At 42.0% G+C, this 57,671-nt stretch carries 44 protein-coding genes (1 of these 44 only partly in view); 24 read left to right on the forward strand and 20 right to left on the reverse strand.

Features of this window, described 5'->3' with window-relative positions; all coding sequences use genetic code 11:
* Nucleotides 1-130 precede the first annotated feature (130 nt).
* On the reverse strand, nucleotides 131-883 hold the full coding sequence (locus tag DC094_RS16705; protein ID WP_116688263.1) for a DUF4852 domain-containing protein: 753 nt from the start codon (nucleotides 881-883) through the stop codon (nucleotides 131-133).
* A 410-nt stretch (nucleotides 884-1,293) separates the two neighbouring features.
* On the opposite strand from DC094_RS16705, the gene DC094_RS16710 reads away from it, so the two are divergent.
* Together DC094_RS16710 and DC094_RS16715 are read left to right on the forward strand one after the other, a co-directional pair.
* Complete coding sequence (locus tag DC094_RS16710; RefSeq protein WP_133245589.1) at nucleotides 1,294-1,608, forward strand: hypothetical protein; 315 nt, start codon at nucleotides 1,294-1,296, stop codon at nucleotides 1,606-1,608.
* A 205-nt stretch (nucleotides 1,609-1,813) separates the two neighbouring features.
* The gene (locus DC094_RS16715) at nucleotides 1,814-2,977 is read left to right on the forward strand and encodes a lipase family protein (RefSeq protein ID WP_116688265.1); all 1,164 of its coding nucleotides are present in this window, start codon (nucleotides 1,814-1,816) and stop codon (nucleotides 2,975-2,977) included.
* Between the two features lie 103 nt (nucleotides 2,978-3,080).
* Here the strand turns inward: DC094_RS16715 and DC094_RS16720 are convergent, their stop codons facing one another.
* Entirely contained in the window at nucleotides 3,081-3,842 is a 762-nt protein-coding gene (locus DC094_RS16720) for an SDR family oxidoreductase (RefSeq protein ID WP_116688266.1), read from the reverse strand.
* Between the two features lie 277 nt (nucleotides 3,843-4,119).
* On the opposite strand from DC094_RS16720, the gene DC094_RS16725 reads away from it, so the two are divergent.
* Nucleotides 4,120-6,756 carry a hypothetical protein gene (locus DC094_RS16725; protein WP_116688267.1) on the forward strand — a complete coding sequence of 879 codons (2,637 nt, stop codon included), beginning with the start codon at nucleotides 4,120-4,122 and terminating at the stop codon, nucleotides 6,754-6,756.
* A 111-nt stretch (nucleotides 6,757-6,867) separates the two neighbouring features.
* Here DC094_RS16725 and DC094_RS16730 read toward each other — a convergent pair whose 3' ends face one another.
* Nucleotides 6,868-8,805, reverse strand: a complete 1,938-nt coding sequence (locus tag DC094_RS16730) for a S8/S53 family peptidase (protein ID WP_133245590.1) — start codon at nucleotides 8,803-8,805, stop codon at nucleotides 6,868-6,870.
* 643 nt (nucleotides 8,806-9,448) lie between these two features.
* On the opposite strand from DC094_RS16730, the gene DC094_RS16735 reads away from it, so the two are divergent.
* On the forward strand, nucleotides 9,449-10,966 hold the full coding sequence (locus DC094_RS16735) for a fumarate hydratase (protein ID WP_116688269.1): 1,518 nt from the start codon (nucleotides 9,449-9,451) through the stop codon (nucleotides 10,964-10,966).
* A gap of 54 nt (nucleotides 10,967-11,020) precedes the next feature.
* Here DC094_RS16735 and DC094_RS16740 read toward each other — a convergent pair whose 3' ends face one another.
* The 4 genes from DC094_RS16740 to serB all read right to left on the reverse strand — a co-directional run bounded on the left by DC094_RS16740 (nucleotide 11,021) and on the right by serB (nucleotide 14,456).
* A complete protein-coding gene (locus tag DC094_RS16740) occupies nucleotides 11,021-11,746 on the reverse strand; it encodes a hypothetical protein (RefSeq protein ID WP_116688270.1) in 726 nt (241 codons plus the stop codon).
* A gap of 173 nt (nucleotides 11,747-11,919) precedes the next feature.
* Complete coding sequence (locus DC094_RS16745; protein ID WP_116688271.1) at nucleotides 11,920-12,243, reverse strand: hypothetical protein; 324 nt, start codon at nucleotides 12,241-12,243, stop codon at nucleotides 11,920-11,922.
* A gap of 144 nt (nucleotides 12,244-12,387) precedes the next feature.
* Nucleotides 12,388-13,113, reverse strand: coding sequence for a hypothetical protein (locus DC094_RS16750; RefSeq protein WP_116688272.1), 726 nt, complete (start codon nucleotides 13,111-13,113; stop codon nucleotides 12,388-12,390).
* Nucleotides 13,114-13,232: 119 nt separating this feature from the next.
* On the reverse strand, nucleotides 13,233-14,456 hold the full coding sequence (gene serB, locus DC094_RS16755; protein WP_116688273.1) for a phosphoserine phosphatase SerB: 1,224 nt from the start codon (nucleotides 14,454-14,456) through the stop codon (nucleotides 13,233-13,235).
* 315 nt (nucleotides 14,457-14,771) lie between these two features.
* Between serB and hrpB the strand changes: the two genes are divergently transcribed.
* The 3 genes from hrpB to DC094_RS16770 all read left to right on the forward strand — a co-directional run bounded on the left by hrpB (nucleotide 14,772) and on the right by DC094_RS16770 (nucleotide 20,065).
* Entirely contained in the window at nucleotides 14,772-17,363 is a 2,592-nt protein-coding gene (hrpB, locus tag DC094_RS16760) for an ATP-dependent helicase HrpB (protein WP_133245591.1), read from the forward strand.
* A 20-nt stretch (nucleotides 17,364-17,383) separates the two neighbouring features.
* Nucleotides 17,384-18,073 carry an HNH endonuclease gene (locus DC094_RS16765; RefSeq protein ID WP_133245592.1) on the forward strand — a complete coding sequence of 230 codons (690 nt, stop codon included), beginning with the start codon at nucleotides 17,384-17,386 and terminating at the stop codon, nucleotides 18,071-18,073.
* Between the two features lie 609 nt (nucleotides 18,074-18,682).
* Complete coding sequence (locus DC094_RS16770) at nucleotides 18,683-20,065, forward strand: alkaline phosphatase D family protein (protein WP_116688276.1); 1,383 nt, start codon at nucleotides 18,683-18,685, stop codon at nucleotides 20,063-20,065.
* Nucleotides 20,066-20,185: 120 nt separating this feature from the next.
* Here the strand turns inward: DC094_RS16770 and DC094_RS16775 are convergent, their stop codons facing one another.
* A complete protein-coding gene (locus DC094_RS16775) occupies nucleotides 20,186-20,863 on the reverse strand; it encodes a glutathione S-transferase (RefSeq protein ID WP_116688277.1) in 678 nt (225 codons plus the stop codon).
* 470 nt (nucleotides 20,864-21,333) lie between these two features.
* Here DC094_RS16775 and DC094_RS16780 point away from each other — a divergent pair, with 470 nt between their 5' ends.
* The gene (locus DC094_RS16780) at nucleotides 21,334-22,212 is read left to right on the forward strand and encodes a DMT family transporter (RefSeq protein WP_206605687.1); all 879 of its coding nucleotides are present in this window, start codon (nucleotides 21,334-21,336) and stop codon (nucleotides 22,210-22,212) included.
* Nucleotides 22,213-22,234: 22 nt separating this feature from the next.
* Here the strand turns inward: DC094_RS16780 and DC094_RS16785 are convergent, their stop codons facing one another.
* Nucleotides 22,235-22,564 carry a hypothetical protein gene (locus DC094_RS16785; RefSeq protein ID WP_116688279.1) on the reverse strand — a complete coding sequence of 110 codons (330 nt, stop codon included), beginning with the start codon at nucleotides 22,562-22,564 and terminating at the stop codon, nucleotides 22,235-22,237.
* Between the two features lie 328 nt (nucleotides 22,565-22,892).
* Between DC094_RS16785 and clpB the strand changes: the two genes are divergently transcribed.
* Both clpB and DC094_RS16795 read left to right on the forward strand, forming a co-directional pair.
* On the forward strand, nucleotides 22,893-25,463 hold the full coding sequence (gene clpB, locus DC094_RS16790; RefSeq protein WP_116688280.1) for an ATP-dependent chaperone ClpB: 2,571 nt from the start codon (nucleotides 22,893-22,895) through the stop codon (nucleotides 25,461-25,463).
* Nucleotides 25,464-25,892: 429 nt separating this feature from the next.
* Nucleotides 25,893-26,435, forward strand: a complete 543-nt coding sequence (locus DC094_RS16795) for a hypothetical protein (RefSeq protein ID WP_133245593.1) — start codon at nucleotides 25,893-25,895, stop codon at nucleotides 26,433-26,435.
* A gap of 257 nt (nucleotides 26,436-26,692) precedes the next feature.
* On the opposite strand, the gene DC094_RS16800 is transcribed toward DC094_RS16795, so the two are convergent.
* Nucleotides 26,693-27,610, reverse strand: coding sequence for a DMT family transporter (locus DC094_RS16800; protein WP_133245594.1), 918 nt, complete (start codon nucleotides 27,608-27,610; stop codon nucleotides 26,693-26,695).
* A 600-nt stretch (nucleotides 27,611-28,210) separates the two neighbouring features.
* Between DC094_RS16800 and DC094_RS16805 the strand changes: the two genes are divergently transcribed.
* The 6 genes from DC094_RS16805 (at nucleotide 28,211) to DC094_RS16830 (ending at nucleotide 37,873) form a co-directional block, all read left to right on the forward strand.
* Nucleotides 28,211-30,790, forward strand: a complete 2,580-nt coding sequence (locus DC094_RS16805; protein WP_158527366.1) for a M9 family metallopeptidase — start codon at nucleotides 28,211-28,213, stop codon at nucleotides 30,788-30,790.
* Between the two features lie 429 nt (nucleotides 30,791-31,219).
* A complete protein-coding gene (locus DC094_RS16810; RefSeq protein ID WP_116688284.1) occupies nucleotides 31,220-32,182 on the forward strand; it encodes a hypothetical protein in 963 nt (320 codons plus the stop codon).
* Between the two features lie 227 nt (nucleotides 32,183-32,409).
* Entirely contained in the window at nucleotides 32,410-33,195 is a 786-nt protein-coding gene (locus DC094_RS16815) for a hypothetical protein (RefSeq protein ID WP_116688285.1), read from the forward strand.
* A gap of 324 nt (nucleotides 33,196-33,519) precedes the next feature.
* Nucleotides 33,520-34,440, forward strand: a complete 921-nt coding sequence (locus DC094_RS16820) for an alpha/beta hydrolase family protein (RefSeq protein ID WP_116688286.1) — start codon at nucleotides 33,520-33,522, stop codon at nucleotides 34,438-34,440.
* A gap of 42 nt (nucleotides 34,441-34,482) precedes the next feature.
* A complete protein-coding gene (locus DC094_RS16825; protein WP_116688287.1) occupies nucleotides 34,483-35,457 on the forward strand; it encodes an LpxL/LpxP family acyltransferase in 975 nt (324 codons plus the stop codon).
* Nucleotides 35,458-35,623: 166 nt separating this feature from the next.
* On the forward strand, nucleotides 35,624-37,873 hold the full coding sequence (locus tag DC094_RS16830; RefSeq protein WP_116688288.1) for a hypothetical protein: 2,250 nt from the start codon (nucleotides 35,624-35,626) through the stop codon (nucleotides 37,871-37,873).
* A gap of 76 nt (nucleotides 37,874-37,949) precedes the next feature.
* On the opposite strand, the gene DC094_RS16835 is transcribed toward DC094_RS16830, so the two are convergent.
* Together DC094_RS16835 and DC094_RS21900 are read right to left on the reverse strand one after the other, a co-directional pair.
* The gene (locus DC094_RS16835; protein WP_116688289.1) at nucleotides 37,950-38,555 is read right to left on the reverse strand and encodes a LysE family translocator; all 606 of its coding nucleotides are present in this window, start codon (nucleotides 38,553-38,555) and stop codon (nucleotides 37,950-37,952) included.
* A gap of 93 nt (nucleotides 38,556-38,648) precedes the next feature.
* Nucleotides 38,649-39,080 carry a hypothetical protein gene (locus tag DC094_RS21900; protein WP_133245595.1) on the reverse strand — a complete coding sequence of 144 codons (432 nt, stop codon included), beginning with the start codon at nucleotides 39,078-39,080 and terminating at the stop codon, nucleotides 38,649-38,651.
* 223 nt (nucleotides 39,081-39,303) lie between these two features.
* Between DC094_RS21900 and tnpC the strand changes: the two genes are divergently transcribed.
* Nucleotides 39,304-40,746, forward strand: coding sequence for an IS66 family transposase (gene tnpC / locus DC094_RS16845; RefSeq protein WP_116685486.1), 1,443 nt, complete (start codon nucleotides 39,304-39,306; stop codon nucleotides 40,744-40,746).
* A gap of 12 nt (nucleotides 40,747-40,758) precedes the next feature.
* Here the strand turns inward: tnpC and DC094_RS16850 are convergent, their stop codons facing one another.
* Both DC094_RS16850 and DC094_RS16855 read right to left on the reverse strand, forming a co-directional pair.
* The gene (locus DC094_RS16850) at nucleotides 40,759-41,151 is read right to left on the reverse strand and encodes a hypothetical protein (RefSeq protein ID WP_116688291.1); all 393 of its coding nucleotides are present in this window, start codon (nucleotides 41,149-41,151) and stop codon (nucleotides 40,759-40,761) included.
* Between the two features lie 21 nt (nucleotides 41,152-41,172).
* Nucleotides 41,173-41,649 carry a CYTH domain-containing protein gene (locus tag DC094_RS16855; RefSeq protein WP_116688292.1) on the reverse strand — a complete coding sequence of 159 codons (477 nt, stop codon included), beginning with the start codon at nucleotides 41,647-41,649 and terminating at the stop codon, nucleotides 41,173-41,175.
* 177 nt (nucleotides 41,650-41,826) lie between these two features.
* On the opposite strand from DC094_RS16855, the gene trpS reads away from it, so the two are divergent.
* The 3 genes from trpS to DC094_RS16870 all read left to right on the forward strand — a co-directional run bounded on the left by trpS (nucleotide 41,827) and on the right by DC094_RS16870 (nucleotide 44,000).
* Nucleotides 41,827-42,846: a tryptophan--tRNA ligase gene (gene trpS, locus DC094_RS16860; protein ID WP_116688342.1), complete on the forward strand. Its 1,020-nt coding sequence runs from the start codon at nucleotides 41,827-41,829 to the stop codon at nucleotides 42,844-42,846.
* Between the two features lie 87 nt (nucleotides 42,847-42,933).
* Nucleotides 42,934-43,671 (forward strand): AzlC family ABC transporter permease, encoded by a 738-nt coding sequence (locus DC094_RS16865; protein WP_158527367.1) that lies wholly within the window; start codon nucleotides 42,934-42,936, stop codon nucleotides 43,669-43,671.
* Nucleotides 43,671-44,000, forward strand: a complete 330-nt coding sequence (locus DC094_RS16870; protein WP_116688294.1) for an AzlD domain-containing protein — start codon at nucleotides 43,671-43,673, stop codon at nucleotides 43,998-44,000. The genes DC094_RS16865 and DC094_RS16870 overlap by 1 nt, the downstream gene beginning before the upstream one ends.
* 64 nt (nucleotides 44,001-44,064) lie before the next feature.
* On the opposite strand, the gene DC094_RS22310 is transcribed toward DC094_RS16870, so the two are convergent.
* Nucleotides 44,065-44,826 (reverse strand): class I SAM-dependent methyltransferase, encoded by a 762-nt coding sequence (locus DC094_RS22310; protein WP_178030920.1) that lies wholly within the window; start codon nucleotides 44,824-44,826, stop codon nucleotides 44,065-44,067.
* 189 nt (nucleotides 44,827-45,015) lie between these two features.
* Nucleotides 45,016-45,663, reverse strand: coding sequence for a hypothetical protein (locus tag DC094_RS16885; protein ID WP_116688295.1), 648 nt, complete (start codon nucleotides 45,661-45,663; stop codon nucleotides 45,016-45,018).
* Between the two features lie 827 nt (nucleotides 45,664-46,490).
* On the opposite strand from DC094_RS16885, the gene DC094_RS16890 reads away from it, so the two are divergent.
* Nucleotides 46,491-46,871, forward strand: a complete 381-nt coding sequence (locus tag DC094_RS16890) for a class I SAM-dependent methyltransferase (RefSeq protein ID WP_158527368.1) — start codon at nucleotides 46,491-46,493, stop codon at nucleotides 46,869-46,871.
* A 50-nt stretch (nucleotides 46,872-46,921) separates the two neighbouring features.
* On the opposite strand, the gene DC094_RS16895 is transcribed toward DC094_RS16890, so the two are convergent.
* Nucleotides 46,922-48,010 (reverse strand): transposase, encoded by a 1,089-nt coding sequence (locus DC094_RS16895; protein ID WP_116688297.1) that lies wholly within the window; start codon nucleotides 48,008-48,010, stop codon nucleotides 46,922-46,924.
* 226 nt (nucleotides 48,011-48,236) lie between these two features.
* On the opposite strand from DC094_RS16895, the gene DC094_RS16900 reads away from it, so the two are divergent.
* Entirely contained in the window at nucleotides 48,237-48,449 is a 213-nt protein-coding gene (locus DC094_RS16900) for a hypothetical protein (RefSeq protein WP_178030922.1), read from the forward strand.
* A gap of 80 nt (nucleotides 48,450-48,529) precedes the next feature.
* On the opposite strand, the gene DC094_RS16905 is transcribed toward DC094_RS16900, so the two are convergent.
* The 3 genes from DC094_RS16905 to DC094_RS16915 form a co-directional block, all read right to left on the reverse strand.
* Nucleotides 48,530-49,054, reverse strand: a complete 525-nt coding sequence (locus tag DC094_RS16905) for a hypothetical protein (RefSeq protein WP_133245596.1) — start codon at nucleotides 49,052-49,054, stop codon at nucleotides 48,530-48,532.
* A 531-nt stretch (nucleotides 49,055-49,585) separates the two neighbouring features.
* Nucleotides 49,586-53,296, reverse strand: coding sequence for a methionine synthase (gene metH / locus DC094_RS16910; RefSeq protein WP_145959858.1), 3,711 nt, complete (start codon nucleotides 53,294-53,296; stop codon nucleotides 49,586-49,588).
* A 357-nt stretch (nucleotides 53,297-53,653) separates the two neighbouring features.
* The gene (locus DC094_RS16915) at nucleotides 53,654-55,003 is read right to left on the reverse strand and encodes a hypothetical protein (RefSeq protein WP_133245597.1); all 1,350 of its coding nucleotides are present in this window, start codon (nucleotides 55,001-55,003) and stop codon (nucleotides 53,654-53,656) included.
* Between the two features lie 425 nt (nucleotides 55,004-55,428).
* On the opposite strand from DC094_RS16915, the gene DC094_RS16920 reads away from it, so the two are divergent.
* Together DC094_RS16920 and DC094_RS16925 are read left to right on the forward strand one after the other, a co-directional pair.
* Nucleotides 55,429-55,728 carry a hypothetical protein gene (locus DC094_RS16920; RefSeq protein ID WP_116688301.1) on the forward strand — a complete coding sequence of 100 codons (300 nt, stop codon included), beginning with the start codon at nucleotides 55,429-55,431 and terminating at the stop codon, nucleotides 55,726-55,728.
* 199 nt (nucleotides 55,729-55,927) lie between these two features.
* On the forward strand, nucleotides 55,928-57,671 hold the 5' portion of the coding sequence (locus DC094_RS16925; RefSeq protein WP_116688302.1) for a sigma-54 interaction domain-containing protein. Its footprint extends 527 nt past the window's final position; only the first 1,744 of its 2,271 coding nucleotides appear in the window; its start codon is at nucleotides 55,928-55,930; the stop codon falls past the right edge of the window.

Here is a 57,671-nt window from a genome sequence, read left to right on the forward strand (position 1 = left end):
CTGGTGGGGCTTCACTGTTAAAAATCTTATCAAATATTAATTTAGCTAGGGTTACATAGCATAATGCCAATATTTTTTAGCTAACCGACGAACCTTTAAACTAGCATTTATTAATACTGAACCTCGTTTGTTAGATCTTCTTTACCAAAAAAGGCTGGTGTTTTTCTTTGTTAACACTGGTTACCGAACTAGGGCGAACATCGATAAACTGGATTTCACGCACTCGGGCTTTAAAGGTTCTTTCTGTAACCATTTCGGTAATCTCAATGATATAGCGCAGATATAATCCTTTGCTGCTATTTCTTCCATCGAGAAAACTCTCTGCAGTATCTGCATCCATTTTAAGATTGGGCAGCGCATCCTGATTTTCTACCAGCACTGTGATATGCCGTGGTAGCGTGGCTATATTGCTGCCGCCTTGAAGCTTGAATTTTTTTGCCAACCGAATCGGAAACTCTTGATTGGCAAAGTTATACTTGCCTATCTGTGATGAAACAGTTATTTGATAAGCCGTTTTCAGCTTGTGTTGGTTTAAGGCGGCCCCCAGATCACGAACCGATCTGTTTACTGCTTTTTGATAGGCAATTTCATTATTTTTAAGCGAGTGAGCTTTCAAACCGATTTGATGTTGCAGGTAATCAGCACCATAGGGTGCTAAGTCGCGTGGTTTCTTTCGTGCTAGCCCCTCCAACATCATTTCTTTCCAAGAAAGTAGCGGGTAATTATTAGCACCCGCAGTTGCATAATCCAGGGTTTCCTGTGTGATCGGATTATTCCAGCAAGAGATGCATTTTCCCTCTACATACATATGACTACCATTACTGGCGCAACCAAGTGATATCATCGAAACCAATAGTAATATAACGATCCTTGTTGCTCTCATCCTTTTCTCCTGATTATTGGCTCCATGCCATCAGTGTTATAGCCATCATCATTAGTGATATAAGTATATTTCAGTAAAATTTGTACATCAACTAGCAATATACGTCGTTGGCCTTGGTCTATTGCATGAGTAGCGCGGTAGCGGCTAACTGTAGTTAGTCTTTAATATTTCAGCACAATGTTTTCGATGTTAAGAATGTTATTGCTGTCGCAAGTCTTTCGGATATTCAAAAATCTGCCAGACAGCAGCGAATCAATTGCTATTATCAAGCAACATATTGCCAAAATAATTATATTTATGCCTTTCTCTGCGAAACATTAAAACCTAGCTATAGTCTCTGACAAGCTGCCTAACTTGAAACTTACAAGAATCTATCCCAATACATCTTCTAAACCATAAAAAAGAATAAAATGAATCAAAATACAAAAATAATCGCCGGTCTCTCATCTCTATTTTTTATGCTGCTGTGCGCCAGTTTTATGTTAGTTGTCGGCACGATTGCAGGTGATTTTCTTTATAGTGGAGTAAAGCGATGGCTTGCATCGGGAATATTGATGGTTATGTATAGTTTTGCGCAAGCTGCCTGGGGTGCAATTTGTGGCGGATTGTTCGGCTGGGCGCTGCTTTGTGATGAGAGAAAAAAACTGAAGCTATATCGCTGGAGCTGTAGCATTTTTGTGTTTAGCTGGCCAACGACTTATTTACTATTCATTGGCATGATGTAGCCTTGTCAAAGGATTGCTTTGCATGCAACCCGCTCCTTTAGCCGCAAGCTCAGTGTACTTTCCATGCATCCACTCAAAGCGAGATCATTCCTCAACAGAGGTCTTCTTCTGTAACAACTGTTGGTAAACTTGCCTAATCAGTGCATCGCACGCTCTGGCCAGGGAGTAATCTGGATTTATAGCCAAGCCATTGCGAGATTCAGCCATGCCAGACAGTAAATATTTCAACGAAGCCTCTTTATTAACGCCGCCATCGCAGCGTTCTGCCTATTCCGATCGTATGGCTTATGTCTGTGCCGAACTGGCACGATTGGCGTATTTCCCGTTTGAAGGCGGTGCAACTGCTGAGCGCTTACTCTCTCAGGTAGAAAAGGCATTAAAAGAAGTAAAGGTCGATACAAAAACCGCTAACGCAGTTAAACAGCGGGTAACGGCTCACCTGGCGCAAGATAAACTTGATGCCGCTTCTTCGTTGGCAGTTTTTAAAGAGACTCTGTTGCTAGGTGGTTTTGAGTTGATTGATACATTTGGTGCTGGTGACACTCAAGGATTTTTATGCCGACGAGATTCAACCATTGGAAAAGGCACTGCCTTTTTGGTGTACCGCGGTACTGAAAGCTTCAATGATGTAATTGATGATTTGAATGTGTTTTTAACCCGTGAGCCATTTAAGGGAACAGATGACGATGAAAGCCTGGTTCATAAAGGGTTTTATAAGCAGTTTTCTGATGTTAATGAATTGGTAAAAGGTTTACTGGAAAAAGTTGAAGACCATCAACTGATGATTACCGGACATTCATTGGGCGGAGCCTTGGCGGTTTTGGCAACCCGCTTTTATGCCAAGGATTCTAGCGGTGCCTGTTATACATATGGTGCACCTGCTGTGGGCAACCCGGCATTTCAATGGCCGATTAAAACACCGATATACCGCATTGTTAATGAAGTGGATCCGGTAGCTCGGGTCCCCAGCGCTTACACCGGTTTTATGGTGCAGTTTCTGGCGCATTGGCTGCATAAGTTTTTAGGCTTGTTTGGCGTAGAACGCTCAAAAGCTGCCGATCAGATTATTCATGATTTAAAGCTATATCGACAAAATGGCTATGAATCATACTTGCTACCTAAAAATGGTCAGATTATGTTGCGTGTGGGCGGCAGCCTTGATCTGATTGATCGCTTTAAGTTCTGGTTCAATAAATTTTCCAGCAAAGCTGGTTTGCGCAAGGTTGCCGATTATCACGGCATTGATCACTATGTTGAGCGATTAAAGCAGTGGGCGAAATCGAGAAATATTTCTGAGATCGCGAAACAACCAATAACAACGCCGGATTGGGTAGCCACTGAGAAAAAAGAAGCAGTTAAAGAAACATAAAAAATAGAAATAAAAAGGCCGGTGGTATTAACCACCGGCCTATCAATTTCAACAGTCAGATCTTGCGTATTTATTATTGTTATTGAGCTGAACGCTTTTCTTGCTACAACCTTAATGCGCCATCACATTCAATTACGCGGCCACTAAAATAATCATTTTCTAGAATAAATAATGCAGAGTGAGCAATCTCTTTTGGCTCGCCAAGGCGTTTTAGCGGGATGCTAGAAGTAAATTTATCTAGCGCTTCTTGCTTCATGCTAGCAACCATTTCCGTAGCGATAAAACCTGGTGCAATAGCGCCGGTACGAATGTTGAAACGTGCTAGCTCTTTAGCCCAACTAACTGCCATAGCAACTACGCCGGCTTTTGCTGCTGAATAATTGGTTTGCCCCATATTACCCGCACGAGAAATTGAACTGATATTAATAATAACGCCACCGGTTTTGTTATTAATCATCTGAACTGCCGCTTCGCGACCGCAGAGAAAAACACCGGTTAGGTTTACATCTGTCACGGCTTGCCACTGGTCAAGTGTCATCTTTTTCTGGACTTCACCGTCTTTAACTTTAACCAATAATGCATCTCGTAAGATACCCGCATTATTAATAAGACAATCTAATGAGCCCATGCTTTCGCTGATGGCTGCAAAGGTTTGTTCTACTTCAGATTCGTTAGCGACATTGCAAATAAAGCTGCTCGCTTGGCCGCCAGCTTCGATGCAAAGTTGAATAGTTTCGTTGAGTCGATCCTGATTCAAATCTATGAGTGCCAGCTTGGCGCCTTTTGCAGCAAATTCAACTGCCATTGCACGCCCTAGCCCTTGACCGCCACCTGTAATGGCTACTACCTTGCCGTTAGGATTCATAGCTGACCTCTTATTGTTGGTTTTGTTTTCTTATTGTGAATGGCAGTGTAGAACCAGATTTTGTGCAGTGCAACAAATTAATTGCTCTGTTATAGATGCTAAAAGATTACTGTCACGTTTTTTAGCTGACCAATAAGTCAGTGAAAAATAATTAAATGTTTACTTGCGTGATGTTGTGTCACGTTTTCTTTCTGGTGAATCTGTCGCTTTTATGACAGCATCAAAAAAGTTCTGATATTTCAATTATACCTTTCTAACAACGTGGCGCGGAGCAGTAATGAGCATCACATTAAGATCAGGTTTAAGCCTGGCTTCAATCGCAGTTTCCCTAATTTTGGCTGGTTGTGACAATGGTCCACAATCAACCACATCTCCTTCTCAACAGCCAGAAACTTTGGATAAAACGTCCAGTGTTTCGACTTTGCACAAGCGTGAAACCACTGCAGAAAACATACTGTCGCAGCCGTTAATTACCAATGGCAATCCATCGAAATCTCAAGTCGAATTCTTTACTTTAATTGAGACTGATGCTGGTGCTAAAGGCACGGGAATCACTGCTTACAACGAGCTAGCACTTGAAGGCGCTCTAGGTGACAACCGAGTTGCATCGACCGGTGATGCATTAATTCGTCGTAATGATTTGCGTAGTCCTATTTACGCTGAATCTGCTCAGCGAAATAGTGTGGCCTTTATGCTGCATATGTCGGATGTTCAAGTGGTCGATGAAGAATCTCCTGCTTTAACACCAACCAATGATTTTGGTTTAGATGGTGAAATTTTCCAGGGTTCTTATCGTCCGCATTCACCGTACTTACCGCATATGGCAAATGAGCTAGTCAAAGCTGCCAACCAGGTTGCTGCGAACACTCGAGATTTCGATATTGCAATTCACACCGGTGATGCAATTGAAAATGCTCAAGCCAATGAGCTAACAATGTTTTTGACATTGCTCAATGGAGGCAATGTTAACCCGGATAGTGATAGCAGTAATGGTGCTGTTGATGTTGATGCCAATTCGGCTAATGCTCCATTTCCTGCAGAAGGTTTTAGGCTGCAGCACAGTGGCGATATTCCTGCAGGCACATTACCGGCACCGTGGTTAAGTGTTATTGGTAATCACGATATTTTGCAGCAGGGTAACTTCCCTCTGGGGCTAGTGGCTTTCTTTAATAACGATGTTGTTTTCCAAAGCTTGCAGCCAAGCTTTGCATCGATTGGCATTACAATTCCACCGTTGCCAATGAGTTTAGTATCGGCAGGAACCATTGCTGTCGGAGGCACTCCGGTTGCTCAACAAATTCCATATCGAGCTGCCTTAACGTCGGCTGAAACTTATACAAATCCAGATGACTTGGATTTGGCTGGATTTCAAAGCTGGACCAAATTAATGACTAAATTTGGTACTTTTGTTGGGACGGCTGATGCTGCTGTTGAAGGAGAAAACACCTTTAATTTTGACTACGACATGCGTACCGAAGATTTAACCCGCTTACCCCTTAATAAACAGACGTTTGTTAAAGGTCACCGTGATGCAGGCATGTTAGTGGGCCAGGAATTGGGACTATCCGGTGATGCGCTTACTGCCTCGGCGGATCGTTTTGGTTTTAAAGCGAAAAACTTAGCTGAACAGCATGGTAATTACACTTACGACTTTGCCGATGGCAAAGCTCCGGTTCGTGTCATTGCATTAGATATGAGCAATGCTTACGGTGGTGACGAAGGTGTGCTGGCTCAAGCGCAGCAGCCTTTTGATGTTGCAGCCTTACAAACCTCGGATGCAGCAACCAGCGTTCAGCTTTCTACTGCAGAAAGCGGATTGCTGTTAAATGGAACAATCCCATTATTCGGTGTTGTTACCGCACAAGGCGCAGCAATTACTGAAAATATTGGTGATGCTGACTCTCGCGCATTTTTAACGCGTGAACTCGCCCGTGCAGAAGCTGATCGAAAGTTGGTTGTAGTCACCAGCCACCATGCAAGTGAGTCACTTCAGGTATTAAACCTGATGCGTGCTCGTTTAGAAGGTGTTTTGTGTGAACAACTAAGAACATCGATTGCAGGTGTAACAGCGGTTGCTGCTGAAGCGGTAGATTGTAGCCCAGCAAGTGGTGCAATTTATCAAACCGCATTAGGTAGTGTGTTAGATAAAAATGCTGCTAATGCAACTGCAAAAAACCTTTTCGCTAAGTTGGTAGGCGGTGCAATTAGCCAACCAATTACTCAGTTTGATCAGTTATCTCAACCAGTCATTTCGGGTGTTGCTGCAACGCCAGATGGAGCAAGATTAATTAGTACATTTAATTTGCTATTTAATTTGCGCCAAATTTTGCCAAATCCAATTAACCCAATGAATGGTGATACCTTCCGTAGAACATTGGCAGGTTACGATAATGTGGTTTTACATTTGGCAGGTCATTCACACAGAAATGAAATTTTGGCTATTTGTTCGAATGGTATTGCATCTCATGCAAATGGTGATGTTTCAGATCCGAAGTTGAACAATCTGAAATCACCAGGTAATAACAGTTGTGCTGATAACCAAAAGCAATTTGGCCAAGGTTATTATGAAATCCGCACCGCTGCGAATGCTGATTGGCCGTTGGAATGGCGTAATGTAGAGATGGTTGATAACAACAATGGAACCTTATCTATCTACACTCCAGTGTTCTCATTTAATGGCAACGCTAATAGCGAAAGCGAAGGTAGTGGTTTTACTACTTCAACTGATTTAGCCAACCTTGGGCGCAAATTAGCTATTTCTGACTTGTTTGCTCGTGGTCAGGTACGACAAGAAGAAGAGGGTGACCGCTTTACTGAGTTGTTGGTAAGCATCCCTGCTGATATAGATTCGGCCTTAGATACTGTCGCGGCACCTAGAATTGAAACTTTAGAAGTTCTGAGTGCTTCGAACTAACCGATTGTTTCAATGAAAAAAAACGCCCTCAGTTATGCTGTAGGGCGTTTTTTTTACTTATTGATTGCCTAAGAACTGGTCGGACAATAACGACGGAACCCTATCGATTTACTAAACTGGCTGTGACTTGGTAGATGGTAAAACTGCTCTCAATTTATGAAGGCGGTTTTTATTTGATATTAGTAAAGTCATTAATAAAAAAATAATTAATGAGGCTGGACTGACTGCACCAGAACCACCTTGAGAAACTGCCTGAAGAGTTAGGTTTGTAGGTAATGAACTGCATATGTCGCTGGTTTTACTGCTGCATGTTGCTATTAAGGCAAAATTGCTATCGATAGCATGAGTTGCTTTTACGTTATCATACCTAATTGAGCTTCCAATGGTTTCTATTACCCACCGTCCCATTTCAGGGTTATTAATTACTACATTTTCAATTGTATTAATTGTATCTTCAGTACCGCCCGCAGTAGAAACATCGCCATTAAGTAAACCTGAATTCCCCCAGTAAACAACATTAGAAGGACTTGTCACTTTTAATGAAATGTCATTAGCCCTAGACGTAGCACTTGTTTCTGCATCGTTAAAAGCCATAGTAACCAAGAGTTGATTGGTTGCTTCGCTAGCATCTACAGAAATGAATGTTCTCATTGTTTGTTGGTCAGTTAATCTTTGACGATCAAGAATAACAGGGAAGCGAAAGTTGTTGGCAATGGCCCGCTGGAGTAATTCATTTAATCGAGGTATTCCCCAGCCTTGATGATTACGATTAATTTGTGCCACAGGGTAGCGATAAGCACTATTGACTAATAAAGCGCGAGACATTTCTGGGCTAGGACGATGGGTGTAAATAGCCGCAGCGGCTTGATTTTCAGATAGCTGTGAAAGATCACCAAGTCTGCCCGGATCACCAGTGAAAAGCCCATCTGCAAACATTTCAATTACGCTACCTGCAAGGCCCATTAATTGGTGTGCCGCACCAGTAGAGCCATCTAGTCTTAGCAGGCGATTGCTATTAGCAGAACTAAGAGTGAGATAAAGAGTATGAGCTAGTACTAGATCTGGTTTTACTCTTCCTTCTGGTGAGGGGCCAAAAGAACCAAACCGATTTACAGGGAAGCAAATAGGCGGGGGAGGTGGAGCATCAGTCTCAGTCTCAGTCTCAGTCTCTGGTGGGATTGAAATGCAGTTTTCTGTAACAGAACAGCTATTGTCATCAGAATAATCCATCGTACCATTATGGCAAACAAGACCAGCGACTAGTGCATTTTTTATGCTAGCTTGGGGGTCTCTTTCAGAATTTATTTGCTTGAATGTATCGCCAGATTTATATATTTCAAGTAGATCTCTATCACTAGTTGCGTGTTGATAAAGAGTGACGGCATCACGGTCATTGGCTTGAAATGTAGTTAATGTTTCGCTGTAGAGTAATATTTTATTTTCTTTGTAAAAATCAACAAATTCGTCGATCAATAAGTGATCGAGCTCAGGATTACTTTGGTGTATGCCGTTGTCAGAGTAACCGATGGAAATGGCAGGCTCGGGTGGAGAAAATGATTCTGTGATTCCATCGCGAATTCTAAAATTTATTACTGAAGCGATATTTCTGCTTTGTATGTAAGCTCTTCCTTGTGGCAAAAAACCCTGCAAGCCATCAAGTAAATCGTTGCGAGCGAAAGTAATACCACAAGCTGCGGTCGCAGCGTTTAGCAAACCGGAGCTAATTATTTGAGTGTTTGGGTTATTAATAGGTTTGTATTGGAATCCATTATGAGCTGCGTTGAAAGATGTTCCGCATTGAGCCCTGACCCCAAAACCCAGATAAGGCCCAAGTGATGTCTGGCCACTTTCTCGGGGTATAGTTTGTTGTATATTTGTAATTCCATATAGTGATCTAATCAAACTGTTGGCAGTTACAGTTGAATCATACCAGCTGGGGAGCGTAGTTCTACCAAAAAAACTATCAAGTTGCTGTGGCGTTAGTGTGCTTGGATCTAATGCTTGTGACAATGAATTTTGAACAAAAAGAATGGATGAAAATGCAATCAAATACAGGGGTTTATTCATAATAATATCTTTTTAAATGGTGTGAGTGACAAGCTTTTCTGGTTTTTATTTTAGTAGGGTAATTAATTATTTGTTTTGTTAATTGGCGATAAATTGCAATGCTTTTTCTGGTTTTTTTTATCAGCTTGTTTAAGTTAAATTATCGTGAAATATTGTCAGCGTTTTTTTTGTTAAAAATTTCAAGGGATTGCTTTCTATTTTCTACTTTCTAATTAAGAAAGTGTTTGTCTTTTCTATCAGAGTTGGTTTTTGAAGTTTTTAAGGCAAGTTTGGTTGGATTAGGCTCACCCTATCTGTGTTTTTTAATAGACACTTTGAATTTTTAGTGGCTGCAATAAAAAATGATACTGTATTGTATTTGTTGCAGCATACTCAAAACAGATAGAAATTAAATCAGAGTAATCACCGCACTTTACTTTGAAAAGTGTCTATTGCTGAAAGCTAACAGATCTAAAATGTGACTTAACGCTAGCTGTAACTATCTATTGGTATTAGCATTGAGTTGTTTTGGAACTGCCTTGTGTTTGTACTTAACAACAGGGGCACTATAAGGCCGCCCAGCGGTCATATGATGCGCCAGCAAAGGCTGTAACACACCCTACTGTGGTAACTGGAGTAAGCCTAAATGACCATTATTCGCCAGGAAGATCTGATTGATAGCGTTGCAGACGCCTTGCAGTTTATCTCGTACTTCCATCCCAAAGATTTCATTGATGCGGTCTATCAGGCTTGGCAAAAGGAAGAGTCCCAAGCTGCTAAAGATGCCATGTCGCAGATTCTGATTAACTCGCGGATGTGTGCACAGGGGCGCCGTCCATTGTGTCAGGACACAGGCATTGTCACGGTATTCGTTAAAGTTGGTATGCAGATTCGTTGGGAAGGTGATATGACCCTCAACGATATGATCAATGAAGGGGTTCGCCGGGCTTATAAACATCCAGATAATGTACTGCGTTTCTCTATTCTGGAAGATCCAGCTGGCGCACGTAAAAATACCAAGGACAACACACCAGCCGTCATTCACACCGAAATGGTTGCTGGCGATAAGTTAGATATTCAGATTGCTGCCAAAGGTGGTGGTTCTGAAAACAAATCGAAAATGGCCATGCTTAACCCATCCGATTCGATTGTTGATTGGGTATTAAAAACTGTACCCACGATGGGCGCGGGTTGGTGTCCACCGGGCATGTTGGGTATAGGTATTGGCGGTACTGCAGAAAAAGCCGCAGTAATGGCTAAAGAATCCTTAATGGGTCATATCGATATTCAGGAATTAAAGGAGCGTGGGCCGCAAAACCGTGCCGAAGAGCTTCGTTTAGAGCTGTTTGAAAAGGTAAACCAACTGGGCATTGGTGCTCAAGGTCTCGGCGGTTTAACCACCGTGCTTGATGTGAAAATTATGGATTACCCAACCCATGCCGCTTCTTTACCTGTTTGCATGATTCCTAACTGTGCTGCTACTCGTCATGCGCATTTCACTCTGGATGGCTCAGGTCCTTCATTACAAAAGCAGCCTAATCTGGATGACTGGCCAGTAATTGAGCAAGAAGAAGGTGAAGGTGTACGCAGAGTTAACCTTGATCAAGTAACTCCAGAAGATGTTCAGGACTGGCAGCCAGGCGAGACCGTTTTATTATCCGGTAAAATGCTCACCGGCCGTGATGCGGCACATAAGCGTCTGGTCGACATGCTCAATAAAGGCGAAGAATTACCGGTCGATTTAAAAGGCCGCTTTATTTATTACGTGGGTCCGGTCGACCCGGTTCGTGATGAAGTTGTCGGCCCGGCAGGTCCAACTACATCCACTCGAATGGATAAGTTCACCGAACAAGTTCTGGATCAAACCGGTTTGCTTGGCATGATCGGTAAGGCTGAACGTGGCCCAATCGCAATTGAAGCTATTAAAAAGCACAAGGCGGTGTATTTAATGGCGGTGGGTGGTGCGGCTTACCTAGTATCCAAGGCGATTGTGGGTAGTAAAACCATGGCCTTCCCGGAGCTGGGTATGGAAGCGATTTATGAATTTGAAGTAAAGGACATGCCAGTAACCGTAGCGGTAGATTCCAAAGGTACTTCAGTGCACCAGACCGGCCCGGCAATCTGGAAAGAAAAGATTGCAGCTCAGGTGCTGGAAGTTAAGTAAATTATTTCTACCAGTAAAGAGCGCGGTATTTCATCGTGCTCTTTGTTTTTTTGATTAAATTAAATTTTCACCAGTCATCAAAGTTGGGTCTGGTTCATTGGAAAATTCTCCTGAATTGACACCAATTTTATTTGCTTCAACAAATCTATCAACTACATCAAATAAGGTTGTATAAATGGGTTTTGTTGAAGGTGACCAAATAACGATAGATATATCGAGGTGAACAATTATTAGCTTAAAGCTATTGATGTGTAGTGACTTTTTTGATCGGGTGATCCAGAACTCGCACTTCATAAGTTGATTTATTGATACAGGCATACTTCCAAACATTATTTTAGTTTGCCCTAAAGAATCTTGTACGCCTCTTAGAGTGAATGTAGATTCATTTTCTAAACGTTGGTTTTGCTCAAAAATTTGATCATCTGATACTCTTGCCATGCTTCTGTATTCAGTCATTAGCAGGTCAAAATATAGGAAGTATTGTTCAATAGTAAGGTTGTTGAAATTTTTTAAATTAGACCATTTAATTTCTTTTCCTGCATCCAATATATTTTTTAGTGAAGATGCCATCCCAAAGCATGTTTTGAAAGCAACTGCGTTATGCTTATCAATCTGAGCTCTTAATACGTTGTCATAAATCCTTGACCAACCAGCGCTTGTCATCCTGGGGTCTCGTTTTATCAACTGCAAATATGCGGTTTTCGCCATCGCTTTTACGGGATCTAACCCAGACTTATACTTAGTTTTGGGACGCACAGATATTTTTTTTTCGCTATCCATAGCTAGATTCTTTTATCTTAAATGCAACAAGTTTAGCTTAAATTCGATGCTGCAATTGAATAGCTTATCAAATCATGCTACATGCTTTGCATAACGAGCCAAAGACGGTTTTGGTTCTTGATTGGGTATAAGAAAATAATGCCAAGCATAAAATAAACTATGCCTAGCACAAGTTAGAGATTAGCTGCTTTGGCTGCTTTGGCTGCTTTGGCTGCTTTGGCTGCTTCAGAGCCAATTTGAGCTGAGTTCCATTGTAACGGCAGGTTCTTATTCATATCTCTTAGAAGTAAATACGCATTTTCAATCGGTTGAATCTGGATGTGAGGCTTATGTTTGTTTTCCATAAAAAAATCAATGTACTGCTCTGCATCTAATTGAACTGCCTCTGCGCCCTTTATTGTCCGCGACTGCTTTTTTTGCCATACCCACAGTTCTGCCATTGCTTCAGCTGAAGGTTTTAATATGTTCGTAGCCTGAATAATTTGTTGGCTATCCATTGCAAGCTCAGTGATTGCTGGTTTGCCAAGTGTAGGTGGGCTTTATGGTTTTGGTATGAATGAAAAAGTTATCTGATTTAGCTGGATGATTTTTATGTAGATCATTGTCTTTAAGTGTGAATCCAGTTTGTTGGTAAAGCTATTTCATACTGTGGTATGGATGCAGCCAGTTGCGTCAGTAACTTCAGGGATTAGTAATGAGACTGGTAGCGTTGCTAGTGAGGTGCCTGATGCTGCACTTGATGGACTGCTAATTTCAGTTGTTGAAGCAGGGACTGGAGATTTTTCTAGAAAAGATGAATTTTGCTGGAATGTTTCTATTATGTTGTTTTTAGCTAACCCTTTTTCACTATCCCAAATATAAGTAGCTAGCTGCTTATCAGGAATGCGCAGCATCACATGATTAACATGCTTGCTGACCCAAGTTCTAGTGATCCATAGTTCGGCTTTGCATATTTCGGATGATAGAATTTCAATGTCTCCTATGGTTAATAAATTTACGTCTCTGTTAGTAGCGCTCAGATTTAATTGTTTTTCCTGCTCTGCGAGTGAAGAAAGTATCAAAAGCTCCGTTCGTAATATATCAGTATCTACCTCAGAAATGATAGGCCAGCTAAGCTGAGGATTTGTGTCCATTTCAGCTATTATCGACGTACTATTAAATACAGAAGAACTGTAAGACAGTTTTATTTTATTTTTCCCCCAGACACTTCGGACATATTGTGCATAAGTGATGCCGCGGTTTTTTCCCTGCGCGGAAAGTTTTACTTTAGCCCATGCACCTTTTGAAACTGCTGAAATGGCATCTAAAGGTGTTCTGCTGGCAAACTCTTTTGGTTTTTTTTCAGCATATTTATTGGCCTTGAGCATTTTGAGCCTGTTTTATGGAATTTGAATACATATAAAATTCTATTCGTATTTTGATATTCTGCCACTCAATCTACTAAAATACGATGGTTAAACTTTTTGTTCTGTCTTGAAATAGGGTTCTACCCCAGTTCACCAGTATCACTATCGCGCAATCCCATTAAATAAAGAATTGCATCTAATCCGAGGTTGGAAATCGCATGGCTGGCGCTTTCACGCACTAGCGGTTTGGCGTGGAAGGCTATGCCCAAACCTGCCTTAGAAAGCATTGGCAGGTCATTGGCACCATCACCGACTGCAATGACTTGCTCAAGGGTGATGTTTTCTTTGCCAGCCAGCATTTCTAGTAATTCGGCTTTGCGGTTGCCATCAACCACAGTGCCTTGAACTTCACCTGTGACCTTGCCATCGATAATTTCCAGCTCATTAGCAAATACATAATCAACGCCAAGCTTGCGCTGTAAGTGCTGGCCGAAATAATTAAATCCGCCGGATAAAATAGCCGTTTTATAGCCAAGTTTATTTAGGGTTGATAACAGCTTTTCAGCGCCTTCAGTAATTGGTAATCGATCGGCCACTTTTTGTAGTACCGATTCATCTAAACCTTTTAGCAAAGACAATCTTTTGGCAAAGCTTTCAGTGAAATCCAGCTCGCCGCGCATTGCCGATTCAGTAATCGCTTTACATTGCTCACCAATACCGGCTTCTTCGGCTAATTCATCAATCACTTCAGTTTGAATTAAAGTGGAGTCCATATCAAAGCAAACTAGGCGACGGTGGCGACGGTAAATATTGTCATGCTGGAAGGCGATATCCATGCCGGTTTCGCCAGAAATTTCTAAAAACTGCTGCTGCATTAGCTGAACATCTTGCGGCAAACCGCGAACGTTAAGTTCGATTGAAACGGTTTGTTTAATCGGCTCTAGCCCAGCTTGGGTGAGTTGTGGTCGGCCAGAAAGGCGGCGAATATCATCAATATTCAAACCTTGCTCAGAAATGACCCGCGACACCCAAGCTAATTGCGCGGCATTAATTTCACGCCCGAGCAAGGTGATCACTTGGCGTTGTTGGCCTTTACCGGCAGCCCATTGCATGTAATCGGGTCGGCTGATTTGAGTAAATCGAATTTGCATGTTTAGCGAGTGCAGGTGATAGAGCAAATCCTTTTGTACTGGCTCTACAGGGTCAGGGATATGCACCATCACGCCAAAAGACAAGGTGTCGTGAATCACCGCCTGACCAATATCGAGTATTTCTACTTCCCAGTCGGCAAGAATATTCATCATTTGCGCGGTGAGTCCCGGCTTGTCGATGCCGGAAATGTTGACCAGAACTATTTCACTCATGGATGCTCGCTCGCTATCTACTTCTTGCTAATTGGTAAGACAATTTTCTGTGTGCAGCGAGTGTAACAAATCAACCGTTGCTGCGGGTAGTGACATATTCTAGTCGAGCATTTGTGGCAATCTCCGAAAGTTATAGCTCGCCGTAAGCTCCGTACAACCCCGGAAAAACAATAAAAGATATTGTTTTACCGCAGGTTGCATAGAATAGCCAGAGGTGTGAACTGTAACTTGACCATGGTGTAATTGATCCCAAAGGTTTATCTATCCAACAGCGGCCATGGCACAATTGGTGCTAACAATTTATTTGCTCTCCCAATGACTATGATCCAGCCAGAACAAATGCTTCCGATTGAACCGATACTTCCAGATATCTGCCAGCAATTATCCCAATACAACCAGCTGTTATTACAAGCACCGCCCGGTGCCGGTAAAACCACCCGGGTGCCTTTGGCGTTGCTGGAATCAATCGCCAGTAATCATTGGTTAGGTGATAAAAAAATCCTGTTGTTAGAGCCGCGTCGTTTAGCGGCATCTAATGCGGCTAAGCGGATGGCGCAAAGTCTTAAGCAATCGGTGGGAGAAACGATTGGCTTGAGTATGCGTTTTGAGCATCTGGTGTCTAAAAACACCCGAATTGAAGTAGTCACCGAAGCGATTTTAACCCGTCGGTTGCAAAATGATCCTGAACTTTCTGATATTGGCTTGGTGATTTTTGATGAAGTCCATGAGCGACATTTGCAGACAGACTTAGGCTTGGCATTAACGCTAGAATGCCAACAAGCGTTGCGAGAAGATCTGCGAATTATGCTGATGTCGGCAACATTGGATAATCGCGCTTTTAGCAGTGTAATGCCTCAGGCTCAGGTTGTAACCAGTCAAGGTAAAAGCTGGCCGGTAGATATTATTTATCCAACATTAAATCAGCGTGGGCAAGTGTTCTGGTTCGATCAGTTTGTAAATGCCATGAGATTAGCACTGACTGAAAACACAGCAGCCGATGGTGAAAAAGCCGGTGATGTTTTGGCTTTCTTACCCGGTAGTGGCGACATTAAACGTGCCGAAAGAATATTGGCCGAAGCTAGTTGGGCTGAAGGTTTAGCGGTTTTGCCATTATATGGCGATCTGGGTTGGAACGCACAACAACAAGTATTGCAGCCAGATCCGCAAGGTCGGCGTAAGCTGATTTTATCTACGCCGATTGCTGAATCCAGCTTAACTATCGATGGTGTTTCGATCGTTATTGATAGCGGTTTATGTCGTAGGCCGGTGTTTGACCCAGCCTCGGGTATGAGCAAACTAACCACCCAAACCATTGCTAAAGACAGTGCCGAGCAACGTACCGGTCGTGCCGGTCGACAAATGCCGGGTGTTTGTTATCGGATATACGGCGAGAGTCGTTTTTTAGCGATGGCCCAGGTGACCACGCCGGAAATTGAAGATGCAGATTTATCATCGCTAGTGCTAGAGCTCGCTTGTTGGGGCAGTACTGCCGAGCAAATCCAATGGCCCAGCCAACCGCCAGCTGCAGCTTTGCAGCAGGCATGTGATTTATTGCAGCAATTGCAGTTAATTAAAGTGAGTGCTGCACAGCAACAGCAAATAACTGTTTTAGGAAAAACCGCGGCAAAATTACCGGTTCACCCACGACTGGCAGCCATGCTGATTAATAGCAGTCGTCAATATAGAAATGTTGCAGCAGATCTAGCAGCTATTCTCGGCGAGCGAGATCCGTTATTTAGCAAAAGAAATGCTACCGGTAATTATGCCGGTTCTGGGCGAGATACTGACCTAGATAAGCGTTTAATCGCACTGCAACGGTTTCGCCAACAGCAGCCAACTGGTGCAGATAAAAATACCCTAAAAAGAATTGATCGCAGTGCTAAACAGATTTTAAAGCTGTTAAAGAATGTCGGTTACTCTAATGATCAATTAAATATTGCCGAGTTATTAGCCACCGCATGGCCAGACCGCGTGGCTAAATTACGTGCTAATTCGCACAACCGCTATCAGCTAGCCAATGGTCGAGGTGCAGAGCTGGAGCTTTCAGACTCCTTGTGCGATCAACCTTGGCTAGTGATCGCTGAAATGGATGCCGGTACTGCCAGGGCAGGCAAGCAAGATGGCAGGATTTATCGGGCTTTGGCGATTGGCCAAACCCAGCTTGAACAGTTGTTTGCTGATAAAATTGAAAGCTGTGACCAAGCGCAGTGGGATGAAACTGCCCAGCGAGCCGTCGGCCAAAAAGTACGTAAGTTAGGGGCGATTATTCTTCAGCATAAAAAATCGCGATTAACCGCCGAAGCTGCAGCCAACATTCAATTAGAGCAAATTCAAAAGAAAGGGCTTTCGGTATTACCGTGGGATAAACCATCGTTGCAGTTGGTGAATCGAGTGCAGCTATTAAATCGTTTTTCATTATTAGATGCCGATTTTTCACAGCAGGCATTATTAGCTTCAGCAGAAGACTGGTTGCTAAGTGGTTTGATGAATTGTACCGGTGCCAACGACTGGAAAAAAATAGATTTATACCAATCGTTATTATCGATTCTTTCGTGGCCAGAACAGCAATTGCTAGAGCAACAAGCGCCGCAAAAATTTGCGATTCCTTCTGGCCGTAATGCCAGCTTGGAATATCGGGATGACGGTGAAGTCTTACTCTCGGTAAAAATGCAGGAAATGTTTGGTGCAGCCACTGGCCCTGCCGTGGCACAGCGCCGCCAACCGGTGACGCTCTCGTTGTTATCACCCGCTGGCAGGCCACTACAAATGACCCGTGATTTAGCCGGTTTCTGGGCAGGTAGTTATGCCGAAGTGCGCAAGGAAATGCGTGGCCGTTATCCTAAACACCGCTGGCCGGAAGATCCGGCTAATGAAAAGGCGAGTGTGAGTTCGATAAAACGAAAGTGATTTTTTCAACTAGATAGGGATTGCAGTGTTTAATTATCAAAAATTTGAATATATTCTCTCGAGATGAGATAGAGAATATTTTTAGAGACAATGGTCTTGTTTATAAAAATCTTCCGCCAAATGATTATTGCTATAATTGGACTAATAATGATAAAGGTGTTGAGGGGATGACTAAACGTTTTTTAGAACGCATTCCTTGTAAAGTAGATGGGTATTGCTTTAAGTTCCTAGGGTTTGATTTTAAATATAATGGCTATGTTTTATGTAAACCTCAAAAATCGAATATTGAATATGCCGTAGGACAATGGATAGGTGGTATTTATCACCCTTTTCCTGAAATCTCTAATGATTCTGAAGAGTTTGAAGCTGATAATGACTTGGATGAGCAAAGTTTCCGCGAAGGAAAGGCGATTCAGAAACTAGTTAATGCATTCGAGAGAAACACCCAAGCACGAAAGGAGTGTTTGGAAAAAAAAGGCTGCAAATGTACAGCCTGTGGTTTTGATTTTGAAGCTGTTTATGGGAATCTGGGCAAAGGATTTATCCATGTTCATCATAAAGTTCCTTTGAAAGATGTAAGGCAGGAGCACTTCAACAACCCCGAAAAAGATCTGATTCCATTATGTCCCAATTGTCACGCAATGATACATAAAACTAGAACTGCAATGACAGTTGATGAATTGATTGACTTGATTAAAAGAAGCTCTTAATTATCGTGCAATCCTGCTATAGGTCGTGTGGCCAACCACAACAATAATCGATGTTGTGGTTGGCGCATTGATCGATAAAAAGATTAAGGGCTGTGGAAATAAATAATCCTTCTGTGCCTCTCGTAGGTCATCCCTGAGCCTTGGCGAAGCGTGACATTTCGTTGACAAGTCGCTATTCGCTTCGCTCATGACGACCTACATCAAGAGTGTTTCTTTCTACACGCTTAATTTCAGAAAAATACCGAGTCTATTCGAAACATATAATATTTTAAAACACCTGCGTTATCGGGTGATTGTCGGGTGCGCCGTAAGGCTTACCCGACCAACCTTTGGCTTGGTACTGAATGAAATATTAAAGATTTATCAATAAAAAAAACTCCACTCGGTTTTCGTAGCCTGGGTAAGCCTTACGGCGCACCCGGGTTTATATGCTCTATATCTGTGAAATAGAACAAGAACAAATACACCCATTAAAGCGATATGGTTTCACTGTACATTCATTTTCGTGACTAATAATTCTATTTTTATTATGCTGTCTTTGTTTTAGAAATACCACCAGCTGTCACCTATGTAGCTGGCTGCCTCAAAAAAACAAAAAAGAGCAGTAAAATGAATCAAGTAGTTTCAGTAAGTCTCAAATCCGCCGCTTCTTCTCTCCAATCTGCAATCGAATCGTCTTGGTCGCGTCGTGACTTTCTCAAAGCAACAGCCGCTGCTGCAGCGTTACTGTTGATTGGTTGCAAGGTTGATACCGACCAGAAGGTGAAAGAGTTTCCTTTAGGCGTCGCTGCGGCAGACCCTGAGGGCGATAACATTCAGCTGTGGACGCAATATATTGGCAAGAAAGATCTGAGGTTAATGTTGTGGCTAGAAGATGATGTTGATTTGCAAAACCCACTTTTGAATATCGAGGTTTCACCCAATAGCCATGGCTATGTTCAGTTGCAAATTAATGATTTGCAGCCGGGTGAGCGCTACATGTATAGCTTCGTTGAGTTTAAGGGCAGCAAGTCCACTCAGGTGTTTTATAACGGCCGTTTCCGTAGTAGCTTGCCGCAAGGTGCCATTGAACCGGTTCGTTTTGCTGCGGGTTCTTGTGCTTCAAATTACATGATTCCATTTACTTTGGAAAAGGCAGGTTTACGCCGTAATCTAGATGCGTTCATTTTTCTGGGTGATACCAGTTATAACGACAGCGCCTCAGACCCAGAGTCTTATCGTAAAATCTGGAGCAAGAATTTAAAAAAACGAGGTTTTCAGCGAGTACGTTCTGCCAATTGCCAGATTAGCACTTGGGATGACCATGAAATAGTGAATGATTGGGACCCGGAAACCATCGACCCAACTTTATTACGCCATGGATTAGATGCATATTTTGAACATATGCCGGTTAAACGTAATCCACAACGGCCGGATCAGATTTGGCGTAAGTTATCTTTCGGTGACACGGTTGATGTATTTGTACTGGATAGCCGCAGCGACCGCCGACCTTCAACGATGAATACGCCTGAAGCGCAATATTTGTCTGTTGAGCAATTGGCTTGGTTAAAGCGGGGGCTAAATGACAGTTCGGCCGTATTTAAGTTAATTGTTAACTCAGTGCCAATTTCACATTTCCCCGGGGTATTGTTCGATTCTGGAGAAGCTCAGCGCTGGTCTGGTTATGCTTCACAAAGAGCCGATATTTTAAATTACATTGAAGGCAATCAAATTCCGGGCGTGCTTTGGCTGGCTGGTGATGTGCATTTTGCAGCGATGGGCCGGGTAGACAAAACAGGCCCTGGAAGTCGTTCCACTGAAGTTACGGTGGGGCCGTTCTGCCAAGTCATAAATCCGCTGGGTGGTTTCTTGCCGAGGAGCCAGTTTGATTGGTGTGCTGCGGTATTTAATTATGTTGAATTGGCATTTGAGCCAGCAACAGGTGAAGTGGAAGTAATTTATCGGGGTGATTTCGATAATGAACTAGCGCGTAAGACTTATAAACTGGTGTAAAATAAGTTGATGTAAATAGTCTTGTAGGTTTGATGAGTTAAAACGAAATCAGGCATTTATTTGATAGAGCCTAATATCTGATTGCGCCTTTGGCTTATCAAACCTACTTTGAAAAATTTTTTATTCTGGAAAATAAACCGGTGTATCGCCTTCTTTCCACTGTGGATACTTTTGCATTACCGATAAAAATATCTCAGATGATTTAAAATGCTCAAGCCATTGTTGAAGCTTGGGATAAGGCGTTGCCTGAAACCACTCGAAATCGACATGAGCACACTGACGAATGAATGGGAAAATAGCGATGTCGGCGAAAGTGACTCGACCAGCGACCAGAAACTGATTTCTTAGCAAATGTTTTTCCAGCTTGCCAAGAAAAACCTCACACTGATCGCGGTAATATTCCACTGTGTGCTGCGGATGTTGTTCAGGGTATTTGTAGCGATCCAGTGAAAGCTTAAAAATAAAATCATTCTCTTGAAGCAAGCCTTGCATTTCCCACTGCCAGTTCATGACATCGTCACCAGAAAGCCACTGCTGTGGGTCTTGGTTAGATAATGCCCATCGCATAATGTCACGACTCTCATCAAGCAGCATTTCATCATGTTGTTCGCTGGCGGGAATAATAAGCACGGGCACCGTTGCTTTTGATGACTTGCCTATTAATTGCTGTGGTTTGTCTTTCAGAACTACTTCACGTAGAGCTACTTGGCTTTTTGAAGCTGCAATAGCCATTCTGGCCCTGATGGCGTAAGGGCAGCGCCGGAAAGAATAGAGTACAGGTTGTGATGCTACTGACATAAAAATCATCTGTTATGTACACATGCATACAATATACTGTGAGCGATTGCTAGATGCGAGCTGCCATTGTTAAAGTTGGTCTAAATTTTTTAGAAAAGGGCTTTTGCGAACTAGCTCACAAATAAAAAATAACCAATAGCTCATTATCAAGTTGGTTTGGAAACCGATCCGAAAGGGTCTCGATATGAGAAGGGGGAGGCTTGAGTCTTCCCTTTTTTATTGGGCGATAATAAGGAAATGTCATAGATCGGCTAAAGCAATCTATTGATGTTTGTTTATCTGATGTATTCTTATTTTTTTTAAGATAGTTATGGTTTTTAATCAAACAATGGTTTTTCTTGTTACTTATCAGTTTTTCTTCTGGAATGATCAAAATATTTCTTGCTAAGTAATTATTTAATAACGCAGCAAACAACTTGTCACTATGTCAGAATACGGCCTTTCTGTGAAAACTGTACCGAGTTGTTATTTTGGATCGTTCGATAGTTTATGGTTTGTCTGCGGTGGCTTGTTGGTCGACTGTAGCGACTGCTTTCAAGTTAGGATTGGGCTATATTGGCCCGTTTGAGCTGGTGTTTTGGTCGGTACTGTTTGCGACTTTAATGTTAGTTGCTGTTGTTTGGTGGCAAAAACGCTCACTGCTTGAAGCCTATAAAAAATCACCGAAGCGATATTGGTTGGCAGGAATGCTTAACCCGGGAATATATTACCCGCTACTGTTTTTGGCTTATCAGAAGCTTCCAGCTCAACAAGCGCAAAGTATTAATTACAGTTGGGCATTAATGTTGACACTAATGTCGGCTATTTTCCTCAAAGAAAAAATCACTAAAAAAGACTGGTTAGCGTGCTTGGTTGGCTATTTTGGCGTGGTGGTGATTGCGACTTCAGGTGATTTAACTTCTCTGAACTTTCAAAGTCCGCAAGGTGTCATTTTTGCCTTGGCGAGTACCGTTTTGTGGGCAGGTTATTGGATTGTTAGTAGAAAGAATAATGAACAGCCAGTGACTGCAATGGCACTGAATTTTATTTGTGGTTTGCCGATTGTGTTGATTGTAATGCTGATATCAAAAGCAATCAGTGGTGACATGAGCATGCCAGGTTGGCAAGGCTTGTTAGCGGCAGTCTATATTGGCTTAATGGAAATGGCATTAGCCTTTGTGCTTTGGCTAAAAGCTTTGCAGGCGACCGAGAATACTGCACGGGTGAGTAACCTAATTTATCTATCACCGTTGATTTCTTTGGTACTAATCAATCAAGTGTTGGGAGAAGCAATTCACTCAGCAACTTTGATCGGTTTGGCGATGATTTTATTGGCGGTCGCTTTTCAACAAAAGAGAAAAGCTGGATAAACCAGCTTTTCTGAAACTGCTTTTAGACGATGCCCATTCCCGACAATAGTAAAATGCCAACAATGCTCCAGGCATGTAATCGTGGGAACTGATACCAATAGAGCGCTGAAGCTGGGTGGCCTTTAGCCAGATGACGTCGGCTTTGAACTACAAATATCAAATAGCTGACCGGATAGAGAAATATGGCAAACACGGCAAACATTTGCGACGGGTTGCTAGCGAGCATTTCTGGTTTATAGCTTTGAATAATCGCATAAATAATAAATAGCCAAGGCAGAACTAGGCTGCCTAGTGTTAAGGTTTTACGCTTGACAAATTGACGTGCTTTCTCGGTATGCTTGCTGTACGGCATGGCTAACACTCAAATAAATCAGTTATTCCTCATCATAGATACTGGTTATCGCTAAACATTGACCCGGTTCAATAAAATATCTTATAGCAACGATTAAAAAATTGAGTTTGAATTGAATGTTTTTGTCATACCAATTCATTCGCTTTTTACTACCTTCCACCATTTTTTTTCTTTGGCGAGTTTTGATTGGCAAAAAATTGAGCCGACAATTAAAGCTTCATAGGTAATATGCTAATTAATAGAATCATCAACTTGCTGCCTGCAAAGGTTGAAAAGCTATCAGTAAAGCCCAATCTGACAAACACAGAGTTTTCCTAAGGGTATCGGAATGAGAATGGAAAAAATGACTAGCAAGCTGCAGCAAGCACTCGCTGATGCCCAGTCGCTGGCGGTTGGGCAAGATCATAGTCGGATTGAAGCCTTGCACTTGTTCAAAGCCTTGCTAGAGCAACAAGGCGGCTCACTGGTGCATTTGCTAAATGCTTGTGGTGTCAATAGTGCAACCTTGAGTGGCGAAGTTAATCAGTTATTTAATAATTTGCCGAAGTTGTCTTCTAATCAGGGAGATATTTCACTGGATGCTGAGTTAGGGCGGGTGCTGAACTTGGCTGATCGTGAAGCGCAGCAGCTAGGCGATCAATTTATATCAACCGAACTGGTGGCACTGGTTTGTTTGCAAGAACGCGGCACGTTAGGAAAATTATTAAAAAAACATGGGCTCAATGAACAGAAAATCCGTGGCGCCATAGATAAGGTTAGAGGCGGTGAGAAAGTGAACGATGCAAATGCAGAAGAACAACGCCAAGCATTGGACAAGTACACGATTGATTTAACGGCAAGAGCCGCGCAAGGCAAGCTTGATCCGGTGATAGGTCGTGATGATGAAATCCGCCGTACGATACAGGTATTGCAGCGCCGCACTAAAAATAATCCAGTATTAATTGGAGAGCCAGGCGTTGGTAAAACTGCAATTATTGAAGGTTTGGCACAGCGAATTATTAATGGTGAAGTGCCAGAAGGCTTAAAAAATAAAAGACTGCTCTCGCTTGACCTAGGCGCACTGATTGCAGGGGCTAAATTCCGTGGTGAATTTGAAGAAAGACTAAAAGCGGTGCTGAATGATCTAGGTAAGCAAGAAGGGCAGATCATCTTGTTCATCGATGAATTGCATACCATGGTGGGCGCAGGGAAAGCAGAAGGTTCTATGGATGCTGGCAATATGCTCAAGCCTGCGTTGGCGCGCGGTGAACTGCATTGTGTTGGCGCGACGACCTTAGATGAATACCGCGAGTATATGGAAAAGGATGCAGCGCTAGAGCGGCGTTTCCAAAAAGTATTAGTAGAAGAGCCGACTGTTGAAGATACCATTGCCATTTTGCGTGGTTTGAAAGAACGCTATGAATTGCACCATGGGGTAGAAATTACTGACCCGGCAATTGTTGCCGCTGCAACGCTTTCTCATCGTTATATTGCTGATCGCCAACTGCCAGATAAAGCGATAGACCTAGTTGATGAAGCCGGTAGCCGAATCCGAATGGAGATTGACTCTAAACCAGAAGAAATGGATAAGCTGGAGCGACGGTTAATTCAGTTTAAAATCGAGCGAGAAGCGCTAACGAGAGAATCAGATGACGCATCTAAAAAACGTCTGCAAGATTTAAAGCAACAGATTGGTGAATTGGAATCTCAATATTCTGATTTAGATGAAGTATGGAAAACCGAAAAAGCGGCATTGCAAGGCACTCAATCAATTAAAGAAAAGCTTGAACAGGTACGTTTTTCGTTAGAGCAGGCCCGTCGCGCCGGTGATCTGACCCAAATGTCAGAACTGCAATACGGTAAAATTCCAGAGCTAGAGCGCCAGTTAGATATGGCCTCTCAGGCAGAAATGATGGAAATGACCTTGTTGCGAAACAAGGTGACCGATGAAGAAATTGCCGATGTAGTCTCTAAATGGACCGGCATTCCAGTGAGCAAAATGCTGGAAGGTGAAAAAGATAAATTACTGAAAATGGAAGGTGCACTGCATAAACGGTTAATCGGTCAGCAAGAAGCGGTAAAAGTGGTTTCTGATGCAGTGCGTCGTTCACGCGCGGGTTTATCTGATCCAAATCGGCCAATTGGCTCTTTCCTGTTTTTAGGCCCAACCGGTGTTGGTAAAACCGAACTGTGTAAATCTTTAGCTAATTTTTTATTCGACAGTGAAGATGCCATGGTACGGATCGATATGTCAGAGTTTATGGAAAAACACTCGGTCGCTAGGCTGGTCGGTGCGCCTCCTGGCTATGTTGGGTATGAAGAGGGCGGCTATTTAACAGAAGCAGTTCGGCGTCGTCCTTATTCGGTATTGCTGTTGGATGAAGTCGAAAAAGCTCATCCAGATGTTTTCAATATTCTACTGCAAGTGCTAGACGATGGTCGACTAACCGATGGCCAAGGCCGCACGGTTGATTTTAGAAATACCGTGATAGTGATGACTTCTAACTTGGGCTCTAATTTGATTCAAGAGCTGGCCGGAGAAAGCCATTATCAGGAAATGAAAACCGCAGTTATGGAAGTTGCGGGGCAGCATTTTCGACCAGAATTTATTAACCGTATCGATGAGATGGTGGTATTTCATCCACTGGCTAGAGAACACATTCGTTCCATTGCCACTATTCAGTTGCAAAGGTTACGCAAGCGTTTAATCGATCGAGATTTAAAATTGGAAATTACCGAGGCGGCGTTAGATTTTCTGGCCGCTTCAGGTTTTGATCCGGTTTATGGTGCACGACCACTTAAGCGTGCCATTCAGCAACATCTTGAAAATCCATTGGCGCAGAAAATGCTACAAGGTGAATATTTACCGGGTAGCCAAATAGAAATTGATACTGATGGTGATCGGTTGCTGTTTGCTTAGAGCTGCAGAGTTCAATCACCTCCCACATAATGCTTCATGTCGTGTGTAAGTCAAAACTTATACATTAAGTTTTTGTTAATCCATATATAAGAGAAGATAACTGTAAAACTCAGGAGGTAAGTCGAATTCTTGACTGATTATATGCTGACGAAATAAAGTGAAAATCACATTCGCACCCTGTCGAGACTACATGTTGTTACACATGATTATTTATGGTCAGAGTTTTGTAAGAGGCTCAGCAATAGGTGGTTTTTTATTTTGTTGTAAAACACAAACTTTTATTGTTGGAGGTTTGTGTTTTTTTTTATTGCTAATTTAGGTTTTTCTAAGTAAAAAGTTCCTTCGATAAATGAGTGTTTTATCAATAATTATAAATTAGTTTTCGATATTATAAAATCTCTTTCTTAAGTGTTTTTGTAAGGGATAGTCATGTCTTGGCGATTGCTTGGAAATGGTTGTGATAAAAGATTTTACATTAAAGAAAATAGTGAAGTGGTAGGGAGTTTTGGAGCTATTTGTTGCAGTGACAGTGTTGCTTCAAGAGAAATGAAAGCATATATAAGATTGAAGTGTGCAGGCCTTAGTAGCTTGCTGCCAGCAGTTCTTCCGTGGACGCAAGGAAATATTCTTCCTGAGGGAATAACGATAAAGCCTCAATATATGATAGAACGGTTACATATAGGTCGAACATTTAAGCCGCAAATGTGTGTTTTCAATGTTTCAAGGCAAGTTAATGCAGAATTAAATAAGGGTGATAAAATTAAAATCCTTAAAAGTTTGAAATTAATAGAAGATAACTTGTTTCAAGTTTGTAACATTGTAGGCGAGCTAACGCTAGCGATCTGTGCGCAAAAAAAAGATATGTTTTTACTAGACTTTAGTCCGGGAGAAACAGGATCAACAGCAATTAGTCAAATTGATACTATTAAATCAGGAATTAATAATTTAAAAAAACGGATGGAAGATTGTTAGTAAAATGTAAGGCTATTTTTTTATTAGCCTTGGTAGGTTCTGATCATTAGATTATTCATCTAATCTCTTTTGGTTTAACTCTCCATCGATAAAGATGGGGTGTTAAATCATAAAGCTCTGTGTTTGTGGAAATAAATAATCTTTCTGTGTCTTCTTATGGGTCAGTCCTGAGTTTTAGCAAAGCGAGACATTTCATTAGTAAGTCGTTTCCCTAATTACGAGCTATATTAAGGGGTGTTTATTTCTTTCTATGCTCTTTATTGTTTCTTGTTGGTTAAAAAGATCCCAGCCAAAATGATTGCAGCTGCAATAGTCAATCGTGACACTAGCAGCTCATTTAAAAATATTAAACCTCCAAAAGTAGCCAGTAATGGTACCGATAATTGACTGCTTGCAGCTTGACTGGCGGTTAGCTTTGGTAATATTTGATACCAAGCCCAGTAGCCAATTGCGGAAGTGATGCTGCCAGAAGTTAACGCCAGCAACACACCATCCACGCTAAACAATAAATACTGATTGAAAATAACTACTGCGATGGTGAGGACTATCAGTGCGATTGGTGTTGCGAGTAAAAAACTCTGCTGCATATTTTGCAATGGTGTAAGTGTGCCGGTCTTTGCTGCCTGGGTCGCCTGCATTCCAGCCAAGGTAAAGCCACCCCAACAAACACCCGCGACCAGCATTAATAGAGCACTGCCTAATGGCGGCGTATTTAATCCGGGTAAAAACAAATAAATCAAACCAGACAAAGCAATGCCACTACCTAATATTTCATAACGATTGAGCTGCTGTTTGAAATGATGGGCATATAACAAAATGGTGATTTGCACGCTGGCGAATAAAACCAGCGCACCAGTTCCAGAGTGGATAGATAGATAAGCAATAGAAAAAAAACAGGCGTAGCCAAGTAGCAATAAGGCGCGGGCTAAACTGCCTTGGTCAAATTTTGATTTGAATGCTTGCTGGCGAATGGGGGTATTTTTTAGTCGGGTTGTTAGCTTTAAGATCAGTAATAGTGTGATAGCACCCGAAGCAAGGCGGATAGTAGAAAAGCTATATGGGTCGATCAGTAGATCTGTCAAAGCTGCCCGAGTGAGCACGGAATTAGCTGCAAAGGCGATCATTACCAGAAAGGTACTAAGAAGAAGGCTGGTTTTTTGAATTGTTATTTTCAATGTGAATTTTTCAGTTCAACCAATGAATGGTACAAGTTAGGACAACTTGTTTGGTTTGATGTTCCGTGGCAATTGCACGGTATCAATCGTTGCATTTATTTTTGTATTATCGACCCTGTAACAGATATGGCGCATACGACGATGTAGATGTCTTGTAGTATCATTTTTGCGAATACTTACGCAACGATTAATAGTTAAAATTTAATTCAAACTAAAATAGTCAGATATTGTGCCAGAGCAAACAGTTAAAACATTTACTTCAATAGCTCTTTTTCTGGGTGTTGGCAATCAATGTTATCTAGTGGTGTTTTCTTTTTTTAGATTAAAAAATTTAAAATTTTACCATAGCTTAAGATGAAAAAGTCAATTTAAATATTTGTTGGTTTACTATTGGTTGGAGCTGTTTTTTAAAGTATTAGTTGACTGGTTTTGTCGGGTATTGGTTAGGACAGTTTTCTGAATAATGCGAGAAAAACACCCCCAAATTTTTTAATCAACACTCACAAAAAAATTGAATAAGTAATTTGAAAAATAGCTGGCTATCCTTTTAAAGCTAACTGCGATATGTAGTTCTTTAGCTTGTTGATTATGGAGGATCGCATGAGAAAATTATTAATTCCTATTGTGTTAACTAGTTTGCTGGCTTCAGGGGTGAATGCCCAACCAATTGAAGCAGGCCACCCTGAACCGTTTAACCTAGAAGAAAAGCCGCCGATTAAATTGCTTTTGAAAAATCCGCAACAACCTTCTTTTTTAGTAAACCCAGTACAACAATCCAATATTTTACAGCAAATAACCCCGCAAGCATTGCAATTGAATAGTGCTCAAGCCGTTGCTAGTTGCAATAGCGATGACTTCGCATCTCGAAGCGGTAGTGATTTGACGGATTTTATCCGTCAAGCTCCGATCGATTGTGTTAATGATTTATTTTCATTGAGCGGCATGATGGCTTACCAAGTTTTTCGAGAATCTCAGATGGTCAGTGTTGCCAATAGTATGGCGCAGCAAAGTTTGAGTTATCAGGGGAATAACGACCAAGGTATCGAGCAGTTAGTGCTATTCCTCCGGGCTGGTTATTACGTTCAGTTCTATAAGGCCGACGATGTAGGCCAATATGGCGGTAACTTAAAAAATTCGATTCGCCAAGCGTTAGATAATTATTTCGCGTCTGACAGCTATCCGCTGGTTAATGATGATCATGGTAATGTCTTGAGAGAAGCGATTATTTTGATAGACAGCTCGGGAGAGAATGCTCGCTACCTATTTATTGTTAAAGATATGCTAGCAAGGTTTAATCAGCAGTTTGCTGATTCTTGGTATATGCGAGCAGCCACTAATAGTGTGTTTACCGTATTGTTTCGCGGTCATTATAACGATGATTTCAAAACCAAAATTTTTTCAGATCAATCTGTTATAAACAGCCTGCAACAGTTTATTGCTACTCATAACAATATGATTGGAAGTGATGGTGAGTTTTTGTTAAATAATGCTGCTCGTGAGTTGGGGCGATTCTTAAAACATTACCAGCTAAAAAGTATGCTGCGGCCCATGGTTAAAAGTTTGCTTGATAATTATTCGTTTGCTAATGGGCCAGGAATTTGGGTGGGCGCAGCAGAGATGGCTGATTATTATGATTCAAGCCAATGCAATTACTACGGTGTTTGCAACTTTAAACAACAGCTGGCGGCGCAAATTTTGCCAATTAACCACAGTTGTAGTAATTCAGTAGTGATTCGTGCTCAGCAGATGACTAGCCAACAATTAAGTGACAGCTGTGATGAGTTGGTGGCTCAAGGTGATTATTTCCATAATAAATTACAAACCGGTCAACAGCCTGTTGCAGGTGATATGAATTCATCGTTAGAAGTCGTTGTGTTTAATAGTGCCGATGATTATCAAACTTATTCAGGTACATTGTTTGGGAATTACACCAATAATGGTGGCATATATTTAGAAGGAACCCCTTCTGATGCGAACAACCAAGCGCGTTTTATTGCCTATGAAGCAACTTGGTTGCCAGATTTCCAAGTTTGGAACCTTCGTCACGAATATGTTCATTACCTAGATGGTCGCTTTAATATGAAAGGAGGTTTTTCTGATTATTTAACGGCAGATACTATCTGGTGGCTAGAAGGGCTTGGAGAATATATTGACAAGAAAAACTTCAATGACACCGCGATTGATTTAGCTCGAACTCGCGAGTTTGGTTTATCGAGTATTTTCAAAAATGACTACAACAGTGATAGTGATCGAGTTTACCGTTGGGGTTATTTAGCCGTTCGTTTTATGTTCGAGCGCCATCCCGATGTTGTTAATCAAATACTGGGTTATTTCCGAAATGGTGATTATGCTGGCTATAACAATTATCTAAATGCTCGCTTAACCAATTATGATAGTGAGTGGATGGATTGGTTGTTAGAAGTTGAAAGTACTGTAGGTGACGGAAGCGACAATAACGGAGAAAACCCTGCAATTGAAGTGCTTAATGATGGTGATATGCGAGTTATTTCATCGGCCAGTAGCCTTGAGTTGCCTGAATTTAAAGTTGTAGTACCTCAGGGTACCCAACAATTAGTGATTCATATTGAATCTGGCACGGGTGATGCTGATTTATATTTGCGTCATAATGCTCAGGTGACTGTCGACCAGTGGGATTATCGCCCTTGGATAAATGGTAATAACGAAACCATTACGGTTGATAATCCGGCAGCAGGTGAGTGGTTTATTATGGTTGCTCCTTATAATCCTTTTACCAATGTCCAACTCAGTGTTTCATTGACTAAAGATGATAACGGTGGCGGAGACAATAATGGTGGTGACGATCCGCTTGCTGAACTGCCAAATGTTTGTGCAACTCAAGATAGCAAAACCTTTATTCCAAAACTGCAAAATGAACAAGATATGGCGGCCTGTGTCGCAGGAAATCAGATAGTGTATGGTTATTTCTTTGTGCCTATGGGTGTCGATAAAGTGACAATTAAAATTGGTCACGGTTCAGGTAATGCAGGGTTTTATTATAAAGATCAGAGTTATCCAAGTACTGCTAATTATGATGAACATATGAATGTTGGTGGTGCCAATGAAGAAGTTATTCTGAATGACCCAAGTAATTATAGGTATCATTACTTCTTATTCACTGCCGGTCATCAGAACACTTCAATTCAAATTATTATGGAGTAGTCACATTATAGGGCGGTCATTAATGGCCGCCTTCTTTTGGTCAAAAAAACCACTGAAAATGTAATATTAACAACTGTAATTTTTACGTTAATCTCGTTGTTGACAAAAATCACTTATCAAATGCATCTTTTACCGCTAGCATGATTCATCTCCACCTCTGCTAAATGTAATCGTTTATTCAAACCTGGTGGTGGTAATCAGGACCGAGTGCGTAATCTGATTTGGGACAATAACTATCAAGATAATTGAGCGTAAAGGCTGGTAAATCATGGTTGTAGGTTTGCTTCCAAAGCTTTGGTTGGCTATAACTAAATTGGCATTATATATCAAAAATCATTGATTTGTTACATAATAGATTAGATTGTCTTAAATGATAAAAGTGAAATTATAATCTCTTTAATCTAATGAATTACACTTAAAGGTGAATGTATGAATGTTAAATTCGCTGCCTATGGTTGCTTAATAGTAAGCACTTTTTGTTTTGGTCAGAACTCAACAAACTCGAACAATTTTAACAGCGCTGAAATAAAAAATACATCAGTTGATGTCGCCAGCTTATTTGGTGATGACAACTACTTAGAGGTAGAGGAGCTTCCCAAAGTTTACAGCGTGATAAACTCAAAATGCCCTATTGATACTGATTACCTTTTGATAAATCAGAATGAAATCGATAATTTTTATAATAAAAATAGATGCACGCAGATTCAAGGGAGTTTATTTATAGGTACTTTTCGTGATTTAACGGTAGAGTCGGATATATTTAATTTAAAAGGTCTTGGGCTGATTACTTCAGTTCGTGACAATCTTTACATTAAAGTTCTTAACCTTGTTGAAGATATTAATCCTTTGTCAAGTATCAAGTACGTAGGTGGTGATATTCAAGTATTCGGGAATGAGCACCTGACTAATATTGATGGCTTATCAAATATTAACGCATTACACGGTGAAATAATTGTTGGATACAATGTTTCGTTGGTTGATTTAAATGGATTAAAAAATATAAAGTCTGTAGATTCTGATATTTCTATAATCGGAAATCATGCACTTAATAATTTAAATGGACTTTCAGGTATTTCAAAAATAGGAGGGAGCCTATTAATTCAAGGTAATTTAGCACTAACAAGCTTGGATGGAATTGATAATATTAGTGCCAATCAAGGCGTTTCTATACTTAAAAACCCTGCCCTAGAAAGTCTGAATGGTTTGAATATCAACCAAATCGAAGAACATCCGTCTGAGTATATTTATATTAACGATAATCGCATATTAACCGAATGTTCAAATGCATGCCCTTTAATTGAAGATGCAAACACTCAATACATGCTAATCATTAGCGGTAATTCTGGTTCATGCAGAAATGCATCAACCTTACTATCTACTTGTTCAGAGTGAATTGCCATAACATTTGGTAATTATTAAGATATGGCTATCGAAGTTATTTCTAGATAGCCAGTTTTGGCAGATTAGTTTACTCATAACTTTTCTTGTATGCATAATACAGTTGATAAAGCACAACCTGTTATGAATATGGAAATCGCCCGCTCGGTTTCAAAAGGAATGTACCTACGATTAAAAATCGTCAGAACTGGCCGCAAGTCCGTCATGAACTGATGTGTTCGATGTACTGTGATAAACGAAAGCGTTGTGCTGGTGCTACTGAAAAACAAAAGCTGTCGAGTTTGATAGCCAGCCTTGTGGGTAGTAGCAATCGTCGGGATAATTTATTTTCTGCTCTGGGTATCGATATTCAACATGATTTTTCGAGTCATCGCATGACCAAAGGTGGGCTAGATAGTCGGGACTTTAATGTTAATACCGATAGTCTTTATGGTTTGTTGGGTGCATTAATTCTTGATGGCCTGCGTAAAGCAGATAATCAGATTAAAAACCTTCTGAAAAATGGTCTAAATAATTACAAAATATGGAATTGCCCACAATTGGGAAATAATACCGATGAAGTTCTGGGTTTTAGAATGACCAATGGATGGAAATTAAAAGTAACGGCCAGACAACAGGTGCAGGAAACTTTTTTTGATGTGAATATGTTCCGCATTTTTCAGGTAGTACATGAGCAGGTAGAAGCACTTGTGTGTAGCTATCTGGCGTCAGTGATTGGTAATGAAGTTACTGACGATAGTTTTAGCAGAGATGATAGCTCCGATGGTGACGGTAATGACAGCAGTGATAATTCAGGTGGTGGAGATAGCACTGACTTGAGCCATATTCCGAATCTTTGTTTGTCATTGGCTGCCGAAACTTTTGTTCCTCAGCTGCAAAACAGAAACCAATCAGCGAGTATATGGTTATTTCTTCGTGCCTGCGGGTATCAGTCAAATCACGCTAGAGACTGGGCATGGCGCTGGCAGCACACGGATTTATCACAAGGATCAGGGCTACTCGACTGAGCCCAGCTTCGATACTGTGACTGACGGTTCTGAGAACCATCAGAAAATTATTATCGATAATCATCAAACCAATATTTACCACCATTTTCTGACAACCTCAGAGAATAATAGAGCAAGTATTAATCTAACGATGAGTAATAGCTGGCAGCGGTAAATTGGCTGAAAGAAAGCATTTTTTACGACCAATTCTTATATAAATGGCCTTCTTTATTTACAAGAGATATCTGACTTAAGAAAACTGAAAGAAGTTAAAAATCACTTATCAAACGCATCTTTTACCGCTAGCATGATTCATCTCCACCTCTGCTAGATGTAATCTGAGTTATGAATAAAAGCAATATCCAGATTAATCCAATTCAAATAACTACGCGAGACGGCTTTTTGTTGGCGGCAAGTGAATACTTACCGCAACAAGAAAATGGCGTGGCGCTGCTAATCAGCCCAGCAATGGGGATTCCTCGTAGCTATTATCATCACTTTGCTAGTTGGTTGGCCAAGCAGGGTTTTGTTGTGATGAGCTATGACTACCGTGGAATGGGTGATAGTAAAAATATCGAGAGTAATCTTGCCCAGCGAAAATCTTTGCGGCTAACAGATTTTGGTGAACAAGATCTTAGGGCTGGCTTGGATTGGTTGTCTAAGCAACATAACCAGCTCAGGCTGATGACAATTGGCCATAGCCTAGGTGGGCAAATCTTGGGTTTGGCCGATAACAATGGTTTGGCAGAGAAATCGTTGGTCATAGCTTCTGGCTCGGGCTATTGGAAACTCTATTCACCGTTATTACGGATTAAAATGTGGCTAGTGATGTTTGGTATTATGCCGCTGGTGACGATAGTTCGCGGGCAATTTCCTGGTAAATTACTCGGTGGTGGTGATGACTTACCAAGATCAATTGCTCTTAGTTGGGCAGCTTGGTGTCGTAATCCACACTATGTTAGTGATCAGCGAAAACAGCCAATTCGAACCCACTACAATCAGCAAAAGCAGATGCGTTTTATCGCCATTAGTGATGATACTGATTTTGCGCCGATGGCTTGCGTTAAAGCGCTTCAGAGTTTTTATCAAGCCGAGAGTAGTGAACTACTGTTGCTGAACCCTAAAGATTATCAAGCAGGAAAAATAGGACATTTTGGTTTCTTTCGTCGTAATATGCCTCAAAAGCTTTGGAAAGATACGGCTGACTGGCTGCTGCAATCTGCATTAGTTAGTAAGGAACAAGTAGAAGCGGTTGTGTCTGTTTAGCCGATCTTGAACAGAGCAGGGTTTGATTGACAGGAATCAGAGATGTCACAAGAAAAACCAGAATCACTCGAGAATCAAGCACAGCAGAAAACCTATACCTCGGATTATCACTTCCAATGGAAATTCTTGCATCCGAAGTACTTGGGGTTGTGGCTGTTGGTGCTAATTCTGTTTATTCTTGGACGATTACCATTACCTGCTTTTTTTGCTACTGGCCGTGCAATGGGGCGTTTATTAATGAAGTTAGGCGGGAGTCGTTTACGAGTTACCCGACAAAACCTAGCCTTGTGCTTTCCCGAAAAGACAGATCAACAACGTGAGCAATTGCTAAAGCAGAATTTTGAAACTTTAGGGATTGCCTTGCTGGAACCAGGCTTGGCTTGGTTTGCATCTCGCAGCAGAATTCAGCGGTTGGGGCGATTTGAAATCGATCCAGAACTACAAACTCATCTTGAGCAGGGTAAGCCTATTTTATTAAGTGCCTTGCATATGACATGCCTTGAAATGGCCTGTCGGATAGCCAGTGAAAACATGCCTTTTAATTTGCTGTATCGTCCTAATAACAATCCATTATTTGAGTATCTATCTGGAAAATTTCGGCAAAGACCTAAGTTCAAGACCCGATTTATTCCACGTAAACAAGTTAAAGATTTACTGCATTTCATGCAGCATGATGAGCCAGGAATGATCCTCCCTGATCAAGATTTTGGGCCAAAGCGCAGTGTATTTATGCCATTTTTTGGTGTAAACACGGCCACTGTGATGAGTACAAGTGATTTTGCTCGCCAAACATTTGCGTCGGTTGCAATAGTCACTATTTACTTAGAAAAAACCGGCTATGTGGTGAAGTTTTCAGCACCATTAAAAAACTTTCCCAGCGATGATTCCTTCGCCGATACATTGCGTTTAAATCAGTTAACTGAGCAACGAATTCTCGAGCATCCCGAGCAATATTTATGGCAGCATCGGCGTTTCAAAACACGCCCTGAAGGTGAGTCATCGCTTTACCAAAAATAATTCGATATTGCTTCGTGATGTAACTCTAATCAGCAGCTATTCATGGGCATGTGTGGCTGCTGCTCTGATTTAGTCCAGTCTTTTTAAATCGTTTAAAACCATTGCTTTTATCTATCAGTAAAGTCCTGTCTTATGTTCAAAATAATAATAAAATAGGAATGATTGGATGAAAGCATTTGTGACAAAACGCGGTTGCAGTTTGCATGCTACTCAATGTCAACCAACTATGCGCATCGCTGTTCAATGGCTGACTGTGCCGCTATTAGCAGTAGTGCTGACTGCATGTGGCTCAAATGATTCGTCTAAATCTACTCCAGATGATCAGCTGGTTACACCGCCTACAAACCCGCAGCCAAATCCTCCGACTACGCCTGTTGATATTCAACCATTGACCGCACAAATGGTATTGGATTTAACCGATGACGCGGCTTTTTTTGACCAAGGATTTCCATCGGCGATCAAACAAAAACCCAGTGGAAAAATCGATTTTAGTCACTTCCCGCGAGAGAAGCATATCTCAACCGTTGATTGGCGAGCAGTAGCAGAAACTACCGATGGTTTTTCTCCTATGTCACCGGTTTATATTCGTTTTGATTCTAATATCGCTGTCGATGCAGTAGCACTGAATTTGCCACAGAATGCCGCCGCCTATTTAGAACAAGATGCTTCAGTTCAGTTAATTAATATCGACGCGCAATCTCCCGAATATGGCCGTCGCCATCCGTTAAATGTGGATTATTACCCGGATGCAGATAAATATCGCCCTGGTAACTTATTGGCAGTTCAGCCGCTAGGGCGGCTCATGCAAGAAAACACCCAATATGCATTGATTGTTACTCGTGCGATTCACAGTAATGCGAGTGAAACAGCGGTCAGTCCTATGTTGACGGCTTTGTTAAATGGCATTAATCCACGTCAGTTAGATTTAACTATTTCACCGATTACTGCAGCTAAATCTTTGCAGGGGTATCAACCATTACGACAATGGTTGGCAGATCAAGAGCAATTTAATCAGCAACAAATTCTGGCAGCCACAGTATGGCGGACTGGCCAGCCAACGGCTTACTTGCAAAATCTGGTTGATGCTATGGCTAATTGGCCTGTGCAGTTAGATGAACCGTGGCAGCTGGTGGAATCCAATGATCAATACTGTGCGATTCGTTCTAGCTGGCAGGCACCGGTTTTAATTAAAGGTTTATCAGGCTATTTATTACCGGTATTTGGCGGGCAAATAGAATTAGATCAGCAAGGTCAGCCGTTGATTCAGCATTATCGACAATCAGAAATAGTTTTAACTCTGCCAAAAACACAAATGCCGATAGCAGGCTTTCCTATGATGCTTTACAACCATGGCACCGATGGCCGAGCCGATCAGATTTTAACCCGTGGCTATACCAATGCTCAGGGTGAGCAAACTTCCCAAGGTACCTTGGCAGAAATCGCAGCAATACGCGGCTGGGCAGTATCTGGCATGGCGGGGCATATGGGGTCGGAGCATCAAGATCTGGTCGATTTATGGGATGGATTATTTGATGGTCTCAGTGGTTTTTCGTTTAACCATTTTTCATACAATCCATTAAACCCGATGGCGATGCGAAATAATTTACTACAAATGATCACCGAGCGTGTGTTATATCGCCGGTTAATTAATCAGCAACAAATTGATGCATCTATTTGTCAGGGCTTACAAACACCTGAAGGGCTGATTCAATTTGATCTACAAACCCAAGTAGCATCAGGCCAGTCGTTAGGATCTTTTACTGCAGCTTCAATGGCAGTGGTCGATCCAACGCCTTATCAGGGAATGACGGTCAGTGGCGCCGGCACGTTTAGTTTGGATTTGGTGCTGAATTTTGTGATCGAGGGAAAATATTTAAGCGGTTTATTTGAACCCGCCTATTGGCAATTACCTGAAGGTAGTTTGAAAGATGATCCACTACATCCATTTTGGGCGTTAGCAGAGTCGGCTTTAGCTCCAGCTAATAGTGGTTTGCAGGTCAATCGCTGGCAATATGAAAAAGCCCAGCAAAAACCACATAATTTAATATTTGAGGGTTTTTTCGACTCACAAGTTTCAGTGACATCACAAAAATATTTGCTGCGTGCGATGAGTGTTGATTTTGCTGGAGAAGAGTTAGATTTATCCGATGACAAGTTGCTATTACCAGCAATTGAACTGGCAGATGGTCAGCAGTTAGACTTCCCAGTTCAGGCCAATCAACAGCAAAAAACCAATGTGGTGGTGCGCTATGCACAAGATGCCAATATGGATGGCCACCATGTGTTATTCCAGTATGACCAAGCTAAGCACCAACTGGGTTGTTTCTTGCATGGAATCAGCAACGATCAACCACCGGTAATTGTGCAAGGTGTTTCAATTGATGGTGCTTGTGAAATAGTTGATCAGCCTAATTAAGAAATATTAATTTTAATTCTTGCAGTCTGCGATTCAATGTAGTCTGCAAGAATCGAAATTTATTCGGTAGAATTATTTAACCAAAAGCAATTCTTGCAGCGACCAATATCAATAAGCTTGCCAAAGCTCTATCCAGCCACAAACTACCATTAACCAGTTTATTGCGAATGGCGGGCCGCGTTGCAATTAGGGCAACTAAGGTATACCAAGCGCCATCAATAACGACCGCAGTGGATGCATAAAGCGCTTTGGTTTGAAGGTCCAACTGGTCACCAGCAACCTGACTGAATAATGCCAGAAAAAATAAAATGACTTTTGGGTTGAGTAGTGAAATCGCTAACCCTTGTTTGATTGGATTGCCCAGCTGTTGAGATGTACTTTCTAGATTGACCTTAGATTGACCTGCAAAGCGCCAAGCATTAATTGCCATCCAAACTAAATATGCCGCCCCTAGCCATTTTATCGCAACAAACAATATTGGGCTTTTAACGATCAGTAAGCCGAGGCCGAGCAGTGAAGCTGTGGCATAAACGCCAATTCCAACTGCATGACTAATCGATGTTATGACACCTGCTGCGCGCCCTTGATACAACGATTGGCGAAGAACCACTGCCAAGCTAGCACCCGGTGTCATAGCACCCATCAAGCAAATGCCTATTACTAAAAACCACTCAGCTAACATCAAACTATTCCTGCCTCGAATCGGTGGCTGAATAATGCCAAAGTCAGGCGGTCGAAAAAAGGCATGTAGCTATGAGCTAGTGGAATGGGGCGGTCAGTCGAGTGCTTCAGACAGTGGTCGCATCTGTATAGGATTCAATCTTGCATAGCCATCTTGTTCTTCAGCGCTGAGTGAGAAACTGGTAAAATCAACTTGATCGCCTGCAAAATAATGGGTCTTAATAGAGCCTTCTTTAAAGAAATGTTCCAGAAAAATGATATAAGCTGGTGCTCTTGTTGCGGCTGGTTGGAATTCAATTAGCCCAATCAGAGGATCAAAAATATAGTCTCGAGTACCGCCGAGAATAATTAAAATTGTATGATCGGTCATAATTGGGCTAGATGTATCTCTTGAATAATTTACTTTAAAGGTCAATGTACTGTACTGGATAGTACCTATGGGTGAATTACTGCTGATTCCTGCCAGGGCTAGCGACCATGCTGATGTTTCAGAGAGAAACTTTCTTTTTGAGTAACCATTCAGCACAATTTAATATAAAAATCGCTTGACAGGTTTTTTTGATATTTTCCCGAATTTAAGCACCTCTTTCAGAATACCACTTAAACGCCGCATTAAACTGCTATTAACACACCTGATTATCAATGTTTTTTGCTCAGAATAGCGCATCAGCATTCCGCTTCTAAAAAGTCGCCACAGTAAGCCTCAGAGACAAAAAAACCACCCTGAAAACCTGTGCGATAATAACCGCATGGACTCAATCGAAATTAATAAAACAATCGCTGAAACCGAGCGATTGTTAGCCAAAAGCAAAAGCTTACCGCCCGAACTGGTGGCGATGGTTCGTATGCTGATGCTCGTCGTTAAGATATTGCTTGATAGCAAAGGGCTAAACAGCAAAAACTCCAGCATTCCGCCATCGGCAGATCCTAATCGAGAAAAGAAATCGCGCGCCAAAAGCAATAAAAACCCAGGCGGGCAGCCTGGCCATAAAGGCAGTAATTTATCACCGGTGAAAGACCCAGATGAAGTGCTGGATATTACGATTGATCGTAGCCAATTGCCGAAAGGAAAATACCGTGTTGTTGGCAGTGAAAGCCGCCAAGTAGTTGATGTTCGTATTACCCGATATGTCACCGAATATCGGGCGCAGATTCTACAAGACGAGCAGGGTAACCAGTTTGTTGCTGAGTTTCCGCAAGGGGTCACTCGGCCAATACAATATGGCAATGAGTTTAAAGCCAACGCGGTTTATATGTCGAGCTACCAGCTGATTCCTTATGAACGGACTCAAAAGCACTTCGCTGAGATATTGGATGCGCCAATCAGCACCGGTAGCCTTGCCAATTTTAATCAGGAAGCTTTTCATCGACTGAAGCCATTTGCTCAGTTAGTACCGGCTATTTTGCGTGCTGGAGATTTGATTCATGCCGATGAAACCGGCGTCAATATCAATGGTAAACGAAAGTGGCTACATGTCGCGAGCAATGACCGCTGGACGTGGATTGAAGCGCATGAATCAAGAGGTATCGAGGCAATGGAAGCGATCGACATCTTGCCTAAATTTACCGGTTTATTGGTACACGATCACTGGAAAAGCTACTACCGATTTGTGCTGTGCTTGCATGTATTGTGTAACGCCCATCATGTACGTGAATTGGCGCGAGCCCATGAGCAAGATGGCCAGCAGTGGGCCAAGGCAATGGAAGATCTGCTTTATGAAATGAATACGGCAGTCAATGAGGCGGGGGGTGAGTTGGATGAAAAGCAGTGTCAAAAATGGGTGAAGCGATATCGAAAAATATTAAAAGCAGGTGATCGGGAATGCCCGGCACCTGAGCCAAAAAAAGCGGATAAAAAAGGTCAATTAAAACGAGGGAAATTAGCACGAAGTAAATCGAGAAATTTATTAGAGCGGCTGCGGGATTTTGAAGCAGACGTGCTGCGGTTTATGAGTAATACCCGAGCACCGTTTACCAATAATCAGGGTGAACGGGACTTCCGTATGAGCAAGGTTCAGCAGAAGATATCAGGCTGCTTCCGCTCATGGGATGGCGTGAAAGCGTATTGCAGAATCCGGAGCTATATATCGACCTGCCAAAAAAATGGGGTCGGTGTTGGGGAAGCTTTGTCGTTATTATTTGCGGGTAAATGGCCGGACTTTATTCAGGAGAAATTGGATCGGTTGGTGTGACATGCTGAATGGTTACCTTTTTGATTGATAGGTACCTTGCCAAAGAAGATTGTAGTCGCATTTAAATTCGTTTTTAAATATATCATTTTTAGCTGGTGCTTGGAGTTTGGAAGCAGATGCCCATATTTTTGATTGAGTAATATTAATTGCTTTATCTTTTGTTATATTATTATTTAGAGAATCTGTTGAAAGAAAAAAGAAACTTTTCAGGTCTTCTCTTTTATTTTGTGCAATAAACAACGCTATAGCATGGCATAGGCCGGAGCTTATAAATGTATTAGTATCGAACTCACCATTTGGTTGGCTTAAATCTAATATTTTATTCATGTTGAAGGGGTAGAAGCTGCATTTACAACTAATTTTCCCAAGCATTCCTCTAATTTTCTCTCTATGTAGAACGGGCATAACACATCCTTGTGTTGATATTTAATTGATCCATTGATTAAATGGATGCTTCATTAAGCAGCTATTGTAGTAGCGTTTATCACCGGTGACTTCTTCACCTAACCAGTCTGGTTTTTCAAAAGCGTCATCAGCTGAGCTTAATTCAACTTCTGCTACAACCAAATCTTGATTTTCAGCAAAAAATTCGTCCACTTCAAAAGTATGTTGGCCGACCGACACTTCGTAGCGAATTTTATCGATTAAACCCGGTTCACAAAGTTTAATCAGCTGCTGTGCTTCGGACAAGTCAATCTCTTTTTCCCATTCATAGCGAGAAGTGCCATCTTGGCTACTTTTGCCTTTTATAGTCAGATAGCCTTGTTGGCCGCGAATTCTAATCCGAACCGTTCTCTCTGGACTTGAGTTTAGATAGCCTTGGACGATACGAGTTTTGCGTTGGGCCGTTTGTTGATAGTCGTTATTTAGTACCAGAAACTTGCGTTCGATTTCTACCGACATTGCGATTCCCCGCGGTTGGATACTGACAACTTTATAGCAGCAAGCATAACTGACCTTTACTACTTAATGGATCCTTTATCAGATGAGTCCGCAATGGCTAAGGTGTCAAAGCGTTTATGTATCGGACTAAACTTGCGTATAATGCCCGCTCGCAGCAATTCCCAAGATTGGATGATCATGAGTAAAGTTAGAACTCTGACCGGTATTACGACGTCCGGTACCCCGCACCTGGGGAACTATGTCGGTGCAATTCGCCCGGCGATTCAAGCTAGCAAAGACGACAATGTTCGCTCTTACTATTTTTTGGCTGACTATCACGCACTGATCAAGTGCTGGGACCCTGAAAGGGTTCACCAATCCACCCGGGAAATCGCTGCGACCTGGCTGGCTTTTGGTCTGGATACCGATAAAACCATCTTCTATCGCCAGTCAGATATTCCTGAGATCCCAGAGCTGACGTGGATCTTAAATTGTGTGTGTGCCAAAGGTTTGATGAATCGCTCCCATGCTTATAAAGCGTCGGTAGATGCCAACGTTGCCAATGAAGCCGACCCTGACTTTGAAGTCACCATGGGTTTATTTAGTTACCCGATACTGATGGCCGCCGACATTTTAATGTTCAATGCTAACAAAGTGCCTGTCGGGCGTGACCAGATTCAGCATATTGAAATGGCGCGAGACATTGCTGGTCGATTCAATCATATCTTCAAAAAGAAATTGTTTGATATGCCAGAAGCAGTAGTGGCCGATGCTTCAGATAGCAGTGCTATTTTGCAAGGCCTTGATGGCCGTAAAATGAGCAAAAGCTATAACAACACCATTCCGTTGTTCTCTACTGAAAAGCAGTTGAAAAAATCAATTAATAAGATCAAAACCAACTTGCTTGAGCCAGGCGAACCTAAAGATCCAGATACTTCAGCGGTATTCCAAATCTGGCAAGCATTTGCTACCCCAGCTCAGGTTGCCGAAATGCGGACTGAGTTTGAAAATGGTATTGCTTGGGGCGAAGCCAAAAAGCGCTTGTTTGAACTGGTTAATGCAGAAATTGCGCCAGCGCGTGAGCGTTATAACGAGATTATGGATGATCCCGAATTCTTAGAAGCTGAACTGCAAAAGGGTGCTGAAAAAGCCCGTGCACAAGCCGCTCCATTTATGGAAAAGGTTCGTAAAGCCACCGGCATTAAACGTTTTAAATAGTTAAGTCTTCGAAAGCGCCATTTCTGAATCACTTCTAAGTGAGCGGAAATGGCGTTTTTTTATTTGTAAATTAAAATTGGTAAATTTTTGGATAAAATCTTTTTCTGGTCCGGTGTACGCAGAGTTTCACCCACCCTGCTAAGCATTACGCCATTTGGTTTGATTGCTGGCATAGCTGCATTGGAATCGGGTATGACGCCGCTGCAGGCTCAGCTGTCTTCAGTAGCTTTTTTTGCTGGATCTGCGCAGATTGCCTCGGCACAGTTGCTGGCGTCAGGTGCGCCTTTATTAATTGCGATTGCCACCGCGATGTTAATTAACTTGCGTTTTATGATGTACAGCGCGGTGCTTGCACCCGAACTGCCAATTACCGGCTCGCCGATTAAACGCACAGCAAAAAAAATGGGTTTAGCTTATTTTTTGACGGATCAAGTGTTTGCTTTAACCCACCTAAAAATTGCAGAGCAACCTAGTTGTACTCTAGATGAAAGGGTCTCCTTCTATTTAGGGTGCGCTTTACCGGTTTGGTTGTGTTGGCAGTTAGCGACCGCTGCCGGAATTATTTTTGGCAATGCATTACCCGCATCTTGGCCGATAGAATTTTCTATTCCACTGACTTTTCTTGCTTTGTTATTTCCAACCATTAAAGACAAACCCGGTGCCATTGCAGCGGTAGTGGCTGGGTTGCTGGCTTTGTTGTTTCATTCATTGCCATGGAAGCTAGGATTAGTTGCAGGCGCAATTGGTGGCATAATCGCAGGTGGTTTTTCAGAAGGGATGATCAATAAAAAGACAGCAAAACCAATTCAGGGAGCAAAAGATTAATGTCTCTGGATTGGAAAATATGGTTACTGTTATTAACTGCTGGTGTAGGAAGCTTGTTGCTGCGTAGCTCGTTTATTTTGCTGGCAGATCGTTATCCGCTATCTGAATTTTGGATGCGCTATTTGCGTTATGTACCCCAGGCAGTTTTTTCTGCTCTGGTTGTTCCAGCATTGTTGCTGCCATCAATTGAGAAGCAGGCGCTAGACCCACAAACGCTTGCAGGATTAATCGCAGCATTGGTCGCTTGGAAAACCAATAACATTTTAGCGACTTTAGTCGCTGGGCTGCTTATGTTGTGGTTGATGGCATTTGCTAATAATTTTTACTAGAGTATTTTTGACTCGAGCTTAGGATTTCAGAATTTAATAAACATCCGGTCTTCTGCGATAACGGTCATTTTAAAATTCTTGAAGCCCTTATGCTTGGCTTAGATAAATCATCCAAATAGTCTCGACATTTTTTTAGGTCAGGATTGTAGCAATTAAAAAATTGATAGAGTGAAAGGTATCGAGATAAACCGAATATTTTCATTTCTACGTTTTTAAAAAAATAGCGCAAAACATATTCGATTTCTTCTGCAGAATTGACGTGTTCATGTTTCATTAACTGGCCGTAATCAAGGCCGTATTTTAATTTGAACTCTAACCCAGTCGTCAGTTTCCAGCCTAGTGCCCAGATTGGAGAACCTTCACTGGGGATTGATGCTCGAAATCTACCAGTTGCGGCTAATAACAGACTACTGCGGGCAACAACTTCAGGAAGATTGCAGATATGTTCCAGTACTGCAATGGATGTAATACGCTGATAGCGATTATCATTAGAGACTTCAGATATATCACTATAAATGCTAGATATTTCAGAAAGCGATTTACTGGTTTCGAACAACTCAGGAAAAGGTTCCACAATATCGTAATTTTTGCCTGCTGTTTCATATTGCAGTTGGTTTAAGGTACCTGCGCCCAGTTCTAAAGTGGTAGGAGATTTATGTTCTAGCATAACATCTGCTGCAACTTGTTTGTGAAGCCACGACTCTACTTTTTGCGCTAAAGATGCTGCTGGAGTATCTCCCTGCCGGTTTGATTGATATTGCTGCTTATAGATTTCAGCAATATTTTGATCAAGAGGCGGACGTTGTTTGGGGAAATGATGCAGCATATACAATCCATTGAATTGATCAGTTGACTGCTATTTTAGACGGGATGTCACTACTAGGCTGTTTTTTTATCTTCTTGGATTGAATTTCCTGCCGTTTTCGATGTGGTAAATTAAATCTGCAATCGAAACGAAACATATTCAAAAGCAAACCTAAGCGAAAAAGCTTGCTCCGATTTTTTATGGATTGGTTTATTGATAAGGTGTCGGGTAGGCATAAAAATAGCCATCTAAAATATTGTCTCCTCCTCCGCAAAGCTCGAGTATCTCTTTCATTTGTGGTTTGAAAAATCGATTAACTGTTCCCGACGTTGTGAATATTGAAAAGCAACGATCATGCCAAGGATCGCAAATGATGGTATCTGCGCCAATGGTTGTAATGTCTGGGTTATTAAGGTCAATTTTTGTGTCGTTATTCATTGTCGACCCAATTAAAACAAATACATGCATGAAATCAGCTTCACAAAACTTTAACGTGAAATTATGCTGTTTTTTTGAAAGAAAATCGATGGCGATATAAGACATTTCGTTGCATTGTCCAATGCCAGATTGTTTACTTAATGCTACTGATGATCTTAATTTTGATTCGGGTGTTGAGGTGTCGTGACGATCACGATTAGAAAGAAGTTTCTCTACTACATGTGCTTTGATTGTAGGTATAGACATGTTGCAGTATGAATTAGGTTCATTAAAGGGATTGTTTGTTATATCAACTAATTTATTGAATCTCTGCAATTTCTCTAGGTGGTCTGGTTTGTTTGGTGCGATAATTCCAAGGTTTTGGTTGATATAGGTGCATGCAGCCTCACCTAATAATAAATTAATATATAATTGGCTCATTGTTGCAACCTCTAAATAAACACTGTTTGTCAGCTTCGACCAATGCTATTTATGCAATGCTATTAATAAGAAACTAATGCTAAATATGTCGTATCTCATTATAAAAATCGTTATGTCAAGGTGATGAACTGCTTCTGCGCTAATGTGATCGATGTAGTATTTATATTTGTGGAATATGATAAATGCACTGTTTTACAAGGTATCTAACCTTCTGTTGCATATAGGTCTGTTAAGCCTTCGGCGTAACCAGGCATTTTTGAAACGTATAGCCAGATGTCTGATTTCGCTACGTGACCTACACGGAAATTGAGGAATGCCGAAAAATTTATGGAACATTCCTAGCCTAATCAAACCTACAATGTCTGGGACAATTTTAAATTTCTGGCCCCTTTGTATTCTTTGCGCAGTTTATTGATTTATGAAGACTTGTCATTTATTTGTATGAAACATTTTTTTGTTGCTACTATTGAATTTTTATCATAAAACAGTGGCCATCAACATGCTAATAAAAATTGTTTTTTCTCCTTAAGTTTTCCTCTGTGCCTTCTGTAATTCACGTATTAATAAAATGAATAGCAATCCAAGGTATGTGTTATTACCTTGTAGTAAGACCAATGAAAAAGACTATTGATAATGAGTGGTGAATCGCAAAATTTAAATAGCGAGTTGATTTTGCTGTTATTAGTTGTACAGAAAGTATTGTGTGATAGGTTGTCTTTAAATGTTTATTGGTTTAATTTTTTATTTATAGTGGTAAATTTTTTTATGCTTTTGTGAGTGTGCTATTTTAAAAGGATTTAAATGTTTAAAAAATAGGTTATCATTTTTTGAGTTTTCGCAAGAAAGCATTCTCAATATCAGAGAAAGAGTATCAAGATTATTATCAGCAAACCGGCGAGTGCAACCTATTAAAAGGTAGTGACTTGAACCAGCAATGCTTTGATAAAATTAATCAGCACTCTGTTGGGGAAGCGCTACTAGATGTTGGATGTGATCGTGGTGAGCTGGCGCGTTCATTAGCTAGTCGTTTCCAGGTGACTGCAACAGATCTAGTGTTAAATCAGGAAGTCGTTGATAGAGGAGGTGCAGCGATTACTTGGCAGCAGGGAAATATTGAAGCTTTACCATTCAAAGATCAGCAGTTTGATACGGTATTTTGTACCCATGTGCTAGAGCATGTGATTGATGTTCAAGCTACGCTTGTTTAAATTCTGCCAGGCATAATTTAAAATATTCAACAAACACCTGATAAATCTGCTTAATAACCCGGTGCGCCTCGCTGTACCCAAAATTGTCGAATCAGCTTGGCGTATTTTTGCAGAGCCTGAGTTTCCCCTGCTGCTTTGCCCCAGCGTTTTCGAGAGGATTTCATGCCCCGCATCCAGCGCTCTGGATCTATATTTAGTCGAGTCATAATATCCGGAATATCATCGCCCATGCTTGCTTTGCCACTGACCAGCGTTCTTGCGGTCGCATCCAGTAGTTCCAGATAAGCAGTGAAGGAAAACGGAATATTTTCAATTTTCGGATCCTTACTTTTGAAAGGTTTTAATCTGGGAAGGGTGGCACGTGACTCTGCTTTTTTTGCCGTGTGGTACTTTGCTTGGTAGTTTTTGCTGCGTGATTTTCGTTGCTTGTCGATCCGCTGTTTAATCGAAGTGAATTCTGATGCTTCTGGAGTGTCAGCAATACCAGCGCGCAGCGGATTCAAATCGACATAAGCCATACAGCTGGCGATGGCTTTTTCATCTAGAAGAGCCTGGGCAGTGAAGCGACCTTGCCAGAAATGCCCTGTGCATTGATCTTCCTTGTTGGCTTGTCGTGCCAATGGCTCATTTAAAGCCCGCATAAACCAGCTTAAATCCACTAATCGCTCGCGGTACTCTTCAACAAAGGTTTCCAGAAAATCAATTTCATGTGGCGTTAATACTTCATGATCCAGATAACGCCGAACCAGTTCAGGGCCTTTAAACACTTTGCACCAGCGTCTGAGCACTTCATCCCCTTGCCAGGATTTAGCCTTTTCCAGGTTAACGCAGACTACCAGATGGTAGTGGTTACTCATCACACAATAGCTAGCGATTTCCACCGAAAACGCCTGTGCCAGCAATGCCAGTCGGTCCACAATCCATTGTCGGCGATGCTCAAAAGACTCACCGGTCAAGGGATCCTCACCACATAAAAACGCTTTGCGACAGCATCTGGAAATACAGTGGAACCAGTGGCAGTACTCCGGATTCATCGCAACACGTCGTGGGCCCACTTTATTAATTTCTATTTTTTCACCATAGCGGCGTGAAAAATCAGCTTTTGCAGAGTCAGAGGAAGATTGATCAGAAGATTTCATAGCACAACCACCTACGCTATTGGATCGAAAAACTATAAAGACTTTAGATGGTTGTTTGAAATGAAAAGAATTGATGGGGTGGGTAAGACATAACTTAAATTATGCCAACTTAAATTATGCCTGGCATTTATTTGTATTCCGGGTGGGTAAGGCATAACTTAAATTATGCTTGGCATTTATTTGTATTCGCATGTATTTGTATTCCTGGCATGTATTTGTATTGTCCATGTATTGTCTTAAGCCACGTACCAAAGTAAGAAGTCTGCTGAAACTGGGTGTTCCAATTCTCTCGGCGGTAGGTTGTGGCATCAGCAGCAAAGGGCCTTGTCGCAGCTCGAAAACACCGGGCATTCAGCAAGGTTTAACCAATGCATATTTAGAGGCTGAAGGCTTATTCTCGTTAAGGGAAAGATGGATCACGCTTCACTATCCCAAGTGAAACGCCCTGTGCGGACCCGCATGCAGGGTGTTGTGGGGGCTGAGGGTTAGAGACCCTCGGCTACCCGATTAGCCGTCATATTATTGCCATAACTTATTGGCTTCTTCAGATAGCTCTCTGTCACTGACAGAGATTCCAAATGTTTCGATAGGTGAACTCTCCTTTCTGGAACAATAAACATCCATCTTTATTTTTTTGCCTGAAGAAAGATATCCATCAAAAATTGGAATTACTTTGTCGCCAACATTAATTTCACTGGTTTTTTTTAAGTGTTTATATTTTTTGTCTAGTTGGGAAAGCATCCTTTTGAAGAGATCATTGCATTCACCCCCTTCAGTCATTTCTATCTCTGCGGAGATAGAATAAACGCGCTTAGATTTTTCGATGATTTGAACATTGATGCTTTCGAAAACGTCGAGTTCATAACTTTGAGGAACTGGCAAAGTTATTAGTCTCGTAGGGTACGAGTTTGCTGTGTTTGGAATATAGTCTTTGGAAAGTGGTTTTCCAATGCTGACCCCGAATACATAAGCAATGTTCGCTTCTAAAGCTGATACATGGATAGGTAATGTACACAGCAGAATGATTTTAAGTAAGTTGTTCATATGGACCATGGTATACGGCTAACAGCGACCTATAAGGAGTTTTTTCCTCATAGTTTTCTATAAAATATGAAAGGTAGATTCAGCTTGCCTGTTAGCTAACCCGCTTGGCACAATGCCAGGATCCCGCTTTCAATGATTGAAGCCGAGCCTAAATGGCGATTCCGTATATGTCAATTGATTGACTAATCAGCAAAAATCTTTATAAGCCACCCTAAATGCACAGTATTTGTATCCAGTTGATTTATAGGGGATGAATTTAGCTTGCTAAATGACATATATGGATTTGGTAGTTGCTATTCCAGCTGCTTGAGAGTTCTTATGGGGCAGCTTCTGCTGCGATGGCCACAAAAAACGCCCCATTAACTATTCGTCGATGGAGCGTTATGTAAAAGATATTTCGGTTCCAGAGCGGCATGGCATTTGAGGTTACGCGCCGATCGTTGCAGTTCGCTCCGCTCAGTGCAACCTACGGAGATCAATTGTTAGCTCGCGTAGATTGCCATGGTTTAATTCGCAAAACCCGTACTCTGGTTACGCCAACACTGGCCTTAACCATTTTTCCATTTCTTCCAGCGGCATGCTTTTTCGCTTGGCAATCGATTTCAGCTGATCTTGTTCAATTTTGCCGATACCGAAGTATTTTGATTCCGGGTGACCAAAATACCAACCAGAAACCGCCGATGCAGGCCACATTGCCATGCTCTCGGTGAGGATCAGGCCGATATTCTTTTCTGGTTCCAGCAGGCGCCACAGGGTGGCTTTTTCGGTGTGGTCCGGGCAGGCCGGATAACCGGGGGCCGGGCGAATACCGCGATACTGTTCTTTGAGAATTTCGTCTTTCGATAATTGTTCGTCACTGGCATAGCCCCAAAGTTCGGTACGCACTTTGCGGTGTAAACATTCGGCTAAGGCTTCTGCTAATCGGTCAGCTAATACCTTAAGCATGATTGAACTGTAGTCATCATGCTCGGCTTCAAAAGCCTTAACACGTTCTTGCAGGCCAATGCCCGAAGTGACTGCAAAGCCACCAATGTAATCGGTAATGCCGGTAGAAGTTGGAGCAACGAAGTCAGATAAGCATTGGTGTGGCTTGCCCGCAGGTTTTTCTGACTGCTGACGTAAGTGGTGCAATAGCTCGAGCTTTTCGCCCTTGTTATTATTGCTCTCACCTTTACCATCGAATAACTGAATGTCATCATGATTGACGGTGTTGGCAGGCCAGAAACCTAACACCGCTTTAGCGGTTAACCATTTTTCGCTAACAATTTTTTTCAGCATGGCTTGTGCATCGGCATAAAGACTTTTTGCTTCTTCACCCACCACTTCATCTTCGAGAATTTTCGGGAATTTTCCGTGCAGATCCCAACCATGGAAGAAGAAGGTCCAATCGATTTTCTCGATTAATTCTTCCAGTGGATAACTTTCGATAATCTTAATGCCGGTAAACGACGGTTTATGCGGTGTGTAGTCCTTCCAATCTAACTTCAGTTTGTTATCGACCGCCTGCTGGTAAGGAATTAAATTTCTTACCCGGCGACGGCGACTGAAGGCTTCACGTACTTTTTCATAATCGTCTTTTAATTCACGAACGAAATTAATTTTTAATTCTTGTGAGATTAAACTTTGTGCCACACCGACTGAGCGCGATGCATCTTTTACATACACCACAGGCTCTTCACGGGCTGGGGCGATTTTCACTGCGGTATGGGCTTTAGATGTGGTCGCACCGCCGATAAATAATGGAATGTCCATATTACGGCGTTTCATTTCTGTTGCCACGTTAACCATTTCATCGAGTGATGGAGTGATTAAACCAGACAAACCAATTAAGTCGGCATTTTCTTTTTGTGCGGTATCAAGAATTTTTTCAGCCGGTACCATTACGCCTAAATCGATCACTTCAAAGTTATTACACTGCAGCACTACGCCAACAATGTTCTTACCTATATCGTGAACATCGCCCTTTACAGTAGCCATAATAATCTTACCGGCAGATTTGGCTTGGTTATCTGCGCCTTGTTCCATGTAAGGTAATAAATGCGCCACCGCTTTTTTCATTACTCGGGCTGATTTAACCACTTGTGGTAAAAACATTTTACCATCGCCGAATAAATCACCGACGACATCCATGCCAGACATTAACGGACCTTCGATAACGTGCAGTGGTTTTTCTGCTGCCAGCCGTGCTTCTTCAGTATCTTCAATTACAAATGCATCGATACCTTTTACCAGTGAATGCTCCAATCGTTTATTGACCGGAAATTCACGCCATGCCAAGTCTTTGGTGTCAGCAATGGCTTTACCATCACCGACATATTTAGGTGCTAGATCCAGCATGCGTTCGGTGCCGTCTTCACGGCGGTTGAGCACGATATCTTCGACCGCTTCACGCAATTCATCAGACAGATCACTGTAAATGGCTAGCTGACCGGCATTTACTATGCCCATGGTCAAGCCGTTTTTAATTGCGTAATACAAAAAGACCGAGTGAATCGCTTCTCGTACCGGATTGTTACCACGGAACGAGAAAGACACATTGGAAACACCGCCAGAAATTAATGCGTGGGGCAGGTTTTCTTTAATATCTTTACAGGCTTCAATAAAATCGACCGCGTAGTTATTGTGCTCTTCAATACCGGTAGCAATGGCAAAAATATTCGGGTCAAAAATAATGTCTTGCGGCGGAAAACCGACTTCTTTGGTGAGAAGGTCATAAGCGCGTTTACAGATTTCAAACTTGCGCTCACGGGTATCTGCCTGACCCACTGTATCGAAAGCCATCACAATAACCGCCGCACCATAGCGACGAATTAAGCGGGCTTGTTCGAGGAAAATATCCTCGCCTTCTTTCATTGAAATTGAGTTAACAACGCCTTTGCCCTGAATACATTTCAGACCAGCTTCCAAAATATCCCATTTGGACGAGTCGATCATAATTGGCACCCGAGAGATATCCGGTTCAGCAGCGATTAGATTCAAAAAGGTCACCATGGCCTCTTGTGAATCGAGCATGCCTTCATCCATGTTGATATCGATGATTTGAGCGCCGTTTTCTACCTGCTGGCGGGCAATATCTAACGCGGTATCGTAATCGCCTTCTTTAATCAGTCTTTTGAATTTGGCTGAACCGGTAATGTTGGTTCGCTCACCAACATTCACAAACAATGAATTTTCATCGATTGTGCAAGGTTCTAAACCCGCCAAGCGACAAGCGACCGGCACCTTAGGGATTTTTCGAGTGGGTAAATCAACCACTGCTTGCTGCATTGCGTGAATATGTTCTGGCGTAGTACCGCAACAGCCACCGAGAATATTCAACCAGCCATTTTCAGCAAATTCACGCACGACCGTAGCCATCATGGCGGGTGTTTCGTCGTATTCACCGAAGGCATTGGGCAGGCCAGCATTTGGGTGAACCGAGATTGGGAATTCACAAATGCGCGATAATTCTTGTACATAAGGGCGCAATTCTTTTGGGCCTAATGCACAGTTCAGGCCGATAGAAATAGGCTCGATATGATTAATTGAATTATAAAAAGCTTCGGTAGTTTGCCCGGTTAGGGTTCGACCTGAAGCATCGGTAATAGTACCGGAGATCATCACCGGCAATTTATAACCGAGCTGATCAAATACACCGCTCACTGCGAACAAACAGGCTTTGGCATTCAAGGTGTCGAATACGGTTTCGACCAGAATTAAATCAACGCCACCTTCGACAAGTGCCAATGTTGCTTCGGTATAACTCTCGACCAGTTGATCCCAGCTGACGTTACGATAGCCAGGGTTGTTTACATCCGGGGAGATAGAAGCGGTACGGTTGGTTGGGCCAAGCACACCGGCAACATAGCGCGGCAGACCGGTTTCTTTTTCAACAATATCGGCTGCAGCGCGAGCCAATTTGGCCGCTTCAATATTTAAATCTTTCACCAGCAATTGCATGTCGTAATCGGCCATGGCAATTGAGGTGGAATTGAAGGTGTTGGTTTCCAGAATATCGGCACCCGCGCGCAGATAATCTTCATGGATTTTCTGGATGATTTGCGGCTGGGTTAGCGTCAGCAGGTCATTGTTACCTTTGACATCAGATGGCCAGTCGGCAAAGCGTTCGCCGCGATAATCCGCTTCCTGCAGTTTATAGCCCTGAATCATCGTTCCCATACCGCCATCCAGCATCATGATCCGGCTGTCCAGCTGGGATTTGAAGGCTGAAATTCGTTGTTGGCGGGCGTTCTGGTCAGACATCTTGGCTATTCTCATTACTACAGTGAAGATGGCTAATAGTAACCGGTTTTATATAAGTAACAAGATCTAAAAAACAGATTTATCCAAACAAATTGGAATATCAACTTTCTTCGTTATTATAAGAAGTGCTAAGGCTTACGGCGGATTCGCTACCAGAAGTTGTTCATCAGATGGCTTTCTAATTTGATGTTGTGTCAGGTTTTAATCGGCTGGTTGGTATCTGCTACTTTGAAAAAATACGGTGGGCATATAAAACGGCTTGAGTATATGCCTGACCGTATTGTTTGCTGGCTGTTGCTGGTTTAGTGAAATAGTTTGTAGCGCTGATGTACTAACCGGCATATTTAAAGAGAATATCTACCGGTAGCTATCCATACCAGAAATTACATTCTTAATTTTCAGTTCAACCCGTTTTTTAGCTACCGAGCTAGGGTGGACTTTCATAATATAAGCGAGCTCAGCATCTGGCATGGTGCCAATCATTGCCAAGTGCTTCTTGCTCCATTTAACTTTTTTAACCGGTTTGAACGGCGCAATATTCAGGCTGTTTCTTTTATTTCTAACCGCTGTTGCACTGATGCCAACTTTAATTCCCACTTCTTCATCCGAAGCAGTACCGAGTAATTTAAGTTCTTTTTTGAACCACTTTCTTGGGCCTCGATACTCTTTAATACCTAGTGATTCTCGCTTGGCAATAATCTCGCCAATCGCGCCTTTCCACATTTGTGCCAGCATTGCATCTTGGGTTCTGCCGAGTTGACCAAGCTTTAAATCATCCCATTCAATAGGCTGGGATAACTGCTTCACCGGGATATTGAGTTGTCGCCTTTTATAAGTCACTTGTTGGCGAGTAACGCCAAGTTTCAACGCCAGTTCTTTATCGGGTATTTTTCCAATACGAGCTAGATCTCGTTTATTCCATTTAAATTGATTGGGGCCTAATTCACGAGGTGCAATTGGAATGCCGCGATATTCGCGATTAATTCTTACTGCAAATCGGGTGGTATCGAATTTTGCCGCTATTGCAACATCGTTCATGATGCCAAGTTGCACCAATGCCTTGGGTGACAAATCGGGTAGTTTGGGCATATGACCGGTTTCAAAAGAACGAATGCGTAAAATGACTCGTTTAAGATATGCAGTACGTGGGCTGATTTCGTAATAGTCGGCAAAGTCCACATCGGGTACTTCACCTAAAAATTCCAACATATCATCGGTCCACTCGATGCGATCACAGCGAATATATGGCTCGATACCCATCTGGTTTCTGCGGTAGGTGACTCTTAACGGATTAATGCCAAGTCTCTTACCAATCACTGTGTCGTAATCGGTACCCAGTAACGCATCTTTTCTATCATTCCATTCATGCTTAATCGGGTGATAACCGGCTTCAGGCATAGGTAGTGGTTCAACCGGAGCAATCCCAAGACGTTTTCTTTGTTCCCATACCATGCTCTTGGTAATTCGAAGCTTGGCGGCCAATGCTTTGTCTGTCATGGTTCCGAGCAGCTTGTTGCTCTTGTCGCGCCACTCGAATTGTTTTCTAACAATATGCTGGTTAACCGTTGGAATCTTTCTTTCTTCTCGTAGCTCTTTTACTTGTACCGGACGGACTTGATGTTTGGCCGCGACCTTGAAATCACTCATGCTGCCTAGGTCGTCAAGTAGTGCTTTAGAGGGTTTAAAGCCTTCCATAAAAGATTTCATATCAATCCATGATGATGTGTCCTGATAGTAAAATAGTCGAAAAAATCCAAGGCGTAGCTGAAAATTAATTACCAAGCTCACAAAAAAACAAACTAATTTGCTGGTTAGTTAACCGTTGAGCGACTCGGTTGACGAAGTGATACAGCGAATAAAAAGTGATGCTTTCTTGAGGTCGATGCATATATGCATCTGATTAGTAGCATTTCATTTGCCTTGATAAACCGTCAGTGATTTTGCAATGATTTTTTGTATTGCTTGAAAGGCACAGCTGGATATACTGGATGGAACTTGATCTAGAGCAGTTTTTGAAAAATCGAGTTGATAGGATTGTCGTGCTGAAGGCTCTATAGAGCTAGAGGTGCTTACTCGTTAATCATTTGTTCAAGCCGTGCCGGCCTAATCAAAACAATAAGTAGGTGATTAAAATGGATTTCAATTCCCAGTCAGCATTACTGCTACTGTTGATCATTGCTATTGGTGCGATTGCATCGATCAGTTATTTCAAGCAAAACGCCAATTCCCAGCCAAAAAATTTGACCATTTCCATCAGTTTATTGTTGTTGTTTGTGCCGCCATTCGCGTTGATCTACCTAGCTTTTAGTCAACTCTCTGCGCAGCCTGAACGGCAGAACCAGCAAGTAGATCCATCGAGATCGACCATTGAAATGCCAGCTCAACAGCCAGTGATCGAGATAAAGAGAGCGCAGCTGGTTTTGGTTAAATAGTTAATGCTGCGATTGTCGGTTGATCTATTTCAGAAGTCAGCGCAGTAGATAGCATGCTAATCAGCTGTTTCTTTTAGGTTGCTGTTTGTTCCAAACCACCACAACTTGTCAGTAATCTTGTCGCCGAAAGCTATTTTAGTAAAAAGACTGAACGGATAAACAGTAAGCTGGTTTGAGTTAGATCGACTGGGCTTAAGCCATGACCGTCAATAGAGAATCTGCCAAGAAAAATCAGGCGAATAAGAACGCCAAAGCAGCAGATCCCCTGTTTGAGAATTCTTTACAGAAACAGCAGCTAGTTGGAGAGCAACTTTCCAGCTGGGGTCGGTTTATGATCCTGTTTGGCTTAATTCCGATACTGGTTTTACGTCTCTATTCTGATGAGATTAGAGTCGATTATCTGCCAATGGCATTAGGTAAATGGCTGGTAGCTGTTGCTTATGCTGTCGTGATTCGTCAGCAGCTAAAAAACGCAAGTTATCAATCGCAGCTGGGTTATTTGACGCTTTTCATCGATTCACTGATTGTTACGGTTAGCTTAATCAGTATGTCGTTTTACAAAACTAATCACCTCGGCACACTCAATGACTCGCTATATGTCGTTTTTTACATTCTGGCTCTGGGCAGTGCCCTGAGGTTTGATGCGCGTTATTCATTGTTTAGCTGCAGCCTGGCAATCATCTCCAGTGCGCTATTAATTCGATTTGATATGCATTTCCACCAAATGCCAGCTGACTTAAATTTGTTCAGCGATCGGGTGTTATCACTGGTTGCTTTGACGGTGTTATCAATCATATTTGCCAGAAAACTTCGCTACAGTTTGCTATCGGAATATTTGCAAAAGAATCGGCATCTACAGGGCATCGCTGCACTGATTAGAATTAACAGTCAGAAAAATACCAGCGCAGTGGTTGAGCAACAATTAAAAGCAGTGGTAAAAGAAGCCAAAGCTTTAACCCGTTCAGATTTTAGTTATCTGATGCTCGATCATTCGGTGTGCCAGAAAACCTTTGCCGATAGTGCGCCGGAAATTGGCCGGTTAAAAACCATTCCGCTAAATGGCTTAGAACAGCATGTCATTTCAGATAGCAGTGTGATGAATATATTTTCTAGGCAATCGCTGCAACAGCAATTTCACCCGTTATCGATTGATCATTTGTTGGCACAAAATGTTGCTGATTTAATCGCGCTACCGATTTGTATGGAGCAGCAAAATATTGGTGTATTAGTGATTGGCAGAAAGAGTGCTAAAGCCGGTGATCGATTGCCCGGAGTGTTAGAACGGCAGTTGGCCAGCAAGGTTTTACTGCACCCGGTTTTGCGTAATTCGTCTAGTTCGATACCCAAGCAATATGATGATTATGAGTTGCTGTTACTGAAACATCTTGCCAGTCATATTACTCAATTGGTGACTTATCAAAATCTACAAAACCAGTTGAAACAGATAACCGATGAAGCAGCTGAATCACCGTTAGAAAAGCACAATCAAGCAAATTCACCGCCGGCCATTTCAGAGTTTTGTGGCATGTTGGGCCAGAGTCAGCCAATGCAATTGGTCTATCAGAACATCAAACGCGTAGCGGTTCACGATGTAGCCGTTCTGATTCAAGGTCAAAGCGGTACTGGTAAAGAGTTGGCGGCTAAAGCATTGCATCAATTGAGTGCTCGATCTGATCAGCCGTTTGTAATGCTGAACTGTGCCGCTATTCCAGAAAATTTATTGGAAAGTGAATTGTTCGGTTATGTGAAAGGCGCTTTTTCAGGTGCTACGCGTAACAAGCGTGGTTTGTTTGAATCTGCAGATAAAGGCACTATTTTTCTAGATGAAATCGGCGACATGCTACCGGCGCTTCAGAGCAAACTGCTGCGGGTGATTCAACAGGGCGAGCTGGTTAAACTAGGTTCTGAGCGCACAATCAATGTTGATGTGAGAGTGATTACTG

The sequence above is a fragment of the Pelagibaculum spongiae genome (assembly GCF_003097315.1).
GTDB lineage: Bacteria > Pseudomonadota > Gammaproteobacteria > Enterobacterales > Pelagibaculaceae > Pelagibaculum > Pelagibaculum spongiae.

Excerpts from the sequence above, each read along its gene's own strand:
- hrpB (WP_133245591.1), top strand. The coding sequence starts at position 14,772 with ATGACTATGATCCAGCCAGAACAAATGCTTCCGATTGAACCGATACTT.
- clpB (WP_116688280.1), top strand. The coding sequence starts at position 22,893 with ATGAGAATGGAAAAAATGACTAGCAAGCTGCAGCAAGCACTCGCTGAT.
- DC094_RS16705 (WP_116688263.1), bottom strand. The coding sequence starts at position 883 with ATGAGAGCAACAAGGATCGTTATATTACTATTGGTTTCGATGATATCA.
- DC094_RS16820 (WP_116688286.1), top strand. The coding sequence starts at position 33,520 with ATGAATAAAAGCAATATCCAGATTAATCCAATTCAAATAACTACGCGA.
- DC094_RS16830 (WP_116688288.1), top strand. The coding sequence starts at position 35,624 with ATGAAAGCATTTGTGACAAAACGCGGTTGCAGTTTGCATGCTACTCAA.
- DC094_RS16810 (WP_116688284.1), top strand. The coding sequence starts at position 31,220 with ATGAATGTTAAATTCGCTGCCTATGGTTGCTTAATAGTAAGCACTTTT.
- DC094_RS22310 (WP_178030920.1), bottom strand. The coding sequence starts at position 44,826 with ATGCTGCATCATTTCCCCAAACAACGTCCGCCTCTTGATCAAAATATT.
- DC094_RS16855 (WP_116688292.1), bottom strand. The coding sequence starts at position 41,649 with ATGTCGGTAGAAATCGAACGCAAGTTTCTGGTACTAAATAACGACTAT.
- DC094_RS16795 (WP_133245593.1), top strand. The coding sequence starts at position 25,893 with ATGTCTTGGCGATTGCTTGGAAATGGTTGTGATAAAAGATTTTACATT.
- DC094_RS16895 (WP_116688297.1), bottom strand. The coding sequence starts at position 48,010 with ATGAAATCTTCTGATCAATCTTCCTCTGACTCTGCAAAAGCTGATTTT.
- DC094_RS16825 (WP_116688287.1), top strand. The coding sequence starts at position 34,483 with ATGTCACAAGAAAAACCAGAATCACTCGAGAATCAAGCACAGCAGAAA.
- DC094_RS16920 (WP_116688301.1), top strand. The coding sequence starts at position 55,429 with ATGGATTTCAATTCCCAGTCAGCATTACTGCTACTGTTGATCATTGCT.
- DC094_RS16900 (WP_178030922.1), top strand. The coding sequence starts at position 48,237 with ATGTATTGTCTTAAGCCACGTACCAAAGTAAGAAGTCTGCTGAAACTG.
- trpS (WP_116688342.1), top strand. The coding sequence starts at position 41,827 with ATGAGTAAAGTTAGAACTCTGACCGGTATTACGACGTCCGGTACCCCG.
- DC094_RS16725 (WP_116688267.1), top strand. The coding sequence starts at position 4,120 with ATGAGCATCACATTAAGATCAGGTTTAAGCCTGGCTTCAATCGCAGTT.
- DC094_RS16885 (WP_116688295.1), bottom strand. The coding sequence starts at position 45,663 with ATGAGCCAATTATATATTAATTTATTATTAGGTGAGGCTGCATGCACC.
- serB (WP_116688273.1), bottom strand. The coding sequence starts at position 14,456 with ATGAGTGAAATAGTTCTGGTCAACATTTCCGGCATCGACAAGCCGGGA.
- DC094_RS16715 (WP_116688265.1), top strand. The coding sequence starts at position 1,814 with ATGCCAGACAGTAAATATTTCAACGAAGCCTCTTTATTAACGCCGCCA.
- metH (WP_145959858.1), bottom strand. The coding sequence starts at position 53,296 with ATGTCTGACCAGAACGCCCGCCAACAACGAATTTCAGCCTTCAAATCC.
- DC094_RS16805 (WP_158527366.1), top strand. The coding sequence starts at position 28,211 with ATGAGAAAATTATTAATTCCTATTGTGTTAACTAGTTTGCTGGCTTCA.
- DC094_RS16850 (WP_116688291.1), bottom strand. The coding sequence starts at position 41,151 with ATGCCCGTTCTACATAGAGAGAAAATTAGAGGAATGCTTGGGAAAATT.
- DC094_RS16740 (WP_116688270.1), bottom strand. The coding sequence starts at position 11,746 with ATGGATAGCGAAAAAAAAATATCTGTGCGTCCCAAAACTAAGTATAAG.
- DC094_RS16745 (WP_116688271.1), bottom strand. The coding sequence starts at position 12,243 with ATGGATAGCCAACAAATTATTCAGGCTACGAACATATTAAAACCTTCA.
- DC094_RS16775 (WP_116688277.1), bottom strand. The coding sequence starts at position 20,863 with ATGTCAGTAGCATCACAACCTGTACTCTATTCTTTCCGGCGCTGCCCT.
- DC094_RS16905 (WP_133245596.1), bottom strand. The coding sequence starts at position 49,054 with ATGAACAACTTACTTAAAATCATTCTGCTGTGTACATTACCTATCCAT.
- DC094_RS16770 (WP_116688276.1), top strand. The coding sequence starts at position 18,683 with ATGAATCAAGTAGTTTCAGTAAGTCTCAAATCCGCCGCTTCTTCTCTC.
- DC094_RS16750 (WP_116688272.1), bottom strand. The coding sequence starts at position 13,113 with ATGCTCAAGGCCAATAAATATGCTGAAAAAAAACCAAAAGAGTTTGCC.
- DC094_RS16835 (WP_116688289.1), bottom strand. The coding sequence starts at position 38,555 with ATGTTAGCTGAGTGGTTTTTAGTAATAGGCATTTGCTTGATGGGTGCT.
- DC094_RS16720 (WP_116688266.1), bottom strand. The coding sequence starts at position 3,842 with ATGAATCCTAACGGCAAGGTAGTAGCCATTACAGGTGGCGGTCAAGGG.
- DC094_RS16710 (WP_133245589.1), top strand. The coding sequence starts at position 1,294 with ATGAATCAAAATACAAAAATAATCGCCGGTCTCTCATCTCTATTTTTT.
- tnpC (WP_116685486.1), top strand. The coding sequence starts at position 39,304 with ATGGACTCAATCGAAATTAATAAAACAATCGCTGAAACCGAGCGATTG.
- DC094_RS16915 (WP_133245597.1), bottom strand. The coding sequence starts at position 55,003 with ATGAAATCTTTTATGGAAGGCTTTAAACCCTCTAAAGCACTACTTGAC.
- DC094_RS16735 (WP_116688269.1), top strand. The coding sequence starts at position 9,449 with ATGACCATTATTCGCCAGGAAGATCTGATTGATAGCGTTGCAGACGCC.
- DC094_RS16815 (WP_116688285.1), top strand. The coding sequence starts at position 32,410 with ATGTACTGTGATAAACGAAAGCGTTGTGCTGGTGCTACTGAAAAACAA.
- DC094_RS16870 (WP_116688294.1), top strand. The coding sequence starts at position 43,671 with ATGTCTCTGGATTGGAAAATATGGTTACTGTTATTAACTGCTGGTGTA.
- DC094_RS16785 (WP_116688279.1), bottom strand. The coding sequence starts at position 22,564 with ATGCCGTACAGCAAGCATACCGAGAAAGCACGTCAATTTGTCAAGCGT.